56 protein-coding genes are annotated in these 57,671 nt (G+C 37.7%); 15 read left to right on the top strand and 41 right to left on the bottom strand.

The genetic code is table 11. The features are described from left to right. Positions 1–338: 338 nt before the first annotated feature. From MWU78_RS12990 to MWU78_RS12925, 14 genes are all read right to left on the bottom strand, one after another. Positions 339–1,148 (bottom strand): amidohydrolase family protein, encoded by an 810-nt coding sequence (locus MWU78_RS12990; RefSeq protein ID WP_246998391.1) that lies wholly within the window; start codon positions 1,146–1,148, stop codon positions 339–341. A 79-nt stretch (positions 1,149–1,227) separates the two neighbouring features. Then, positions 1,228–1,893, bottom strand: coding sequence for a VOC family protein (locus MWU78_RS12985; RefSeq protein ID WP_246998389.1), 666 nt, complete (start codon positions 1,891–1,893; stop codon positions 1,228–1,230). Positions 1,894–2,022: 129 nt separating this feature from the next. Continuing rightward, on the bottom strand, positions 2,023–2,550 hold the full coding sequence (locus MWU78_RS12980; protein ID WP_348647088.1) for a sigma-70 family RNA polymerase sigma factor: 528 nt from the start codon (positions 2,548–2,550) through the stop codon (positions 2,023–2,025). A 339-nt stretch (positions 2,551–2,889) separates the two neighbouring features. Continuing rightward, a complete protein-coding gene (locus tag MWU78_RS12975) occupies positions 2,890–4,005 on the bottom strand; it encodes a DUF2914 domain-containing protein (RefSeq protein WP_246998387.1) in 1,116 nt (371 codons plus the stop codon). Between the two features lie 280 nt (positions 4,006–4,285). Then, entirely contained in the window at positions 4,286–5,398 is a 1,113-nt protein-coding gene (locus MWU78_RS12970; protein WP_246998385.1) for a glycoside hydrolase family 88 protein, read from the bottom strand. Positions 5,399–5,600: 202 nt separating this feature from the next. Further along, a complete protein-coding gene (locus MWU78_RS12965; protein ID WP_246998383.1) occupies positions 5,601–6,002 on the bottom strand; it encodes an ACT domain-containing protein in 402 nt (133 codons plus the stop codon). Between the two features lie 144 nt (positions 6,003–6,146). Then, a complete protein-coding gene (locus tag MWU78_RS12960) occupies positions 6,147–7,322 on the bottom strand; it encodes a Gfo/Idh/MocA family oxidoreductase (RefSeq protein WP_246998381.1) in 1,176 nt (391 codons plus the stop codon). A gap of 173 nt (positions 7,323–7,495) precedes the next feature. Further along, positions 7,496–8,056, bottom strand: coding sequence for a DUF4256 domain-containing protein (locus MWU78_RS12955; RefSeq protein ID WP_246998378.1), 561 nt, complete (start codon positions 8,054–8,056; stop codon positions 7,496–7,498). Positions 8,057–8,090: 34 nt separating this feature from the next. Further along, entirely contained in the window at positions 8,091–8,483 is a 393-nt protein-coding gene (locus MWU78_RS12950; RefSeq protein ID WP_246998376.1) for a VOC family protein, read from the bottom strand. A gap of 258 nt (positions 8,484–8,741) precedes the next feature. Continuing rightward, on the bottom strand, positions 8,742–9,596 hold the full coding sequence (locus MWU78_RS12945; RefSeq protein ID WP_246998374.1) for an alpha/beta fold hydrolase: 855 nt from the start codon (positions 9,594–9,596) through the stop codon (positions 8,742–8,744). 73 nt (positions 9,597–9,669) lie between these two features. Next, positions 9,670–10,416, bottom strand: a complete 747-nt coding sequence (gene mddA, locus MWU78_RS12940; protein WP_246998371.1) for a methanethiol S-methyltransferase — start codon at positions 10,414–10,416, stop codon at positions 9,670–9,672. 111 nt (positions 10,417–10,527) lie between these two features. Next, positions 10,528–11,394 (bottom strand): AraC family transcriptional regulator, encoded by an 867-nt coding sequence (locus MWU78_RS22575; RefSeq protein WP_246998369.1) that lies wholly within the window; start codon positions 11,392–11,394, stop codon positions 10,528–10,530. Positions 11,395–11,589: 195 nt separating this feature from the next. Beyond that, a complete protein-coding gene (locus MWU78_RS12930; protein ID WP_246998367.1) occupies positions 11,590–12,114 on the bottom strand; it encodes a GNAT family N-acetyltransferase in 525 nt (174 codons plus the stop codon). Positions 12,115–12,682: 568 nt separating this feature from the next. Beyond that, positions 12,683–14,032 carry a vanadium-dependent haloperoxidase gene (locus MWU78_RS12925; RefSeq protein ID WP_246998365.1) on the bottom strand — a complete coding sequence of 450 codons (1,350 nt, stop codon included), beginning with the start codon at positions 14,030–14,032 and terminating at the stop codon, positions 12,683–12,685. Positions 14,033–14,627: 595 nt separating this feature from the next. Here MWU78_RS12925 and MWU78_RS12920 point away from each other — a divergent pair. The 6 genes from MWU78_RS12920 (at position 14,628) to MWU78_RS12895 (ending at position 20,596) form a co-directional block, all read left to right on the top strand. After that, a complete protein-coding gene (locus MWU78_RS12920; protein ID WP_246998363.1) occupies positions 14,628–15,467 on the top strand; it encodes a universal stress protein in 840 nt (279 codons plus the stop codon). A gap of 278 nt (positions 15,468–15,745) precedes the next feature. Then, positions 15,746–16,570 (top strand): universal stress protein, encoded by an 825-nt coding sequence (locus tag MWU78_RS12915; RefSeq protein ID WP_246998361.1) that lies wholly within the window; start codon positions 15,746–15,748, stop codon positions 16,568–16,570. A gap of 273 nt (positions 16,571–16,843) precedes the next feature. After that, positions 16,844–18,127: a cation:proton antiporter gene (locus MWU78_RS12910; protein ID WP_246998359.1), complete on the top strand. Its 1,284-nt coding sequence runs from the start codon at positions 16,844–16,846 to the stop codon at positions 18,125–18,127. Positions 18,128–18,343: 216 nt separating this feature from the next. After that, on the top strand, positions 18,344–19,573 hold the full coding sequence (locus MWU78_RS12905) for an amino acid permease (RefSeq protein ID WP_246998357.1): 1,230 nt from the start codon (positions 18,344–18,346) through the stop codon (positions 19,571–19,573). Positions 19,574–19,701: 128 nt separating this feature from the next. Then, complete coding sequence (locus MWU78_RS12900; protein ID WP_246998619.1) at positions 19,702–19,944, top strand: hypothetical protein; 243 nt, start codon at positions 19,702–19,704, stop codon at positions 19,942–19,944. Next, positions 19,919–20,596, top strand: a complete 678-nt coding sequence (locus MWU78_RS12895; protein WP_246998355.1) for a class I SAM-dependent methyltransferase — start codon at positions 19,919–19,921, stop codon at positions 20,594–20,596. Before MWU78_RS12900 ends, MWU78_RS12895 begins: the two co-directional genes overlap by 26 nt. 294 nt (positions 20,597–20,890) lie before the next feature. Here MWU78_RS12895 and MWU78_RS12890 read toward each other — a convergent pair whose 3' ends face one another. The 3 genes from MWU78_RS12890 to MWU78_RS12880 form a co-directional block, all read right to left on the bottom strand. Further along, the gene (locus tag MWU78_RS12890) at positions 20,891–21,721 is read right to left on the bottom strand and encodes a helix-turn-helix domain-containing protein (protein ID WP_246998354.1); all 831 of its coding nucleotides are present in this window, start codon (positions 21,719–21,721) and stop codon (positions 20,891–20,893) included. 126 nt (positions 21,722–21,847) lie between these two features. Next, positions 21,848–22,585, bottom strand: a complete 738-nt coding sequence (locus MWU78_RS12885) for an MBL fold metallo-hydrolase (RefSeq protein WP_246998352.1) — start codon at positions 22,583–22,585, stop codon at positions 21,848–21,850. Between the two features lie 939 nt (positions 22,586–23,524). Continuing rightward, complete coding sequence (locus tag MWU78_RS12880; protein WP_246998349.1) at positions 23,525–24,037, bottom strand: VOC family protein; 513 nt, start codon at positions 24,035–24,037, stop codon at positions 23,525–23,527. Positions 24,038–24,194: 157 nt separating this feature from the next. On the opposite strand from MWU78_RS12880, the gene MWU78_RS12875 reads away from it, so the two are divergent. Then, on the top strand, positions 24,195–24,470 hold the full coding sequence (locus tag MWU78_RS12875; protein ID WP_246998347.1) for a helix-turn-helix domain-containing protein: 276 nt from the start codon (positions 24,195–24,197) through the stop codon (positions 24,468–24,470). Positions 24,471–24,605: 135 nt separating this feature from the next. On the opposite strand, the gene MWU78_RS12870 is transcribed toward MWU78_RS12875, so the two are convergent. Together MWU78_RS12870 and MWU78_RS12865 are read right to left on the bottom strand one after the other, a co-directional pair. Beyond that, a complete protein-coding gene (locus MWU78_RS12870) occupies positions 24,606–25,076 on the bottom strand; it encodes a hypothetical protein (protein ID WP_246998346.1) in 471 nt (156 codons plus the stop codon). Between the two features lie 274 nt (positions 25,077–25,350). Further along, positions 25,351–26,754, bottom strand: a complete 1,404-nt coding sequence (locus MWU78_RS12865; RefSeq protein WP_246998344.1) for a hypothetical protein — start codon at positions 26,752–26,754, stop codon at positions 25,351–25,353. 111 nt (positions 26,755–26,865) lie between these two features. Here MWU78_RS12865 and MWU78_RS12860 point away from each other — a divergent pair, with 111 nt between their 5' ends. Further along, a complete protein-coding gene (locus MWU78_RS12860) occupies positions 26,866–27,021 on the top strand; it encodes a hypothetical protein (protein WP_246998342.1) in 156 nt (51 codons plus the stop codon). A 591-nt stretch (positions 27,022–27,612) separates the two neighbouring features. Here MWU78_RS12860 and MWU78_RS12855 read toward each other — a convergent pair. From MWU78_RS12855 to MWU78_RS12840, 4 genes are all read right to left on the bottom strand, one after another. Beyond that, complete coding sequence (locus MWU78_RS12855; RefSeq protein WP_246998340.1) at positions 27,613–28,593, bottom strand: MBL fold metallo-hydrolase; 981 nt, start codon at positions 28,591–28,593, stop codon at positions 27,613–27,615. 834 nt (positions 28,594–29,427) lie between these two features. Then, positions 29,428–30,021, bottom strand: coding sequence for a DUF502 domain-containing protein (locus MWU78_RS12850; RefSeq protein ID WP_246998337.1), 594 nt, complete (start codon positions 30,019–30,021; stop codon positions 29,428–29,430). A 324-nt stretch (positions 30,022–30,345) separates the two neighbouring features. Then, positions 30,346–31,296 carry a hypothetical protein gene (locus tag MWU78_RS12845; RefSeq protein WP_246998335.1) on the bottom strand — a complete coding sequence of 317 codons (951 nt, stop codon included), beginning with the start codon at positions 31,294–31,296 and terminating at the stop codon, positions 30,346–30,348. 232 nt (positions 31,297–31,528) lie between these two features. Next, a complete protein-coding gene (locus MWU78_RS12840) occupies positions 31,529–32,104 on the bottom strand; it encodes a VanZ family protein (protein WP_246998333.1) in 576 nt (191 codons plus the stop codon). Positions 32,105–32,596: 492 nt separating this feature from the next. Between MWU78_RS12840 and MWU78_RS12835 the strand changes: the two genes are divergently transcribed. The 3 genes from MWU78_RS12835 to MWU78_RS12825 all read left to right on the top strand — a co-directional run bounded on the left by MWU78_RS12835 (position 32,597) and on the right by MWU78_RS12825 (position 35,503). Continuing rightward, positions 32,597–33,292: a cupin domain-containing protein gene (locus tag MWU78_RS12835; RefSeq protein WP_246998331.1), complete on the top strand. Its 696-nt coding sequence runs from the start codon at positions 32,597–32,599 to the stop codon at positions 33,290–33,292. Positions 33,293–33,470: 178 nt separating this feature from the next. Continuing rightward, entirely contained in the window at positions 33,471–34,337 is an 867-nt protein-coding gene (locus MWU78_RS12830) for an AraC family transcriptional regulator (protein WP_246998329.1), read from the top strand. Between the two features lie 29 nt (positions 34,338–34,366). Then, complete coding sequence (locus tag MWU78_RS12825) at positions 34,367–35,503, top strand: acyl-CoA dehydrogenase family protein (protein ID WP_246998327.1); 1,137 nt, start codon at positions 34,367–34,369, stop codon at positions 35,501–35,503. A gap of 117 nt (positions 35,504–35,620) precedes the next feature. On the opposite strand, the gene MWU78_RS12820 is transcribed toward MWU78_RS12825, so the two are convergent. The 5 genes from MWU78_RS12820 to rlmF form a co-directional block, all read right to left on the bottom strand. Then, positions 35,621–35,920 (bottom strand): type II toxin-antitoxin system RelE/ParE family toxin, encoded by a 300-nt coding sequence (locus MWU78_RS12820; protein ID WP_246998325.1) that lies wholly within the window; start codon positions 35,918–35,920, stop codon positions 35,621–35,623. Beyond that, on the bottom strand, positions 35,913–36,164 hold the full coding sequence (locus MWU78_RS12815) for a type II toxin-antitoxin system ParD family antitoxin (protein WP_246998323.1): 252 nt from the start codon (positions 36,162–36,164) through the stop codon (positions 35,913–35,915). Before MWU78_RS12815 ends, MWU78_RS12820 begins: the two co-directional genes overlap by 8 nt. 79 nt (positions 36,165–36,243) lie before the next feature. Continuing rightward, the gene (locus MWU78_RS12810) at positions 36,244–36,738 is read right to left on the bottom strand and encodes a VOC family protein (protein WP_246998321.1); all 495 of its coding nucleotides are present in this window, start codon (positions 36,736–36,738) and stop codon (positions 36,244–36,246) included. A 75-nt stretch (positions 36,739–36,813) separates the two neighbouring features. Further along, the gene (locus tag MWU78_RS12805; RefSeq protein WP_348647087.1) at positions 36,814–37,629 is read right to left on the bottom strand and encodes a helix-turn-helix domain-containing protein; all 816 of its coding nucleotides are present in this window, start codon (positions 37,627–37,629) and stop codon (positions 36,814–36,816) included. Positions 37,630–37,745: 116 nt separating this feature from the next. Beyond that, positions 37,746–38,594 carry a 23S rRNA (adenine(1618)-N(6))-methyltransferase RlmF gene (rlmF, locus tag MWU78_RS12800; protein ID WP_246998317.1) on the bottom strand — a complete coding sequence of 283 codons (849 nt, stop codon included), beginning with the start codon at positions 38,592–38,594 and terminating at the stop codon, positions 37,746–37,748. Between the two features lie 233 nt (positions 38,595–38,827). Between rlmF and MWU78_RS12795 the strand changes: the two genes are divergently transcribed. Further along, positions 38,828–39,211 (top strand): SRPBCC domain-containing protein, encoded by a 384-nt coding sequence (locus MWU78_RS12795; RefSeq protein WP_246998315.1) that lies wholly within the window; start codon positions 38,828–38,830, stop codon positions 39,209–39,211. 102 nt (positions 39,212–39,313) lie between these two features. Here MWU78_RS12795 and MWU78_RS12790 read toward each other — a convergent pair whose 3' ends face one another. The 10 genes from MWU78_RS12790 to MWU78_RS12745 all read right to left on the bottom strand — a co-directional run bounded on the left by MWU78_RS12790 (position 39,314) and on the right by MWU78_RS12745 (position 50,547). Beyond that, positions 39,314–40,717 (bottom strand): sialate O-acetylesterase, encoded by a 1,404-nt coding sequence (locus MWU78_RS12790; protein WP_246998313.1) that lies wholly within the window; start codon positions 40,715–40,717, stop codon positions 39,314–39,316. A 218-nt stretch (positions 40,718–40,935) separates the two neighbouring features. Next, a complete protein-coding gene (locus tag MWU78_RS12785; protein ID WP_246998311.1) occupies positions 40,936–41,472 on the bottom strand; it encodes a CIA30 family protein in 537 nt (178 codons plus the stop codon). Positions 41,473–41,675: 203 nt separating this feature from the next. Continuing rightward, entirely contained in the window at positions 41,676–42,632 is a 957-nt protein-coding gene (locus MWU78_RS12780; RefSeq protein ID WP_246998308.1) for a c-type cytochrome, read from the bottom strand. A gap of 513 nt (positions 42,633–43,145) precedes the next feature. Continuing rightward, a complete protein-coding gene (locus MWU78_RS12775) occupies positions 43,146–44,795 on the bottom strand; it encodes a SulP family inorganic anion transporter (protein ID WP_246998307.1) in 1,650 nt (549 codons plus the stop codon). Positions 44,796–44,975: 180 nt separating this feature from the next. Next, the gene (locus MWU78_RS12770; RefSeq protein WP_246998305.1) at positions 44,976–46,481 is read right to left on the bottom strand and encodes a hypothetical protein; all 1,506 of its coding nucleotides are present in this window, start codon (positions 46,479–46,481) and stop codon (positions 44,976–44,978) included. A 107-nt stretch (positions 46,482–46,588) separates the two neighbouring features. Beyond that, positions 46,589–47,056, bottom strand: coding sequence for a DUF4174 domain-containing protein (locus MWU78_RS12765; protein WP_246998303.1), 468 nt, complete (start codon positions 47,054–47,056; stop codon positions 46,589–46,591). Next, a complete protein-coding gene (gene corA, locus MWU78_RS12760; RefSeq protein ID WP_246998301.1) occupies positions 47,047–48,111 on the bottom strand; it encodes a magnesium/cobalt transporter CorA in 1,065 nt (354 codons plus the stop codon). Before corA ends, MWU78_RS12765 begins: the two co-directional genes overlap by 10 nt. Before the next feature lie 60 nt (positions 48,112–48,171). Beyond that, positions 48,172–49,029, bottom strand: a complete 858-nt coding sequence (locus tag MWU78_RS12755) for a mechanosensitive ion channel domain-containing protein (protein WP_246998299.1) — start codon at positions 49,027–49,029, stop codon at positions 48,172–48,174. 324 nt (positions 49,030–49,353) lie between these two features. Next, complete coding sequence (locus tag MWU78_RS12750) at positions 49,354–50,142, bottom strand: polysaccharide deacetylase family protein (protein ID WP_246998297.1); 789 nt, start codon at positions 50,140–50,142, stop codon at positions 49,354–49,356. Positions 50,143–50,196: 54 nt separating this feature from the next. Then, positions 50,197–50,547 carry a ribose-5-phosphate isomerase gene (locus MWU78_RS12745; protein WP_246998295.1) on the bottom strand — a complete coding sequence of 117 codons (351 nt, stop codon included), beginning with the start codon at positions 50,545–50,547 and terminating at the stop codon, positions 50,197–50,199. A 157-nt stretch (positions 50,548–50,704) separates the two neighbouring features. Between MWU78_RS12745 and MWU78_RS12740 the strand changes: the two genes are divergently transcribed. From MWU78_RS12740 to MWU78_RS12730, 3 genes are all read left to right on the top strand, one after another. Then, complete coding sequence (locus MWU78_RS12740; RefSeq protein ID WP_246998293.1) at positions 50,705–52,219, top strand: Gfo/Idh/MocA family oxidoreductase; 1,515 nt, start codon at positions 50,705–50,707, stop codon at positions 52,217–52,219. A gap of 415 nt (positions 52,220–52,634) precedes the next feature. Continuing rightward, positions 52,635–53,447: a nickel-binding protein gene (locus tag MWU78_RS12735; RefSeq protein WP_246998291.1), complete on the top strand. Its 813-nt coding sequence runs from the start codon at positions 52,635–52,637 to the stop codon at positions 53,445–53,447. 244 nt (positions 53,448–53,691) lie between these two features. Next, a complete protein-coding gene (locus MWU78_RS12730) occupies positions 53,692–54,678 on the top strand; it encodes a lipid A-modifier LpxR family protein (RefSeq protein WP_246998289.1) in 987 nt (328 codons plus the stop codon). A gap of 205 nt (positions 54,679–54,883) precedes the next feature. Here MWU78_RS12730 and MWU78_RS12725 read toward each other — a convergent pair whose 3' ends face one another. The 3 genes from MWU78_RS12725 to MWU78_RS12715 all read right to left on the bottom strand — a co-directional run bounded on the left by MWU78_RS12725 (position 54,884) and on the right by MWU78_RS12715 (position 57,377). Next, positions 54,884–56,488, bottom strand: a complete 1,605-nt coding sequence (locus tag MWU78_RS12725) for a sulfatase (protein ID WP_246998287.1) — start codon at positions 56,486–56,488, stop codon at positions 54,884–54,886. Further along, complete coding sequence (locus tag MWU78_RS12720) at positions 56,485–56,814, bottom strand: hypothetical protein (protein WP_246998285.1); 330 nt, start codon at positions 56,812–56,814, stop codon at positions 56,485–56,487. Before MWU78_RS12720 ends, MWU78_RS12725 begins: the two co-directional genes overlap by 4 nt. A gap of 98 nt (positions 56,815–56,912) precedes the next feature. Continuing rightward, positions 56,913–57,377 (bottom strand): DUF4019 domain-containing protein, encoded by a 465-nt coding sequence (locus MWU78_RS12715; RefSeq protein ID WP_246998283.1) that lies wholly within the window; start codon positions 57,375–57,377, stop codon positions 56,913–56,915. Positions 57,378–57,671: the final 294 nt, after the last annotated feature.

The raw sequence follows: 57,671 nt of genomic DNA, 5'->3' as shown, positions 1-57,671 counted from the left end.
AATTGCTCACCTTTAAGATATTCAATTATTTTTGATTAAGCACCAAGTGTACCTATTCATTTTAACATTTTTATCGACTACGAATATAGATGGGCCATATGTGCAAATTGTAATTTACCCCAATCTATTGCGTTGATTTCTATATCATTGCCGTTACGTTCCCGCTAGGAAGTAGTTAATGATTGAACTTGTGAAATGAAGGAAATATTTTTAATTTATGTTAAACCCGCCTCAACGAAAGGAGATACAAATAGCAACATAAGCTGATGTAATTAGTATGTTGAACCAGTAAAGAAAAAGGTTCTTGTAGGTAGGCTTCAATAAATTGAAAGTGCATTTTAGAGCTTGGAAACATCTATTTTAAAAAGATCGGCAGCATTCTTCCATAGGATAAGCTCCTTTTTTTCTTCGGGAAGTTCCAATTGCTTCATAAAGTTGAGATAGGAGTGCATATTGGAAATGGGCCAGTCGGTTCCGTAAAGTAGATACTGCGGATTCCCGGCGTAGGTGATCATTTCCTCCAATTCATTTTTCATGAACCTTTCAAATTTATAGGAGAAATTGCCCAATACCAGGCCAGAGACATCGCTGTACACATTTTTGTTCTTGTACACTACTTCCATACAGTCTTTGATCCATGGATTGCCTACATGGCAGATGACTATTTTAAGATCAGGAAAATCTACGGCTACATCATCTATATGGATCGGATGGGAATACTTGATCCTTCCCGTTGGCGAATAGGTGTCCCCGGAATGAAACATCACGGGAATGTCATATTCAACAGCCATCTCATAAACCACCTGTAGCCTTTTGTCATTGGGGTAAAAGGGCTCATAGCCTGGGTAAAGTTTTAGACCTTTGATCAAGCCCTCATCCAGAAATTCACTTATTTCCCTTAAGTCCCTGTGCGTGTAATTTAAATAACTGATGCCAGCAACCACCCCAAGGTTATCTCGCCCACTAATTGCTTCCACAACCTTCTTGGTACTGGGTCGATGTTCATTTACTTTATAGGATGATAACACCAAAGAGTAATCCACCTTATTTTCCTTCATGGTCTCGGTTAGTAGGTTTAAGCATTCTTCCAATGAAACTACCCGGTCTTCATGGTAGTTGTTAATGTGTGTATGTACGTCGATGATCATAGACTAGGAGTTGGTTTACATGTAAAAGTAAGGAAGCTTTTTTACAATTGGTATTTAAATTAAACAGAGGAGGAAAAATTTAAGGGAAATGGATTTTTTCATTTTTAAATTCAAGACTATAGTTTTTTTCATTCTGGGATAATTTCAATTCAAACTCTGAAGGGTAGGCCTTGTCTTGGGTAGGGTACCAATTTTTTCTTTCCCTATTGATGCATATAAACAATCCGTTTTCATCGCCAATGGCACAAAAGTTTCCAAATCCGCCATCATAAATAGCGATATCCATTACATGTTTTAAGGTATTGTATTCCCTTTCAATATCTGTTGTTGGGACCCCGATTTCCGATATTTCCAGAAAATGCTCCGGTCCAAAATTATGTTCAGAGGCATTATTTAGATTTTTACGGGCTATGAGTTCCACAATATTTTTGTCTTCGTCATAGAAGTAGATGGCTTTGGCATTCCAAGCAGTGAAGTTTATGATTTCATCTTCTCCGTCTTTTAATATCGGGCATTTAAATTTTAACCATTTTAAGGCTTCAACCTCTTTATTGGCAGGAATGTTAATAGCAAAATGATAAGGTGTCGCTGTCTGCTTGTACTCAAAATGAAGCATTGAACTCCCAATTTGAAAGGAAATATGTTTGTGGGACCTATCAATAATCATTAATCCCAAAACCTGGGAATAAAAATCTGCCTGGGCCTTAATATTGGAAGTGTATATTTTTAGTTCCTTGATTTTCATGTTGGCATAGGGACATAAGTACAATATGAAAGGGTTATAATCCTATTATGCAATTCCTCCCTAAGATAATAATTCTTGGGCATTTTCCAGGGCAGTTTTAAGTAATCATGGAGTAGGGGAAGGTAAGCCCTAAATACAACGGGAACAGTTGGAATCCCCAATGAGTTTACCTTCTGTGCTTATTTTGAACTTACAGCAGGTGTTAAAATTATTGATAAGGATTAATTTGGCGCGCCTAATTCTAGCTTTTACGTTGGACAGACTGATGCCAATTAATGCAGCCGTTTCAACTTGGGTATTGCCCTTAAGATAAACCAACTCAACAACTTCGTTGTACTGTTTAGGTAAATCGTTTATAAAGCGGTCCAAACAACACAGATCATTATAACTATTGGAAGTTGTGAATAATTTTACATCAGAAGAATGAACGGATTTTGAGCGTTCATTGAAATGATTTGCAATTTCATTTCTTACGATTTGAAATACCCATGCCCTTACTTTCTCAGGATTCTTTAAGGTATTGATACTCTGATGAATTTTTAAGAATGAATTTTGCATCACTTCATTGGTGATATCCGTATCCCTTACTTTTTTTAAAATGAAAAAATAAACTTCACTGTTGAACTTTTCCCATATGGTTTCCGTTTCCATCTTCATAATACACTAATATACAAGGTTGGTCTGGAGGGACCAACCTTTTTTTAGCAACATTCACATTTTGTACAATCACATTTGGTGCAGGAGCAGTTATTCTCCAAACAGTTTACACAATTACATTTGCTGCATTCACACTTAGTGCATTTACAATTATTCATATCTATAAAATTTAAAGTTCACTAAGGAGACTTACTTTAAGCAAAAAGGATACACATAATTCAATTTTTTTTAAATCATTTATGTCGGTAACGCTAATAAATTAGTGTAAACCCTTAATTATCAATATATTTTGAAGTTATTTCATGCCTGATATTGGTTAATTTCCAGATTTGGAAACGCTTAGAAAGCTTTATTTATTACTCTTTTAGGCTGTAATTTTTCACTGGTTATAATTTCAAAATCTATTATACCCAGCACCAACTCTTCTTGAGTAAGTACTTCAACCTTCCATAGACCTTGTCTCAAATTGTTTTTATAGGTATAGCCCCGGTAGCCACCATCCCGGCCACCGGTGATGTCATATCCAATATCTTCTATTAATTCCCATTCTTTGGTATCCTCATTATACCATTTCCAGCGATGAAAAATTGATTTTTGCAAATCGGTCGGAGCAAATATTGATGAAAAGACGTACACATTTTCGTTGGGTCGTTGAATATATTTTAATCGGTGTTTTCTCCAGAATATATACCATTCATCAGTTTCATAAGTTACCACGTAATTATTGTTTTCCACTTTAATATTGTGGGCAACTATGCCATTGCTTAGGGCCAAAGGAACAGGAGGAATAAGCCTAAAAAAGTAGAGGGAATTAATCAAAACGTAGATGAAAAGTATAATACCAATAAGTTTACCTATATGTATTTCGGTCCTAGTACTTGGACTTGCTTTATAGATAATAGTAATAAGTGCCAACGTACAAAATAAACTTATAAGGCCCGATAGAATAAAAATTTGAGTACTCATTTCCTTGATGAATACAGGAATCATAAAGGTGAAGAAGGTGAAGCTTATAAAGAAATATACACTAAACTGTAAGTACTTATTGGATATACGTTTTTTCAGCAGCTCATTGGCAAAAAGTAGGATGAGTAGTATGATCAGAAAGACTACCGTTTTGGACATGGATACGCTTCGCGAGAAATAAATAACATAAGCACTGGACAAGCCACCAAAGAAAAACTGTATTGCCAATGGAAAATACTCTACAAATCGGTCCAAGATAGTATCGTCCCATTTACCGTCATCCGCTAAATTATATAGATACAGCGTAAAAGTTAAGGAAGTCATATGAAGGCTAAGAACAACTAGGTCGTATAGCCGATCCACACGCCCAAGGGTGAGGGTGTCAAATATAAAACCACCAATAAAAAATAGGACGGGGGCATATTTTTCATGTTTTCTAATAAATCTCCTGAAGCGGCTATTTCTAAACTTAACTAATGTTCTTTTCATTCCATTTTTAGCAACGAATAAATTTAAAGCAATAATAAGTAAGAGGCTGCACCAATTGAATAAGATTTTACTTCTACACAATTATATTCAAGCCTACCACAAGACCAATTTGTATAATGTAGACAGTTGTTTATTAAATCCATTAAAATTTGACACCCTTCTTTTTCTTTTGGACTGTTATTAAATCCGAACATGTAATAGCTAATAGCCAATACGCCCTTCCAGTTATTGGAAGGGCGTATTGGTATATAGTAATGTTCTGGGAGCTAAAAAATAGTAATTATTTTCCGCCGTATAGTTTATATACTTCCGAACCAGCACTTAAAAAGGCCCCGGTGCCATAAACTTCGGTTTTGTCGGCCCAGGCCTTTCCTGGTGCCGCACCAATAGGCTGAACATAACCTAACATGCCTTCTGGGGTTACATGGCCAACCAATGCGTTCCAACCCTTTTGAACGGCAGGACCGTAGGTTGCCTTATCCAAAATACCTTGGTTTATTCCCCATGCCAATCCGTAAATATTAAATGAGGTACCACTGGTTTCCGGAGTTGGATAAAATTCCTGTCCCAATAAACTCATGGCCCAATGACCTTGAGGGGTTTGAATTTTAAGCAGTTTACTTGCCATTTTCTTGTAAATATTCAGGAAGTATTTGTACTCCTTACTTTGTGGGTCTAATTCGTTCATTACATTAACAAGCCCGGCAAATACCCAACCGTTACCCCGCGACCAAAATATTTTGGTACCGTTGTCCAATTTGCCCATATAACTTTCGTCCCTGTAATAGAGATTTTCCTTTTTGTCGAACAGGAAATCGGTAGTAGCCTTAAATTCTGTCATCATAAAGTCCAGATACTTTTTCTCACCTGTTAAATTGTATAGTTTTGCCCAAACCGGAGGTGACATAAAAAGGGCATCGCACCAATTCCACCTGCTCTGGTGATAGGGAGTCTTCCAATGTAAGGAAGTTTGCGCCGGATGGTACATAATAAAATTAAATTGCTCCTTGGTTGGTTCTATCATGTCCTTATCCTGATACTTGCGATAAAGCTCAATATATAATTGACCAACGGTGTGGTCATCGGCATGATATTTCCTATGGTGTAATTGCCATTCGTGTTTTTCTCCAATTTCTTTAAGCCATTCGTAATATTCGTCATTTTCTGCCATGGCAGCCCATTTCACCATGCCCACATATAGTGCTCCATTAGTCCAGTCCAAGGGGTGGTGTGGTTTGGAATGTCCACTGTACAGGCCTTCGTAATTTTCTATTTGCCAGTCGGCCACTTTTTCCATAACCTGTTTTACTTCGGTCGGCTTTATTTCCTGTGCTTGAGAGAAGGTAGTAATGGCAAATAATAGTAATGCCTGCAGAATATTTGATTTGTTCATTAGTTAAATAATTTTTTAATGGTTGATTATTTTTTTGTTAAAAAACGAAAGATAATAAAAATAATGGAGTCCTGAACTGTGAAAATCATATCAATACTTCCAGCTAAATGTTTCGCAGGTTTATGGTAATTATATTGTAATGCAGGATGAAATTTGGTTTTGAATGAGTCAATAAATATCACTTAAAAGTGAAGGGTTGGACTTACTTATCATTGTCTGACAGGGCCGTTAAAACCAGCATTGCTTTATCAGCATCTTTTTTATCAACAAAGATGTGGTCGTGGTAATACCCGGCTATAACGTTGCAGCTTATTTTGTTTTTGGCCAATTCTGTGGAGAATAGGGCGGTTAAACCAACTGCCTCAAGCGAGGAATGAATCATTAGGGTAATCCATGATGCTAAAAATTCATAGGGTAGATTTAATTGGTCTGCTTTATTTCTAGAAATAACAATGGTGGTCCCTTCCTTTTCCTTGAACTCACAAATCGTGTCCTTGCGGTCTATGGTCGTTATATCTTTAACGGAACAAAATACGTATTCGCCCTCGTTTAATTTAGGGGACATTCCATGTATTAATTTGGATATATTGGTTTCTCCACTCATAAGATTCAGTTTTTTGCAGGCTTATCAAAAGAGTATATGTGGTAATTTTAATATTACCTAAAAATTATACTAATGATAACAATAATTCAGAGCTCTCCCTAAGAAAATAAATTTGGAATTCCGCAGTGAGCCAGAGGTAAATTTTTAGGTTCCAACATTTATTTTATGAGCCTGTTGCTGCCCAATTAAAGCTAATTCCGTTGCAAGGAAGCAGTGGTCCTGGGACATGGCGGTTTCAGTACGGTGCACTACATCGTTTACCAGTTGTTCGCCATAAGGCATATATACATTGGAACAGTTGTAATATTTCGTTTCTTTTTGATTCACCAAAAACAAATGATTTCCTCCTTCACGACCTGCAATATCAATATACTTTCGCATTTCTATATAGCCTTCGGTCCCTAAAATGAATGTTCTGCCATCTCCCCAGGTCCCAAGGCCATCCGGGGTAAACCAGTCGATTCTTATATAGCCAGTAGCGTGTGGACTTCTAACACTCATATCACCAAAATCTTGATAAGTTGGATTATGCATATTGTTAAAATTCCCAATCTGTGAATAATTGACTTGCGCTTGTTGGGAGTTGGTGTAAAAAAGAAATTGGTCGCATTGGTGGGAACCTATATCACATAAAATTCCTCCCGCTTTGTTAGGGTCAAAAAACCATTCTGCGCGAGATTCAGGTCGCATGCGGTGTGGTCCAAGTCCAATAGTCTGTACTACCTTTCCTATGGCTCCAGCGCTGACCAGTTCTGCAGCCTTTACGGAGGCTGGGTTGCCTAAACGTTCACTATAAACTATTGAATAAATTCGCTTTGTTTCCTGCTGTACTTTTTTTACTTCTTTAAATTGATCCAAGGTCAAGATACCGGGCTTATCCGTCATAAAATCCTTACCAGCCTGCATAACAAGAATGCCAAGGGGAGCCCTTTCGATAGGAATGGAAGCACTAGCCACCACCTGAATTGAACTGTCCTCGATAATTTCCTTTTCGCTTTTCGCTATTTTAACCTTGGGGTAGCGTTTGGTAAAATCCTTTAACAATTCTTGCTCTTTGGCATATACGGCCACCATAGTGCCGCCACCGTTGATGAGCGAGTCTACCATACCGTAGATGTGCCCGTGATTTAAGCCTATTACGGAAAACTTAATGCTTTCTTTGTTCCCGGCAGGATTATTGGGTTTTAGTATAATTTCTTCTGGTCTTGCTGTGTTGTGTAAATTATTGCCAAACATTTGTGTTGGTATCATGGCAGCAGTCGCCATTCCAGCAGCTGAGGCAAAAGATTGACTAATAAATTTACGTCTATTGAATGACATGTGGTTGGATTTTAGAATTAAAGAAAAGAAATATAGCAATAAACTTTAGTTAATTGGAGGAATAGGGAATTCTATTTCTCTTTAAAACACCCGGTTTTTATTTTGTAAGACTCTAAATAAAATTGTAGAATCCAACGCTTTATTGCCTAATTGCCAATAAGTTTTATGCTCGTTCAAACCCTCAAAGAGGCTCGAAAACCTCTAGCGGCATAATAGGAATCGGCTCCATTATGATAAATAAAAACATGGTTGTATCTAAAATCCGCAAACAAAGCACCTCCCAGTTTTCTAATAGCATATGGAGTCTGTATCCAACTGGAGGTCTTTGCGTCAAATTTTCCCAATTTTTGCAGATATCTGTATTGCTCCTCATTTAGTATGTTGACTCCCATAGCAGCTGCCAAGTCACAGGCGTTGTTGTCGGGTTTGAATTTTTTCCGGGATTCTTGGGCCTCATGGTCATAGCAGGCGCTTCTTCTACCAGTTGGACTTTCAGCTGAACAATCGAAAAAGAGATATTCCCCCTTTTCCAAATCAAAATCGACCACATCCGGTTCACCCCCTGATTTCTCCATTGCGTTAAGGGACCAAAGTTTGCTGGGATCGTCCTTTAGTCTATTTTCTATAGCGTTCCATTCAAAGCCTTTATGACGGTCTATATTTTGGTTAAATCTGACTTTTAAGATCTCTAGAATAGTAGCATTCCCATTTTCGGTTAACTTCATTGTGCTCATTATTCGGTGGACATTGTTTAGTTGGGCTTTCCATTTATTTCATAGAGTGTACTCCGATCATATTGCCTTCAGTATCCGCTGCGAGAACCATAAAACCATAATCGCCCAATGATGTTTTGGATTTGGAAATACTTCCACCTGCTGCTGCTATTCTGGATTCCTCCTTACTGCAATCTTCACTCATAAAATAGACAATAGTACTATTGTTACCGGCTTTAAATCCTTCCATTTTCACCAATGCCCCGGAAGCACTGTTTTTGGCTTCCATATTGCTCGGAAAAAACAACATTTTCATGCTGGCATCTGCGGTATCTGGCATTGGCATTTCGTTCAATTCAAGTTGAAATACTGTTTCGTAGAATTTTTTAGCTCTTTTTAGGTCGTCAACATAAATTTCGAACCAAACTACTGGATTTCCATTTTTCATGATATGATATTTAATAATTAAAATTTAAAAATATAGCATCGAAAATCCAGAATGAAGGTTACGGGATAGTGTTACATTCATGTGCTTAAGAATGTTGATGGGGGCAACATTTTAAAAAGCCTATCCTATAAGACAATCGGGAGTACATTTGGACTTTTTATAAAAATAGTAATAAAAAATTACGAATAATTATCCGAATATACCAATGTTTTTTAGTGGAGGTTTTGTAAAATTATTATGATTGGGAGTTGCTGTTCTTTATTCATGTTTATTTAACCAATCCAAAGTATAGGTCCACAATTCCTTGTTTTTGGAACTGAAAAAACCCATATGGCCCAATTGCTTTGAGCTTAATTCCTTGGGATCGATCAAAATAATCTCTGCCCTCGATTTGGTATAGACTAAGGTCATATCCCTTACATTTACATAATTCGCTATTTGGTCATCTTTTGCGTACAGCCACAGAGAAGGGAATTCTAATTCGTCATAAATATGTTCTTTAATTTCCTTTCCAAAATCGGTGGCAGAATATCCTTTTCCGTTGCACCATCTGGACCATTGTTGTGCCACTATTTTCGGTAATGGTTCCCCCATGCCCACCCATTGGGAGTTTGTTACTCCGAAAAAAAAATTACTAAAAGGGATAAATGCATTGAGGTAAAAGGAGGCAAATAATTTATAGGGATAGTTCATGTTTTTTAGACTTCCCGATGATGCTGCAAAATTGAACATAGATTTTATTTCCGCAGCATTTTCCATTAAGCCAACTAACTGTCCTCCGGCACTATGACCAATTAGATAGTAGGATTGATTGGGGAAAGATATTTTTAATTTTTCCAGTACCGCAGACATATCCAGCCTGCCCCAATTGACAAGAGAGGCATTTATTTGGTTGATATCGCCTTTTTTTGAGTCGCCAACCCCTCTATTGTCAAAACATATTACTCCGTAGCCATTATCTGCCAAATAGGAGGCCAGCGAGTTATAAAATCTCCTTTTTATACCAGTGGCCGGAGCAATCATAATGGCCCCTTTAATTGTTATTGGCCTATACAATGTCCCGGCCAATTCAAAACCGTCCTTGCATTGAATTTTTATATCCTCTCTGTCCACTATTAGATTATTTTTTTAATACCCACCTAGTCTTATTTTTTAATTGTGAATAATTGGTTATCAGATATACAAGCTACCCAATTCTTTTCTTTATTTTAGTAAAAGGTACTATCATAGGTACTTCTTTTTGATAGGTTAGGTACTTTTCTCCAATACTCTTTTGAAGATCTTTTTCTTCCAAGTACTTCACTGCAATTAAAATGTACAGGGTTGTTACTAAGGTAAACATAAGATGACCAACTGTCATTGTTGGTGTTGCCCAAAATGCAATGATAAAGCCCAACATAATAGGGTGTCTAACCAGCTTATAAAAATAGTTGGTCTGAAACTTGGGATTCGGAGTTTTTTTGTTTTTTAAATTATTATAAATCTGTGCCAACCCAAAGAGTTCAAAATGATTTATCATAAAGGTAGAAAGTAAAACAATAACCCAACCTAAGAAAAACAGTGCGGTTAAAATCAAAGCTATAATTTCATTTTCAACGTTCCAAACTACAGAAGTCATAGGTTGCCATTGCCAATAGATCAGAATAAGCGCCAAACTGGATAAAAGTATATAGGTACTCCTTTCTATTGCAGGGTTAACAAAGGAAGTAAACCATTTTTTAAATGATGGTCTTGCCATTAGACTATGTTGAATTGCGAATACGGATAACAGAATAACATTAATAAAAAATGCTTTTGGCAGGGGTAAATCCCCAACAGAATCTATTGTCTTAGGAACAAACATATTACCAACAAAACCAATAGCATAAATAAATGCAACCAGAAATACTAAATATGCCAATGCTCCATATATTAAAACTAGAATTTTCTTCATCTTACTTAATTGATTTGATTAGTTGTATAAATTTCAATTAAATAAACCTGTAAAGCCTTGTTGAAAAGTTCAAATGATATGCTCTAAAGTCCAGGTAAGAAAATCATGGAGTTAATGGGAAGAATTATTTGTTTTATACTGACTTGGAGTTAATTTGGTTTTCTTTTTAAATGCTTGGATAAAATGGGAGTTATTTTTGAAACCACTATCATATCCCACTTCACTTACGGTTAAATTGGTTCCGATTAATAACACCTTAGAATAATCCAGTCTTTTGTTTATTAGCCATTTTCCAGGTGTGGTGTTGAAATATTCTTTGAATTCCCGTTTGAATGTGGATAGACTTTTTCCACATAATTTGGCAAAATCTTCTATTTTTAGATTGTACTGAAAGTTTTCCAACATTATATTCTCAATTGCGCTCTTATTGCTCTCGGGAATTGAATTGAAAAAATTTAATAGTTCTTTATTCTTTGGATTTAGAACCAAATTATACAAGAGTTCTTTAAACTTAATTTCAACAAGGCTAGGGGGTATTAAGTCACCTTTCTTCAAATAAAGAAAGATGCTTTCTATTAAAATGTGAAAGGAATCATTTGTATTAATATTGAAAATAAGGTTATGTAGTTTCTCATGCTTCTGATCCTTTTGAAAGGATTCATTCTCATTAATAAACCTTTTAATGAATTTATCGTTGATAAAAAATAGTATTACACAATAATCGTTTTCCAGGTATTGCTTTGTGGTATAAACACCTTTTCTAATAAAAAGTGCCTCTCCTGCAGTTAATTTATACGTTCTGTTAGGGGCAATCCAATCCTTTTTACCACTAATTACATAAGTGATTAAATGATTCTCCACCCACAATTGATATTCTTCAATATTGATAGGGCATTTATATTCTACAAATAGGAAATCATTACCAACAAGTTTGTTGAATTTGGGATGGTTTTTAAAGTATTCATATGCATTGATCACTTCTTTGCGGTTCGGTTTTAAATTATATCCAATTGTTAATTATCCTTAATCATCGTACTAATATGTCTAAGGTAGTGAATCCAATTTATAAAAGTACTGTCCTATTTTAGGTTTAAGGACGGGTTATTTTTGAATAACCAATGATTATCTAAATGTGAAGTACTTTTCATACCACACTGTGTTGTACACTAGTATTTATTGATTCCAATTCTCTTTATCTATCCGAAAAATATTGAAGGATTTTATCCTTTTTTCAAATATCATTCCATTTCTCAAAGCCACTTTTTCCGAGCTTAGATTATCTATATGAATCATAGAGATCAATGAATCTGCAAAATTATTCTCAAAAGCATAATTTTTGCATTTTGTAGCCGCTTCAATGGCGAAACCCTTTTTCCAAAACTCAGGAAGGATAGAGTACCCTATTTCCAATCGATCCGTAGCTTCAATGTTTTGCACTAAGAGCCCACATTGACCAACAAGTCGGTTTGTTTTTTTATCGATCAGAACATTCATTCCGCCCAGATTATTTTCGTATCTATGAAAAGCTTTATCAAACCAAATCTGGCATAATTCCCGTTCCGTTAGTTTAGGATCAAGGTCTAAATATTCCGCAACTTTATCTGCTTTAAATAAATTCACCCAAGAATCGAAATCCTCAGCTTTAAGTAGTCTAAATTTTAACCTTTCGGTTTCCTGTCCTGTAAGTAGGTATTTCATTTATTGGCGTTACATACTACAAAAGAATAAAGTTATTCCTCAATTTACCTTTTATCTCTCTAAGATAGTAAACACAAAACAAATTGTATCCCAATACCTTGCTAGGGTAAAGTTTTTCGTGAGTACCCTTTTATTTTTCAATTTTATAAAGGAGCAGGTCCTGATTATCATTGGGAAGTTTTGTTGTTCCAATTAATTCCAGACCTAGTTTTTCCAGAAGCTTTTGGGAGGAAACATTGTTTTTGGATGTGATGGCACTAATGGCTTCAATACCAATTCATTGAACGCTACATCGCTCCTTTATTGTGTCTACCAATAAAGTGACTACCTACGCTAAGAATGATGTAGAAATACGAAAAATTGAATTGCCCTTTGGGAGAAACTATAGAGAAGTCTCCAACAGCTTATCCAGCGATGCATTTAATCTTGATCATGTCACAACTCAGTAGGTCGGTATTTGTTTGGAGGAGATTGACAGGATATCTTAACTAAGTCTTCAATTTTTTATTAACAAGATCCAGCCTGGATATTGGACTGGATCTTGAAAATAAATTTTACTGATTATTCTTTATAATTCCCTGAGGTTATTATTATAGACATATTTACCCAATTTCCTACCCTCCAGAAGACCTTGCTCAACGGCATTTCTGAAGTGATATCCAATATAAATTCTAGATAAGGCCGCTTCATTTGCCACTTGGCTGAAGCTGGAAATGTCTTTTTCAACACCCGGTAAATAGTAGGGACTAGTCATAGAAAATGAAATATTATCCGTGCCAAAAAATAACTTGAACACCTCTGCTGCCGCCCCACCAGTTTCAGCATGTGTGGAAGGATATTCCGGCGTTGGAGGTGTCACAAAATCAGTTGTCCATGCTAAATCACTCGAGGTATTGTCATTACCATCTGAATCCCCAGCCCTGATGGCAGTAATGGGTCTCCAATATTTATAATGATATTTTCCTTCGAATGAACTGATAATGGCATCTATTTGTGCCATCTGTGTAATAGCAAGTAATCGGGCAGTTTCCCAACCATTTAAATTTTTATTCACGGCCAACAACCTTCCTATCCTGTTCATGGAACTCGATAAATTTTCGATCCAAAAAGTCCCTAATTGTGTCTGTTCTGCAGTTCTTTCTGTACAGCCTGTACATCCCAAACGATTCGTTTCTTCATAATCGGCTGTATATTCAGGGGAATCAATTGCATAGGGTGGCCTTGCCCTAAATTGATTGCTGGTCTTAATCCCAAATGGCGTTAATTGTGCCAGGTTGGAGGCATATACTGCATTTGCAGGCCAAATAGGCGCATTTTCCATTAACCAAGGCATGTAATTGGATTGGTGGGTCCCTGGTACGCTTCCTTCATTATAAGTACTAAAACCAAGTGGAATATCGTTTTGTCTTTTTGTTAGAATTGCGGAGGCCGCATTTTGCCCAATCTCAATTCCCTTTTGTTTGTACTCGTCATTGGTAATTGCCGCAAGACTACTTGATAATAAATCGTTCGCACTTTCCGTAGATGACGGATATAAGGCGATCAAAACATCATGGGCAGCTTGTGCTACGGCAGCATCAGCTACATGTGAGATGTTCTTCTTCGATAAATCCTTGGCATTGACTGAAGAATTGTTCAAAGCATATGTTTCATACTTCGGCACTATATTATTAAGTGCATCATGCATGGCCAAAGTTACCATAGTATAGATCTTGGCTTCAGCTGGAGGTGGGAATAAATCGTCAATCACCAAAATGGCATTATTCCATTTAAGAACAGCTTCACTACTATAGGATTTGATCATCCCATTGTTAAATGACTCTGAGAAATCTTGTGTTTCCAGCTCATCTTTCTCGCAGGAACCGAATATCAGAATGAGAATCCAGACGCCTGTAACGGAAATTAATTTTGCTTTCATAATTAATTGATTTAGGATTTCGCCTTAAAATTAATCACCATTTAAATTCAAAAATTATGCAGGAGACAAAAGTGTATTTTCGGATGATAGAAAACATTATTATATCGACCAAAGCGATGTTTGGAATCCATTTGGGCGTATAAAAAACTCAAAAATAAATTCGGCATCTGCTTCTGAAGTGGGTTTTAATATTAGTCTTTCAGTTTCAAATGTTTTATATAGGTTCATATAGGTCTGTTTTATTCTTGGCTAAACAGTTGAAAATTATTATTCCTCATTCATTCTTCAACGGCCTAAGTCAGCAATTCCCAATTATTTTGTGGTTTTATTATTATCGGGACGAAAAGTTATGGAAAGTCACCAATTGAAAAGGAACAGGAGAAGCGCAAAATTGAACAACAAGATGTACGGGAACGCCCAGGAAGCCTTTCTTCCTATAGGCAGGCTAGCGTTAATAGGTAATTATAAAGATCGAAAGCAATTCCATACGAGCGTATGCAAAATATTAGTCAGTAATATTTTACGCCCGCCATACTGACAAATATCATTGTTGTCTGTTTATTTAAGAGATATATTGAATCCATAAATTTTAATTATGAAACGAAGAATACTTTGTCCCACAGATTTTTCAAAAAATGCCCAAAACGCAATTAACTATGCTATAGAACTATTTAAGAACGAAAACTGTGTATTCTATATTCTTAATACTTATAAGGTTGAAGCTTATACTATGGAGTTTGCGATTACTAAAGATTTAGAGGATTCTGAGAAAAAATCAATTGGTGGCTTGAATATTATTCTCGAGTGGCTATCAGTTACTAACGATTCTAAAAATCATAAATTCCACATCGTATCTGAATGCGGTAATCTAACTGATATAATGAAAACCATAGTGGAGAAACAGGATATTGATTTGGTTGTTATGGGTACTAAGGGCGCTACCGATTCAAGAATGGAAATCTATGGGAGCCAAACCGTTCTTGCAATGGAAGAAATTAGAAACTGCCCGGTACTGGCCATCCCAGCAAATTCTACCTATAAAAAAATAAAGGAAATTGTTTTTCCGACAAATTTTAAATCAACTTATAAAAGATGGGAATTTCAAAATTTGGTAGACATAGCGAAAATCTCTAATTCCTCAATTATAGTTTTAAGTGTCCAAAGCAAAAATGAAAGTCTTGATGCGGAACAAATTAGAAATAAAAATCTATTGAAAGATTATTTTGAAGAATTGGACCACTCATTTCACACCCTGAATAATAAGGATGTGCAAACAGCGATCAATTCATTCATAGAAATTCGTGGGAGCGATATGGTTGCCTTCATCAATAGAAAACACAGCTTTTTTGGAATGATTTTGTCGCGGCCAATGGTAAAGAACCTTAATTATCATACTAGCGTCCCAGTACTAGCTTTACATGACTTTAGAAGATGACCATGAAAGTTTGATCACGGTTTTTAGGGTGTTGAGTAATAAATATGTCCAATGCTGTAGCGGAAGACAACTCTGTGATACCGGAAGGGTATGCCATACTAACTGGGAGAAATTATAGGAAAAGGGCTTTACATTACACCTATTCGGTAAAAGCAGCTTTAAAACGACGATTAATCGTAAAAATATTCCTGTGTTTGTTTTTTCTAGGACTGACCAATATCATAGGATAAAAATCAATAGAGGGATAACTTTAGTGCTCAATCCTAAAATATAACTAAATGAGAATTTTAATACCAACAGATTTTTCCGAATTATCAAATGTGGCAATCAAGTATTCTGTAGACTTAAGTAAGGATATTGATATACAGCTTATTTTACTTCATGTAATAGATACCAATGCACCTTCAAGGGCTAGAATCGGTTCCCAAAAACTTCAAGAGGCCATAAAAACCAGTTCCGAAAATTCAATGAAAGAACTTATAGCTTCTATCAAAAATGATAATAGCCATAATATTGATATTAGCTATGAAATTACCTCTGGTTCCTCCATTGAAAAATATGTCGAAATATTTGCCTTAAAAAATAATATCGATATGATTTGTATTGGAACTAAAGGGGCCAGTGGCTTAAAAAAGATTCTCTTCGGAAGCAATGCTGCTGGTATTATTCAAAACAGTAGCATCCCTGTTCTGACCATTCCTGAATTTGCACGCTATAAAGGTATCAACAATATTGTATATTCAAGTGACTTATACAATCTGGAAAAAGAGATTGATCTAATTATCCCATTTGCAAAATTAATGGATTCATGGATTCAAATTCTTCATATAGATAAGGACAATGAACGTTTTGAAGGGGATTTGCAACAAAAGGAAGAGAGCTTAAGAAAGGATTTTTCTTATCAAAAAATAAATTTTATTGAGCTAAAAAGCAGCTCAGTTATACATGGGGTCAACACATTTGTTGCAGACGTTGACGCAGATATGGTGATTATGTTTACCCACCACACAAACTTTTTGGAAAAGGTATTTCAAAAGAGCGTTACCCAAAATACGGCTTTTCAAACAAGAATACCGCTATTTACATTTCAAAAGGAGTCATAAATCTAGAAGATTTTAAAGTGTTCCAGTACTAAATAATATTACTTTTTTTTTGGTGAGTTTTTGGTATAAGAAGGTAGTCGGCAGTAAAAACGGAAACCACCCAATAATTGGTTATACATAGACTGAAGAGGCCTCAATATTATTAAAAGATGTAAAAAGCGCTTTTTATTCTAGAATATAACTACAGAAAACATGGAGTAGAGGACCCTCTAATTTTAAAGGTCGATGACCCCTACTTTATCGTAATTAAAGTCCAATAGGATAATATATAACATGCATTACCTTAACGAAAGCCACATCCTACTTTTTATTGTGCAGATCCTTGTTCTCCTAGGAGTTGCAAGGACCCTTGGTGTTATCTGTGAATCGTTCAAAATTCCGGCTCTCACAGGTGAAATTCTAGCAGGTGTTATTTTAGGGCCAACTTTACTTGGTCGGGTATCCCCAGACTTGCAAAACATGCTGTTCCCGGATAGTGAACCCCAATATATAATGCTTGAAACAGTTTCTTGGCTCGGGGTCTTTTTTCTATTACTCTCTTCGGGCTTTCATGTTAATGTGGGGCATGCGCTCCGAAGTGGCCGTGCGTCCATTTTAATCGGTATTGTTGGAGTGCTTTTTCCCATTGCCATTGGCTATCCAATTTTTAGTACATATGATCCTACCTATTGGGGGGAAGCGGCCACCGGAATCACATTCCCGCTATTTTTGTCCGTTGCATGTTCTATCACTGCCATATCTGTTGTAGCACGAGCCTTGGGTGATCTAGGTATCAATAAAACTCCACAAGCGTCACTTGCCCTTTCGTCCTGTGCTATCAATGATATTTTTGGATGGTTATTATTTTCTATTGTAATGTCATTGGTAACGGCCCATTCAATGAATGTCATTGACATAGGCGGGAGGGCAGTGCTTGTCATAGTCTTTATCATTATAAGTATTGCCGTTGGGGCCAAGGTGCTGAATTTTGCGCTAAAACATGTTGAAGCCACCTCATTACCGCAGCCCACAGCGGCACAGACCCTAATTGTAAGCGTTGGTTTGCTTTGTGGAGCCCTAACGCAATGGATGGGAATTCATGCTATTCTAGGATTCTTTCTTGCCGGTACCATGGCAGGAAGTGCCAAAAGAGTAACGGAGGATCTTCGCAATAGTGTCTCGGATACCTTGCACGCTATCTTTGTACCCCTCTTTTTTGCCACGCTTGGAATTAAAATCGACTTTCTGGTAGGACTAGAACTATGGCCAACCCTTATCTTTTGCATAGTTGCCATTTTGGGGAAATTTGTGGGTGCATGGTTAGGGGCAAAATTGGGAAAACAGTCTCAGCAAACGTCAATTTTGATGGGCTTGATCTTCATTCCGGGCGGGGCCATGGAAATTGTGGTTGCTACCCTCGCCATTGAACTTGAACTCATTGGGCAGGCAATATTTGTGGCTATAGTATTTTCAGCACTTCTGTCCTCAATACTCGTTGGCCCTCTAATTGGAATGCAAACAAGGCGTATGGGGATTGGGAGAAGCGAAAGCGATCTAAGTACGAAGGAAATATCTTAAATCTTATGGCTACCTCCTAAGCTGTTCAACGCTCCATGTGGATTGGGAAGTTTTTGGTTTGGACAGGCCAAGCTTTCAACTATATATGTTTTGCTAATGGTTAAGGACAAGTGGATTTGGAAATTGTACATAGCATGAACAAGGGATGCCCGCAAATAAACAGCTCCTTTATATCTCAAATCAACTTTCCCCCAACTTTAAAGAAATCTTAAACGTATGAACAATGATAAGGAAATTGTAGGTCTAAAGAAACAACTCGGTACGGTTCAAATATTATTGTATGGAGTTGGAACCATGCTCGGAGCCGGTATTTATGTACTGGTGGGTAAAGTAGCAATATATTCTGGAACACTGGCTCCTCTATCCTTCCTTCTTGCTGGAGTTTTGGCAGGAATGACCGCTTATTCCTATTCCCTTCTTGCACCGCGGTTTCCGAAAAGTGGAGGGGAAATAGTTTATGTAACTGAGGCTTTTAACTCAAAACGTTTGGCTTCTTTGGTTGGTTGGGGAGTAATTTTTACGGGGTTCATCTCCGCGGCCGCAATTCTAAAAGGATTTGTAGGGTACCTGGATGTGTTCATAGAAATCCCAGATGCATTTGTCATTATTTTTAGTATGATAGTACTGACTATTCTCGCTATATGGGGTATTGGTGAATCCTTGAACGTAATCGGGTTAATAACCCTGATTGAAGTTGGGGGGCTGCTATTTGTTATTTTTGTGGCAGGTCTTGATCTGGAGAAATTAACTTCACAGTTTTCCGAAATGTTCATTGAGGCACCAGGCTATGATGTGTTTGCTGTGTTTCAGGGCGCATTTTTGGCTTTTTATGCCTTTGTTGGGTTTGAAGATTTGGCAAATGTTGCTGAGGAAGCCAAAAACCCGAAGAAGAGTATGCCTGTGGCCATTATGGGCAGTTTAATTATTGCCTTGTTCCTCTATATTGCAGTGGCCGTGGTTGCAGTGATTTCCTTGCCTCTAGATATACTTTCTGCTACCAATGCCCCTATGGCTGAAATAGTTGCGATCAAGGGGCAGCATTATGCTTATGCTATTAGTGTCATAAGTTTGGTTGCTGTTTTAAATGGGGTACTGGCACAGGTCATAATGGGCTCTAGGGTCCTTTATGGAATGGCTGGTCAGAACAGTGCGCCTAAATTGTTTTATCAGGTACATAAAAAGTATCGTACTCCTGTGCTGGCCACCATAACCATAGCCATTGGGATCGTTGTTTTGGCTATTTTCGTGCCCATTGTTCAACTTGCCAATACTACCAGCTACGTAATTATTAGTGTTTTTGCACTTGTTAATTTCTCCCAGACCAAGCTGGCATTTGACGAATTCGGCAAGTGGAAATGTTGGTGGAACCCAAAGTTTCTAATCCCATTGGTTGGTGCTCTTCTATGTCTAATTTTTCTTGGGTATAAGATTCTTGCTGTTGTGTAAGGGCCATGAATAGGGCCATTTTTTCTGTGCCTGACCATAATTCAAATCCTCAATTGATTTAATAAGTTTGATGGTCCCTTCATATATTAATTGTTGCATAAATAATAACGGATAAAATTGCCTTCATTTTGCTTAATACATTTGGCGGCACTTTAGAAAATATTCCAGCCACTGTAATTCTTAACTTTGTTGGCTTATGGGTTAGTGTTGATTTGGGTGCCGAAGTTGGCATTGCTGTCGGATATTTAACATTGGGTTTTACCTTAAATTTGTACGTTTACTTTAATAATGCATTGGAAACATATTATTATGCATTTTTAGTTTGTACAGACCACTTGAGTGTTTATGGGGAAGAAAGAAAATGGAATTAAAAAAATAAAGAAGCCCTGGCCCACCAAAGAAGCTATGGCACAGGTTTATGAAATGAAACTTTGGGGTGGCGGAAAATCTGATTTTTATTCGGGTGATGGATCGCATCATCCTGAGATAGTAAATCCATATATAGAAGTTATAATTTCATTTTTAACCTCTTTTAAAAGTCCCATTGTGGTTTGTGATTTAGGATGTGGGGATTTTAATGTGGGAAAAGAATTAGTAAAGCATACTAAGAAGTATGTTGCGGTTGATATAGTACCCGACCTTATAGCTCATAATAAAGAAAAATTTAAAGAGGAAAATTTAGAATTCCATTGTTTGGATATCGCAGTAGATGATTTACCGTCTGGGGATTGTGCTTTATTACGGCAAGTACTGCAACATCTATCGAATGCTGAAGTACAAAGTATATTGAGGAAGTTAACCACTTTTAAATATGTTATTATAACAGAACATTTGCCGGCAGAAGATTTTATTCCCAATAAGGAGATTATTTCAGGGCAAGGCATTAGACTTAAAAAACAAAGTGGTTTAAACGTATTGGCGCCACCATTTAATTTTAAGGTAAAGGAAGAAAAGCAATTATCATCTATTGCCTTAAATGATGGAAAAGGGGTTATAGTAACTAACCTCTATTCCATTTTTTAAACAGTATTCACGTTGGTGCCCTTAGCTATATTCATTTGCTTTATTATGCCCAAATAACAGTAAATTTATGGAAGGAAGGGCTGGTAAAGGCCCAGAGTGAAAGAATGTATAAGCCGTTGCATTTAAGCAATAAGCTGTGCTGGCACTGGCAAAATGCCTGTTTGTCTATTTGCAAGCTCGCGCTAGCGGGTGTTTTTATATACAATATATCAAATAATTAATTATAGAAGTTTAATATGAAATAGTAGGTTGGTGCAAATTAACCCCATTGTCGGGTTGCAGTTTAATTTTGGACTAATCAATGTAATGGGCAAGGCCAGGATTGGAAATAAACTGCTCTTTGTCCATCATAAAAATGGTTGGTTTTTGACCGGTTATTTTTTTAAAATCTTTTATAAAATGTGCCTGATCGTAATAACCACATTGATAGGCAACACCTGTAAGATCGATTACATGATCCTCATTTAATAATCGCAGTACTTCATTAATACGTATAATGCGGAGATAGTGTTTTGGACTAATACCAACCTTATCTTTAAATTCCCTTTCCAATTGTCGCTGGCTTATAAATAGTCTACTACATAGGTCCTTTATCCGGACGCCTTTCGTATTGCGAATGAGTTCGGCAGCCAAGTTTACGTAGTTCAGGCCGATCTTTTTGTCCTGGAGGTTCTTCAATAGATAATTTTCTGTGTGCCGAATCATAGAAACAATGTCTATTTTTTCCTTTAACCTATGGCAGAAGTCTTGAAACCCACGGCCCAATACAGTAGACATATCTTCGTAGCTTTCCATTAGCAATGAAGAAGGTACCCCAAAGATATTATAGATACCTTCCGGCTTAAAACGAATGGCAAAGACACTTACACAATTTTTAAACCTTACTTCGCAAGGTTGGGTTATTAATCCCAGAATCATATAGTCCGGAGTTTGTGACCAGATATTGTTATTTTCAAGGTCGCAGTGCAGATCGTTTAAATGGATGATTAATTCCAGGCAGCCATTTGGAATCATTTGCATGGACATGGATCCAGTAGCATGCATATTAAAACTACCTTCCCAAAATAGCTCCACGAATGGTCTTAAGCTTTCGCATGGTATATATTCTTTTATCTGGGTTCCCATTTGTCCAATTCATTAAACTTAAAGATAGTTTATTTTGGGTTATGACCGAAATTTGAATAAGCTCTTAGGTAGCTCTAACCGTTTGTTAATCTGGTGTTTATGATTTACTATTCAATATATGATGGTTTAAACCACTTTAAGCTCGTTGCCCCATAATTCCCTCATGACAGTATCAAGATCCCGCAACGCCTGGCTACAATCCCCTACAAATGAAGAACCATGCATTGTTGCTAGGGTCTTAGGCTTTAAATCCGCCAAGGAATAAAGTAGCTTTGCGGTATTATGGGTATAAGGAGTATATTCCATCAATGGTCCTTGATCATATTCGAGCATGGAACTTTTATGTGAAGCCAGGATGTCCTTATCCGTTATATCTGTTACATTACCATTTTGGTGAAAAAGGTCCGAACATAAAAGTGTTCCGTTTGTTTCCTCGAACAATACACCAGCATCCCAACCATGTGGTAAATGTGGGGTTCTAATAAAACGATATTTATGGTTACCCGTATTTAATATTTCATTACTCGCCATTGCATGGGCCGGTCTTATCGCAAAGTCGCCCATATTTACTATGGCACCAACTTCACTGCATACGGCTTTAGCATTTGGGGCTACCTGCAGCCACTCATTAAGTGCTCCGCACTCGTCCACTTCAAAATGACTAAAACCGATCCACATGATCTTCGATGGATCAATTAATTTGCGTACCTCTTCCAGCACCATGGGAAACATTTGTTTCATTCCTGCATGATATAGCATGGGTTCATCATCTTTGATCAAAAAATGATTGAATTGTAAATTGAATTCTTTAACAAATACTGATATTCTGTAAACATCCGGTGCTATTTCTGAAACTTTGATCATGACTTCATTTTTTAATGAATGGGAATTATTTATTAATCCATTCAAATTGATATGTATTAAAGATATTACAGAAAAATTAGGCATGATTGTAAAAAAACGACATTGTAGCAAAGGATTTCTTGCAGTGCCAGTTTTTGTCCCAGATCGGAAACACGATAACACACAGACTTCTATACTACCTAGGTCCCAATAATAGTGGTAAGCTATTTTCAGAATTGTATTTTGGTCTCGCTTTATGGGGGATCGAGGGCAATAAGATGCCGTTTTGCCAAAAATCTTATTTTTTTAAATTTAATCAAAGCCTATATTAATCCAAGGGTATATCATAATGCTCGCACAGAGCTGGGTGGCCCTAGCAAACTCAGTCACTAGAGACCAATTAATACTGTCAAAGTTTACCCATTCAGAGTAGATAAAATTGGCAGTGCCAAGTGCCCCCGCTCCCTGGGTCACCCATGGAACTTGCTGACCTTGAATTTCCTAGCTTCCTGAAGGTCCAGCTGGGCCTACACAAGCGAACACTAAGATGGCCAGTACTCCAAACCTTAGAAATAATTGAGGCACTAAATGGAAAGAAGTTTTCATAAAATTAGATTTAGATTAATTGAACCGGGAACTTGGCCATTTACACCCTAGCAATGGTAAACATTACCTGTGCAGAGGGTAAAGTAAAAAGAAATTTATATCTAAAACTTCTCGTTGTGCTATAATCCTAAAGGGAATAAGGGTAAGAGTAGGGGGGTAGTAAAATATAGAAATAAAGCAAATGAATTAACCTATTGCTAAACGTATATTTTATTCCTAAAAATTTTGATAAATAAGAATTAGTTGGGTTGCCTAAAGGGGAACAATAGGCCCTGCTGGAGCATGCCTGCCTATCTGACGATAAGCAGGCATGCTCCAGCAGGAGAGCCTATTACAATTTATGAAAATCTCAGGTTATTTTGAATAGGCACCTGAAGAGTATGTTAATTCATAACTATGGGTGTAGATTTCAAAAACAATACCAAATGGGTCTTCCACATAGCACATTTTGAAAGGTTTATCGTTAGGGTAATATTCCCTAATCGGCATACGTTGTTTACCACCATAAGAAACAATCTTGTCTATCAACTCTTCAATATTTGGGTCTTGTACACAAAAATGAAAAAGGCCGGTATTAAATGGGTTAAATTCAGGAGCTTCTTTTATTCCGTTTGGAAAGGAAAATAATTCAATTCCAATACCGTCCGAAGTTGCTAAATGGGCAATTTCAAATTCATTCCAGTCTTCTCCAAAGACATCAATGCACATTTGACCAATAGCGGTTTCCCTTTCCTTCTTGACTTTGGATGGTTCCATAATTATGTACCAACCCATTACTTCTGAATAGAATTTTACGGCTTCATTTATATTCGGAACTGTAATTCCAATATGTGAAAACGATTTTGGATAATTTTTAATATCTGTCATAGGTTCTAATTTTAATTGCAAAATTAATTTATATTTGCCTTATAGGCAATAACTTACTAAAAAGTAGTATAGTTACCAAAAGGAGTAAAATAATGATAATCAGTAATATAAGTTAATGATTCTGAAAAAAGATAATAGTTGTCCTTTAAATTATACAATGAATTTAATAGGCACAAAATGGAAACCTTTAATTTTATTTCATTTATTGGAAGGGGCTTTGCGTTCTGGAATATTGCAAAAAAAAATTCCTGGTATTTCAAATAAAATGTTTACCCAAACAGTGCGGGAATTGGAAAAAGATGGGCTTATTTCCAGAAAGGTATTTCCTGTAGTTCCCCCTAGAGTGGAATATAGATTGAGCAATAGAGGAAAATCCCTGGAAAATATATTAAGAAGTTTGGATACTTGGGGTTCAAATGATTGTCAAAACTGATTGCAATGCCCATAGTAGGGAAAAACGACAATTGGTACACTCAACACGGTCTTCATGTTTGCCGGTTACTGTTGAACTCACTATTAGATATTTGCAATAGTTTTTCCAAAAGGCACTTGTCATTAGTTATCTGCTTTAATCTGCATAGTTGTACGATTTGTTTAATCTGAAAATTTCAAGACTATTGTCTGAAAAGACTTCAGAAATTTCATCTATCACTTTTCCATTTCTAAAAATAGTAATTGTTACTTCCAAGGTATCACCATTATCGTAATTAAGAAGGTTGGTATACTCCAAATATATACTTTCCAATCTGGGAGAAAAGAATCTTATCGTGCCTTCAAATTGTAAGTCTTCGTTTGTAAGGTCAGCCGGAAATCCTTTTGAGTTTGGGTGCGCATCACTTTCATCATATTCAATTTGATAGTCATTGATATCAAAACTGCCATTGTCCACTCCTGAAATGTATAAAGTCTGTATGGCATTATCAACAGCTCCCTTAAGATTGAATTCTACTGCAAAAGGTCCAGAATTTTTCAACAGGTTATCAGAATCACAGGAAAATAGTAATAGTAAACAAAAGTTTAACCAAATGAATTTTTTCATAATATCTTAAATTTAGAAGCGTTAAAAATAAATTATATCAATTTTTATATACCCTTAACTAAGTGTAAACTATTGTCAACGGTCTAGGATAATGCATATTGGCGGATATATTAATTTGCACCTTTGTTGTTGAGTATTTATCATAAAATTGAATCTGTCATTTATGTTGGCCGTTGTTAGCAGCTGGCCTAGCCCGTTTTTATTCAATAGCAATTTTTTTCATTTTTACAATTTGGTCTTGATCAATTCAAGAACATCATTTTCCTTTAATCGTCTAAAGAAGAAGTTTTCCGAGATTCACCATGGCTGGTCTGATGCTGTTGCGTAAACGTCTTAGAATAGTCTGCAATTCTTCATCATCATCGGAAATATCTGCCACCAAATGGCTGAATCCATCCAATCTATTGTTGTAAAGCCACTTTGTTAATTCGGGATCTTTTTTCCAGCTATGTTGATTTTTCATAGATCCCGCAAACATTTTTATCCAATCCGTATCGTGGTTTGGCAATGGTACTACCTCACAAAGCTTATTTTTTTGCATTTCATCTTTATAGGCAGTTTCAACATGTGCAATAAAGGCTGCACTAAATACGATTTGTCCTCCTCTTACTGGCTGTAGTGTAATCGTGTTGCCTGAAAAAATTGGTTTATTCCCTGAATGGTGCAGCGCATTTGCTGAACAATCAACAAAAATTTGGTTTTGTTCATTGCCAATCTTTCCTTCCTCAAGAATAATCTCGTCTTTTTCGATACGCTTGATACGGCCCTTACGAACAATATTTTTAATCCGCCGGAGCTGTTCTAATTCCAGTTCGCTTATGGTGGCCCCACGATGCATTTTTGGTATCACCTTTTTGTCTATACGCAACAGTACACCTGCTTTTTCAAGCTTGATAAACAGATCGGTAATCGACTTAGCCTGTTCCAGAGCTTCCAACTGAGCAATCTGATCATTGAGGAAATATTTAAGAAACTCTTCAGAAGGCTGAATGTTCTTTCGATCTGTGAACCAGGAATCTCTTGGAACGATCCAGGTAATTTTTGCAGCATCAACCTTGTGTTCGAGTAGCCAAATTATGGCATCAACTCCAGTTTTACCACCACCTATTACCACCCATCCTCCAGGTGGCTTCGTTACTTTTGGCAAATCATTGATCGGAATAAACATAACCTCTGGTGCAATATGGAAGTTGGGAGTATGTGTGGAAGGAACCTTGGTTTGCATATGGGCCGCATTCACATTTTTTTTATTAACCCTTACCTTATAGGACTTTCCGGTTAGAATTGATGCAAAATTATTGTCACCGCTATATTCACATAATGGGAAATACTTTACCCGGCCACTAGGCAGGAATATACGCTGCATAATATCATCATAATAGGCACTGATCTCAGCACCTGAAGAAAGATATCCCAAACCTTTATTTACTCCAACCTTATCTGTATCATCTCTTCCCAGGTTTACTGAACTTACACCATAATATGCAGAGGGCTGGTGCAGTTTTACAAATGAATATGCATGGTTCCAGTGTCCACCAGGCTTATGGAGTTTATCGACCAAGATCAAGTTAGCATCCGTTTCCGATAAAATAACATCAGCGAAAGCCATGCCCACAGCACCACATCCTACAATGAGATAGTCAGTTTCAAGTATTGTTTCAATTTGAGTTGCCTTCATATCTTCACAACCATTAAATTACTGCCAACAATTTTATTAAAAAATAACTGTGGCGCTTGGTGCAGTTTGAGGCTGAAGTTTTGCACGCAAAATTCCAAATGCTAATTTACAATGAAAGAACAAAGCTTATTAATCAGAAATGCAAGCTTGTTAATGTTATTCGGAAGTACAAATTACAATTATTTTTTTAAACCTGATGCTAATGGAGAAAAAGCTCCATTTGGCTTTCAGGAAGTAGTCTCGGTTATGCGAAGTGCGGGAAGTTAGCCACCTCTTCTGTTCTATATGCACCTAACAAAAGCTTTTTACCCTTCTGAATTAATGTCGGGCAGGTGGCTCCCGCAAGAATTATGTGTCGGGCTGGTTTCCATATGCCCGCCGGCGCCTATTCGCAAGGGTTTTGTTTTTGTCCAATTAAAAAGCCTTGGCATGGTTATCCTTTTGATTAATAATCATCATGGGTCCGACTGTAATTGTTTCCCTCCCAAGGTCCCATTCATCTTGTAGAAAAGTAATTATGTTTTCCCATTCATTCTTCAAGTCATTTAATTCTGAAGAACGGATTATACTTATTCCATATGGAGGTGAATAAAATAAAATAAATTCATTATTGCCATTCAATACACTTACATTCTAGCTGATTTCGTGTGGCATTCAAATGTTAGGTTAAATATATTAAGCCCAGAAAGGTTATATTAATTTCTTGTATTAAAACATAACTTAGGTTTCATTTTAGAATTGCCTATTAGTAGACCAGAACGCTGGGTAGTGTGAAAGGAGCACCATGGACTTTTTCGTTCTTAGCCGATTAGTGGAATTGTGAATCATGCCTTTCTCGCAATAAATTTATTTTTCATACTAATACGAAACTGTTTCACCAAGTCCTGCAAATAAATAATCTCCACCGAAAGAGTCATTAAGAATTTTAAATGCAAGATGTCCTGTACAATGCGCAGGTGCCACTCGGTGAACTCCCAAATCTGTTTTGAGAACGAAAGCTAAGCGTGCTATCTGTGTTCTGTTAAACGGGAGCATGTGAAAACCACCATAAACCAATTCAATTTTATCGGTCGTAACGGTTTGTGTTTGTTTAACAATATTCTCAACGCCTGTGTGTGAGCAGCCCACAATTAGAATTTGCCCCTTATCTGTTTTTAATGAAAGCGAAAGTTCGGGGAGATCAGTGTTTTTACACGCATCTGATTCATGCTCAAACTGCCCTTCGACAAAACTCTTTCCCGGATAACACGAAAAATATCCCATGTAGGGAGAATTCGTCGCTATTAAATTAAGTCCTGGTAGAATTTCCTTGGAATCCTTGACAAACTCAATGTTAGAGTTCCAGAACCGTCCTGATTGATTAATGATGAATTTTGTTTCTCCACCATCAAAGTATTGCATATATGTTGGTAATGAATCTTTTACCTCTTGCTCTTGTCCTGTTGCGTCAAAGGGTACGGGGGCTCCCCAAAAAATATCATAGGGGAAATATATTTTCACTTTTGGATTTATTTGCAATAAATAGTCAATTCCATTAAGATGGTCGAGGTGTCCATGAGAAACAACCACAATATCAATCTTTGAAAGGTCAATTCCCAGTTTGTTGGTATTCTTTTTAAAGATGTCGGCGTTACTACCAGCATCAAATAAAATTGTCTTGTCCTTGTATTTTGTAATACAGGAAAACCCAAAGTCTTTAGTCAGGGAAGTGTCTTTACCAAAGGCATCATAAAGATTTGTAATGGTACCTTTTCGGATCTCACTAAATGTATTTTCTGGTTGAATTGTGAATGAAAATAAAAGAACCAATAAATAAAAAGGTAACCAATGGATTTTCATAATGTGAATTTTAGCATGTTAACTAAAGGATCATGAATGATTAATTGTAGACATTTCAAGCGGAAATTGTTTACAAGTTCCAAAGACTATTAATTGCAAGGATTTCCATTTGGGAAATTGGCCAGCAATTAATTATACAAGTTGTTGAACCAGACTTAAAGGCAGCTTCAAGCAAGGACTACCTTACGGTTCACTACCCTTAGTGATAGGTTTTATCATAAGTTTAAAGTTATGAAAAAAAGTAATATCCTCATTAACAGGGCCTGTATTTCTGTGCTGATATTTAATGAATTGTACTCCAAATTAAATCGTTCGGTATAGCCTTCCGGGAAAAGCCATATGATTTTAAAACCTTTCTGAACTTGACCTTGCAGATCTTAGGTTTTAGTGGTAATTTCCTTTTGTCGTAAACAAGAATCGGCACATGGAGATTGTGATGGTGAGCGAATGGCGGTAGATTTTATTGCCCATCAAAAACCTTTACTTTAGGTCACCCCGCCAGACCTCATTACATGATTTGGGATTAAAATTGGGGTATACCGGTTCTACTCTCCCCATCGTTTTATCCTTAGGTTCTTATGGACGGTGATCACAGAAGAAACTTCTTGTTCTCTTAAATTTTTAAACAACAGTTACCTGGTCTTTTTGGCTCCCCAATGCTTGAGTTTCGTCTTTAAATTTAGAACCTCTAATTTATCAATGGAAAACAGAATCTTTTACATTACTAAAGTTAAATAATTTTTATTGGTCTGATTCTTTCAAAAAACCACAAAAAGGAAAACACTGGTAGTCAAAACGACAAGGAATAACATTGCTCTTGAAAAATTTCCTAATTTATTCATTTACGGTTCCTTGTTCTTCATAGATGCTTGAAACACCTCCTGATATAATAAATTTCATAACCACAGATGGATTTACATCAATCAACCTTACTTGCTCTTTAGGTACTAGGAACAATTCACCTGAAAAATTATAGGAATGAGGGAAATAAACGGCTACCTTTTCCTTTTCATCAAGTATGCTTAAATCTTCTTCGGTCAAGAAACCTAACTTTTCTAAGTTCGATATAGGGTTCACTAAAACAATAACAGGTTTATTAAACTTCTTTTCCTTGCCAACAAAAGCTGAAAAAAGGTCATTTAAAGCTGAAAATATTAGCTTAAGCAAAGGAGCTTTTTCTATTATTCGTTTAAATAGTACTTTAAATGGTCGAGCAAGTATACTTTGTCCAGTTATCCCAACCAATACGAGAAATAAAAAGATTATAACAAATCCTAATCCCGGAATATCAATATCAAAAATTTTCTCAAGTTTATCATCCAAGATATTATCTATGAAATTGAATATTAAATATATAATGTAAACCGTGATTCCCAAAGGTGCGATATATAGCAAACCTTGTAGAAAATAATTGACTATTTTTTTCATAAGGCAAAAATAACTGAAAATACGTGTATCCTATAATTTAAAAAAATGAAAAATCTACTTTAAACTCTGTTGATCGTTGGTGGTTATATTTGGCTTTAAGCATAATACACAAGGTTCAGACTTTAATTTCAGTCAGGGAAATCTGTCCTGCCAAGGTTTTTGGGGTTGGAGGATTTTCGTTAGTTAGCTTTCACAGGCAACCCGCCAGTCCGCCCGTGCCGATACGCCCGCCCGCCTGTATAACAAAGTAGGTCAGGTACTGATTGGGGAGGGGACCATGCCAAAAAGCTCAGCAAGCTGGAAAGACTCTGTAGGTCTGGTTAATTACACAGGTTGTTGACAGTAGTTTTCTATTTCGAAATGTTTCAATACACGTAAAACCCTTAACGTATTCCATCTGCTTGGTTTTCCCGCTTTTTCCATTTCAAAGTGTTCCTTTCCTGGGTGTTTAGCTTGTAAATTCCATGTATAATCTGTATTTCGCTTTTTTAGTAAAACCTTGATAGCAGGATTCATTCTTTCATCCCACTTACGTCCGGAATATTGAAAATAATCCAAAGCTCGAAGAATATTGTACTTCCATCTACATGGATACGGAAGATTTAAAAAGTCTTTCCGAATGATTTCTCCTGTTCGGTCAGAAAGGAATAATTGGTGGATAAGAACGAACTCTTCAGCACTCCTTTGGGCACTTTTAATTTCATATTTCCGGTAAGTGTTTCCTGCCTTTTGGAACTCAAGTAATCCTTCAAGTACAGATAAGGTAGTATGTAACGAACTATGAACCGCTCCACTTCTTGTTGTTCTACAATTGAAACCACCATCTGGCATTATTTCATTCAGAACACTATCTACAACTGGGTGTAATTCTTGTTCTTCAGTTTGAAAGTAAGTGGCATAATTTAAGAACATTCCATTTACACAAACATCACTATGGATAGTTGTTGAAGGACCCAATTTAATACCTCCATCTTTGGCCTTACAAGTAGCCAATATTATCTTAATGGTTTCTTGCACTTTCTTATTTGCAGGGCTTAGGTTCAAGTTGCGGAGGTCTAGCAGGGTGTAATGGGAGGAAATCCATTTGGGCTGATAAAAACTCTGCCCCCAATGTCCATTCGACTTTCGCTTGGATAAAAATTGTTTTCCCCAACCTTCATAGGCTATTCTACCTTGTAGTTCTTTGAGGTTATTACCCAACAGATCTCGGTGAACCTGATATTGTATTGATACATCACCTTGTAACAACCATTCTATGATTTGTTGTTCTTCCATTCCAATTACTGCCAGCGTATGATTAAGTAACTAAATTAGCGAATACAAAGCGAACCTACCAGCCGGCAGGCTCGGAGAAAATTGTACCGTAAATTTTTTGGGGGTGGGAGAATTTTTACAAAAAACCTTGTGCCAGGCCATCCGCCAGTATACCAGTGCCGTTAAGGACTGGAAATATGCTGTCGGGCCAATTAATTATATGGATTGTTGTGTGTAGTTTTTAAATCCTTACCTACTTTCTATTCCAATTTGTGAAAATTTGTTGCAACTTACTTACTCCATAATTTATAAGTACTCCAAGTGCCGACGCCAAATAATTGAAACCAATGTCCACAATATCAAAAACGCGATATGATAGAAAATATTGAATACATTCGTCCAATAATCCAATAGTTCCAGCTGCTACAATTGACGTTATTATAGGTAATTTGATATTCGCTCCATTAAGTCCCCTTTCAACAAGCGCTTCATAAATTAATATTGAAAGTAATCCATACTCAATCATATGTGAACACTCAGTAATAGTGAGATCCATTCTCAACAAAGCCGTACCATATACAGCTATAACTCCGGCATATATCCAATACTCCAATCTCTTTCTGGAACTTTTCAATCCGCTGAATATGAAAGCTAAAATCAAAACAAGAAAGAAGTAAAAAGTGCTTTGTTCTATAATTCGACGTTCAACCATATAATCTATGAATTGACCTCCTAAAAACAGTGTAGCGTAGATAGCAATACAAACCACCAATGCCCAAGTCCATAATTTCCGTTCCCTTTTGGATGTGAAAATTTTCCTTTTTTTCATTTATTAAGCGAGAAATAATTATTAAGATAATTTTTTCCTATTTAAGTTACCGCTAACAGTTTGTTTTTGAAACGCAGCGTGTATAATGACACTACGTCTTTGGATAAACGCAGAACCGAATTATTATGTTTTGCGCGCCCGTAACTAATAGGTCTGTTCGGACGGGTTTTTACTTTTTCAATCTTGAAATCCAAATTTAAAAATTTAGCGGTATTCGCAAATTAGCACGAACAATTTGGTTTAGCACTTACTAAAGACGTATTACAAACAGGTTGATAGCAATAGTTTTTGTCTTAAAACCTGAAAAGGGCATAGTTTTCTTTAGTAGTAATTGCTATTTAGCAAGGCTTTAATAAGTGTTATCCTTTCAAAATTATTGTTTTGACATACTCAGTCAATTTATTGAAAGCCCTAGTCATTTAAAGTACATATATTCTCTTTAGTTTTGATTCCTACAATTGGAAGTCATTAATAAACATAAATAATATAACCATGCTTAAAAACAAAAAGAACTTTAAAATAAGGAAGTTAGTTGCCATAATACTTTTACTTACCATCGTTCAAGGTTGTGGTGAAAATGTAGATAAATCTGAGAAAAAGGACGATTCGGTAGTAGCCCTTTCACTTGACGAAAAAGAAGAAACCCATATTCACGATAATTCCACGCATACACACACTGGTAAAAGAATTGTAATGCCTAAGGACGCCAAACAACTGTGGATATTTCCAGAGAGCAAAGACAAACTTGGGTCTGGAGGGTTGCTTCAAATTTATTTGGATTCCGAAAGTCACCCTAATGCTTCTGCAGGTTTTTCAAAATACGAGTTGGGTGTAGGGGGGGCTTTGCCAGAGCACAAGCATAATAAAACGGAAGAGATTGCTTATTTTCTTTCAGGAACGGGTGTCGTTATAAGTTATGAGAACGATGAGCGGAAAGAAACAATTGTTAGGGAAGGCTATGTATGGTATACGGCGCCGGGAGAATGGCATTCCTTTCAAAATACGGGCAATGAACCGTTAAAATTGGTATTTGCAACTGTTCCAAATGCTAAACATGGTTTGTTAAATTTTTTCAAACAAGTAGGGGTAGAACCGGGGAAGGAACTATCTAATTCACTAAGTGCAGAGGAATTCGCCAAATTGGCATCTGACAACGACCTGATTTTAAAACCTGCAGAAATCGATTAGAAATTCGTTATTGGATTTGCAGTTAGCAAACATAACCACTTAAATTATTACCTATTAAGAAAATAGATTGTTGAGATATTTACTGGGTAAAACAATGGTTTGTTATGACTTAAGATGTTTATAAGGAGGCCATTCACTTAAAAAGCTGTACTTTTCAAAATGTAAAATATTCAAAATAATGGGTAACGGTTACGACATAGCAAAAAACACACCTACATTCAAGAAAATTGAAGTGTCGTCACTTATGTTTTCGGAGTATCGATGTAAGGAGGAAAAAGCGATATTCACTACTTGGAACCATCTAAATTATTTTATTTATGTACTAGAGGGCAAAAAGAAATGGCGAACGCTGGAGCATAGCTATACGGTTCATGCCAATGAGGTGCTTTTTGTGAAAAAAGGAGCAAATATTATTGAGAAGTATTTTGACTCAGATTTTTGCGCCATAGTAATTTTTATTCCTGATTCTTATGTCAAGGATTTTATATCACAAAAACCTGAAATCGGGGCCAATCAAAAAAGTAGTCTTCAAAGTGATAGTGCAATTCCTTTGATAATGGACAGAACGTTAAGTACATATTTTACGTCAATGTTGGATTATTTTTTTAATCAAGAAAAGCCTTCAAAATATTTGATGGAAATTAAATTTCAAGAGTTATTGGTCAATATTTTATCACTGCCTTATAACCCTGAAATCGGGAGCTATTTTAAACAGATTGCCCAAGAAGTTAAACCATCGGTTAAAAACATAATGGAGTCCAATTTTGTTTATAATTTATCACTCGAAGAATTTGCAAGACTATCACAGAGGAGTTTAAGTACATTTAATCGCGATTTTCAAAGTACTTATAGAACATCACCAGGAAAATGGCTTACTAAAAAAAGGCTTCTTCATGCAAAAAGATTATTGGAGAATACCAATCAAAAAGTATATGAGGTGGCTTTTGATAGTGGTTTTGAAAGTCCTGCCCATTTTGCTAGAGTATTCAAGAACGAGAATGGTATTACTCCTTTAAAATTTCAAAAAGCACAACTGTTTGTTTGAGAAGTATTATCGAAAAAATCTGTTGTATTATGAATATTCATCAAAACAAGGTTGCTGAAACCCCTTCAAAGCACTGGTTAAATCTAATAGACCAGCTTGGGGACCAATTGGCTGCAAATGGAAGTGCGCACGATAAGGCCGATACCTTTGTAGCCGATAACTATCAATTATTGAAAAAGCATGGATATCTAACGGCCATGATACCTAAAGAATTGGGAGGTGCTGGAGTTTCTTTTACTGATATGTGCGCTATATTGGTTAAAATAGCGCAGTATTGCTCTTCTACAGCATTGGCATTGTCTATGCACCAACACCTTCTTGCAGTAAATATCTGGAAATATAAACAGGAAGGTACAAGCGAAGAATTCCTAAAAGAGGTAGTTGATAAAAACATGGTGTTGGTCAGTACAGGAGCACGGGATTGGCTAGATTCCAATGGAACCATGAGAAGAACCGATAATGGTTATTTGGTCTCAGCAAAAAAACAATTCGCAAGTCAATCAGCAATAGGTGATCTCTTGGTGACCAGCATACCCTATAATGATCCAGAAGAGGGATGGCAAGTACTCCATTTTACAGTATCTATGAAAACTGATGGGATACAATTATTGGATGATTGGCACACCTTGGGAATGCGGGGAACAGGCTCACAAACCGTGATCTTTAGTAATGTGTTTATTCCAGAAAATTCCATTGTGATGAAAAGAGCAAAAGGCGAATTTCCTATGTTTTGGAATGTGGTACTAACCGTAGCATTGCCTTTAATCATGGCTCCCTATATTGGAATAGCAGAGAAAGCGATGAAGATTACTTTGGAAAAGTCTAGAGCAAAACAAAGTAGATCACTGCCTACTACCTTCTTGATTGGAGAACTTTACAATAGCCTTACTTTGGCACAAGTGGTTCATAAAGATATGATTGAAATAGCCAATAATTTAGATTTTCAGCCTGAGGAAAGAATAGGGGTTGAAATATTGGCTAGAAAGACATTGGTTGCAAATGCATGTAAAGAAACGGTCAATAAAGCCATGGAAACAGTAGGTGGACAAAGTTTTTATCGAATACTTGAACTAGAACGACTCTTTCGTGATGTACAAGCAGTGGGCTTTCATACACTGTCCGAAAAGCAACAGCAGAATTTCACAGGAGAATTTTTATTGAAATAGCAAATTATAGCCATCGGTTAAGCTAACCGTAGCTGCGTTGTTTAGCACTTAACCGAGCCCGTACCTATCCATGCTGTCGGGCTGGTTAGTCATCGCCTTTGTTGTGTTTTAGTTATTTTATTCGGTTATTCCCGTTTTTAAGTCCGTTCTTTCGTGTAAAATCCTAGTAATTTCAACATAGCTTTCAGATAAAGTCCGATAGAAAATGATATGTAGGTTAATTTTTATACCGAGTAGACTTGGAGTAATACCATCATAGTTTTTTCCCATAATCGGATTGTCCGCAATTTCTTGACAGCATGAAATTAGCATTTCGTAATATTTGTCGGCTTGATTCTCAGACCAAACCTCAAAAGTATAACCCCAAATTTTCGATAAATCTTCAACAGCTTTATTTGTCAATTTAAATTCAGCCATTCGAGTGCTTTTTTGCTTTTAGAGATTCAAGATGTTTTTTGGGGTCAAAATCGTGAGCAATTCCGCTATCAATTCCATCCTGAACTGCGTTTTTTAATGCAATTACTTTACTTTCTTCCTCTTCTAAAAGTCTTAATCCTGCGCGTATAACTTCGCTAACATTTTTAAATCGACCTTCTTTTATTCGGCTTTGAACAAATTGATCGAAATAATTTCCAAGTGAAATAGATGTGTTTTTATTCATTTTGATACTTTTAGACTCAAATATACCAAAAATTGGTATTCTTGCCAAATTGCACACAATGTTGTGCCTTCGCTCTTTTTTAATTTGGAGAATGAAGTCCGATTTTATTTCCCTCCGAGTCGTGGAAAATGGCAAAAAATCCGCTCTCGTCAGCGTGAGGTGTTTTAGGAACAATGATTTTCCCACCGTTCTTTTCTACTTTGTCAAGAATAGTTTGCAGATTATCTCCACCATTCAGGTATATAGTAACTCCGCTGGCAGAAGGTTCTGAACCTTCTCCTTTCACAATAACTCCTGTAACCATTTGGTCTTGGTAGGGAAATAAGCCCATTTCCATTCCAGGTAAATCTAATTTTTCAATTTCTACACCTAAAATTTCTTTGTAAAAGTTGATTGCTCTTGAAATGTCCGTTGCTGGAATTTCAAATAGTGATATAAAACTGTTCATATTTTTATCGTTTTTGATTGTTGTTTCTTTATTTGGATTTGCTTCGGAAGCAGAAGTGTTTTCGTTTTTACAGGATACAATGCCAAAAATCAAGGCAATAACTGTGATGAATAAAGCGTATTTCATTTTCCGATTTTTATTTACTGAACAAAATTAGCAGTAGAAAGTCGCTTGAAATTGTAAAAATGCGACACCGTTAAACTATTTGTAAAAAAGAGCGGAAAGAGCTAAATTTTCGTGATTGATAAACTCTTTGGGGTTTATTCCTGCAAATTCCCTAAAGTCCTTTATGAAGTGTGCTTGGTCGAAATATTCGCTTTCATAAGCAATGTCGGTCAGGTTTTTCGGCTTTTGGTCAAGTAACATTTTTAAAGCGGTTTGTAATCGAATTACCTTTCCCAATTGTTTAGGACTAACTCCAATTTGCTTTTTGAAGTTTCTTTCGAGCTGTCTTCGCTTTGACAGGTCGTCTTTGAGGATTGAGTTTATTGAAGTGCTTCCGTTTGCGGATATAAGGGAATGAATCGTGTTTTTTACAATTCTATCAATTGTTTTTTCGTTATTAAGCCTGTCCAAAAGGAAATTTTCGATAATGCTTATTCTTTGTTCTGTATTTTCTGATTTAATTATCTTTTGCTCCAAATCATCTGCGTTTTCTGCTTCAAATAGTAGGTTTATGGGTGTTTCCTTATTTGCCAAATTGCTGATTGGTTCAGAAACAAAGTTTGCAAACCCATAAGGATAAAATCGGACAGCAAATGTTTTAACAAATCCTGTTGGCTCAATGTAAAATGGTTCAATTGTTTGTCCGAGCACCATTGCCCGAGGTTGAAGTATAAATTCATTTTCAGAAGTGTACCGTTTTATGTCATCTCCGAGAATAAACGCCAATTCAATACAGCCATCAGGCACTATTCGTTGTTTTTGCGGTTCAGACTGTTTAGGAAGTTCCAATGTCCAATAACAACTAACAAATGGTTTTAGGTCAGAATGTGGTTCGAATGTTTGGTAGTTCATTTATTGGTTGGAAGTTTTTTCAGAGTGACACACAACAATTGTATATAGCAATTTATTACTATATCCCTTATATGTATCTAATATAATAAATCCAGATTCTATTAAACGTAATAATTTTATGGACGAAATGTCCAGGCCACAAACCTGCTTTTTTTGTTGCCTTGTTCCATGTCTATTACCTTGACTACCGTTGGCAGGGTCTTGTTAATGGCCCTTTTAATATTTTTTAGATTTTCTTTTTGTGAGACCAAGGAGGTAAACCATTGTACCTGGTTCTTAAATTGTACACTTTCCGCAGCCATCTTTTTAACAAAAGCCTCTTCACCGCCCTTGTACCACAATTCGTTGGCCTGTCCGCCAAAATTTAAGGTCTCCTCTGCCTGAAGTTGAAGGTTACGGACCTTGCGCTGATTCTTTTGTTGGGCGTCACTACGGTCTTTAAAAAAAGGAGGATTGCATACTACAACGTCAAACTTATCTTCAGGTGTTATAATATGTTCCAAAATGCTGTTTTTGAATCGTTGCTGCCTTAGGTCTATGTTTGTCAATACACTATTTCTGTCGATAATCTTTTGAGCATTTTTTAAAGCATCCAAATCTACCTCAGAAGCGGAAATTTGCCACCCAAAATGACAGTTGGCCAAAATAGGGTAGATTAAATTGGCACCCGTGCCAATGTCCAACAACCTAAGTTGAGGCTTTGGAATCAGCTCCGCTATATGCAACAGATAGTCCAAGCGGCCTGGAATGGGTGGACATAGGTTGTGCTCCGGAATATCCCAATAGTCAAGGCCGTAATGTGCCTTTAATAGCGCAGCGTTCAAAGCCTTAACGGCCTGTTTGTCAGCAAACTTTATAGTCTTGTTTCCATAGTCATTTATAAAAACAAAATCCTTAAGGCCTGGGTAATGTTTAATAAGGAAATCAAAATCGTAATCTTTGACAAAAGGATTTTTTGAGTGCACAGTTTTAGCTCTTAAAGGGCAAAGTTAGCAAAAGCTAATCTAAATCGACATTTCTTTCTCAGTGGTCCCTTTTATTCAAAAAGTTCAATTGTACAAGAGTCAAAATCTATCCTATCTAAATTGGTATAGTTGATGTTGTTTATTATAGGCCTTTTGAATTATTCTTGAGAAAAAATATTTTAGTAAATTTAAGAATTGAGCTATCAATATAATCACTCCAAAAAACCACACCTATGGAATTTACCTTAAAAACGACATTTAATACCACCGCAAAACAAGTTTACAAGGCATGGCTTAGTACCCAGGGACATACCAAAATGACCGGAGGTGAAGCCTTTGTTTCAGATAAGGTTGGTGATCCATTTACCGCCTGGGATGGGTATATTAAGGGAGAAAATCTAATTTTGGAACCTTACCATAAAATTGTGCAATCCTGGAGAAGTGATAATTTTAAAGAAAACGAGGAAGATTCGCAAATTGAGGTTATACTTTCAGAAATAGACGGTATAACCGAATTGACATTGACACATAGCAATGTTCCGGAAGATGGCGAACACTATATTCAGGGTTGGCAGGAACATTATTTTGAACCTATGAAAGCGTATTTTGAATTTTAAAGTGGATTGAAAAGCACCTGTTATATTTCATAGTATTCCTAAAGGATATCGGGCGCAGGAAAACATATTATTTTTCTCCGCCCGATAATTTTCTTCAGAATTCTATTCCTCCCAAGTATCTGTCCTAAACGAGGAGGCCGGTAAGCCATCTGTATTGAACAAGCTGCCTTCCTCGCAATTGTTAAAGGCATACCTAACGGCAACGGGATTTGTTACCCCTTCGGCCCAAACGGTAAGGGTCTTGTCTCGGTTAATTTGGGCTTCGGCAGGATGAAAGACCTTGTCCGCACCGGCCACTTCAAAGCCCGATAATGGCTGGCCATAACTGGAGAGTCCGTTCTCAATATAATCAAAGGACAATTTTACCTTGGCCTCTTTAATTTCTTCTATTCCTTTGTACACAGGACCACTATAGGCAAATCCCTCCATGCCGTAATCCTTGGCAAGCGCCCACAAGGCCAATCTATCGCCTACCAATTTTTTCTCCCTAGGGTGAATGTAATCACAATCCCCGATGTCCATGGTAACCGCCATACCTGAATTCTCAACCGTTTTCATAGTATGCAATTGTGACTCCCTAACATAGCCGGAATTACCGCCATCATAACCATAAGGGGCAATTTGTACGAAGTAAAATGGAAACTCGCCCTGCTGCCATTTCTTTCTCCACGTTTTGATCATAGTGGGGAACAGTCGACTGTATTCCTCGGCCCTGCCTCTGTTGGATTCTCCTTGGTACCATATGGCTCCCTTTATATTGTAACCCACCAATGGGTTGATCATGGCATTAAACAATAGGGTAGGGGTGCGTTGTGGTGCTCCCTCCGGAAGTTTACTTGGAAGCTCAATGGTACTAAATTCGGAAAGAGTTTCTTTGTCCATCCAGGTTTCCACACTGGACCCGCCCCAGGAGGTATGGATTAAACCTATGGGAACGTTTAATAGGGTATTCAATTTTTTTCCGAAAAAGTAAGCAGTGGCACTAAAGTCTCTCACTGTTGCCGGACTGGCCTCTGCCCATAAGCCTTCTACTTTATCCAAAGGTTCTAGGCTTGATGCTTTTTTTACTGTAAATAAACGTATCTGATTGTTTTTGGAGTTTAAAATAGCCTCGCCACTACCATCGATCGGTTGGTTGTTAAATCCTTTTACGGGCATTTCCATGTTGGACTGACCGGAACAAAGCCAAACTTCCCCGATCATAACATTATTGAGGGTAACTTCATTGCTGCCCTTTATGGCAAGATTGTAGGGGCCACCATAGGATGGTGTATTTATCTTCAGCTTCCACTGTCCCTCACCACTGGCTGTAGCCGTAGATTCCTGTCCCCAACTTCCTTTTATTATAATTTTGCTTCCAGGTTTATCGGTTCCCCAAATGGAAACATTGTCTTTTTGCTGTAATACCATATGATCGCTAAAAAAAGCTGGTAATCCAATTTGAGCGTAGGAGACTGCGGCAGTATTTAAGAGCAATGCCAATAATAAGGTTTTCAATACTTTCATAATTGTTAAAAAAAAGTTTATTAGGTTATTATTAAAATGTTCCTCAAAAAAATACGCAGGGAATTTGATTAAGGAGATAGTACACCGATAAATGTAACAAATAAATATGGTTTCGAGTAAGGTCGAAACTTTATAAACCCTTCGCAGTGTTATGAGTGAAGTCTAATTATAATTGAATTAAAAAGTCTTTTGATATTTTTTCATTTCCTAGAATAGGGCTATGGTTGATCCAATACTATTTTATCGATCAACAATTTAAAGTTTTCAGGTCTTTTGTTTCCGATCAGGAAAACAATTTCCTCAATGTGATCTGTTGAAAAATTGGGTTGGTTCAATTTTCTACCGCGAAAAGAAGGGTACATATCCCTGAGGGAAATTTTGATTTCTTCCCATTCACCTGAAGTTGGGAAGGTAGTGATATAGGAATAATAATTGCCGGAATCGTCCTTTACCCTAAATTGATATTTCTTACCGTCGCCTTTGAGCTGAATGCTAATATAACTATCAGTAGTTACTTGGAGCCTATCAAATCGGTACCGGACGGAAGAGAATCCACCATTGTTTTCCAAAGAGATTTTGCCAGCAAATAATCCATGTCCGTCAGGGCTCAAAGTAAAGCTTCCTACGGACAAGCCGCCCATGACCCCATCATTCACAATTCTCCATTCCTTGATGTTGGAATCTTTGTTGAAATCGAAAATTATTTTAGAGGTCATAAGTGTCATAAAAACTAAAGTGGCCAAAAGATACTTCATAATTCACCTTTAGGTTAATTTACGACAACTTATGCTAAAGGACATGTTTAATTAGGGGATTTAGGAATAATATTAATACGGGTTGGATGGCATCATTTCCCAAGCCGGTACCAATTCCTTTAAATTGCAACATAACGCCCAAGTTTAGTTTACAGGTTACCTAATGGACAGATATGCGCATGTTTAGGATAAGGTTTTACATTTTAGTAAATGGACCGCTCCACTTTTTTCTTTATAGGAGGTATGGTCTGTAGGTATTCAAAAATGGCCCCGGCTTCGGCATCGGTAAGTTGAGGGTAGGGTAGCATGGGGTAGGTTAGGGCCTTTTCACCCTTTTTCTGTCCATACTTAAGTGCATTGATAAATTCTTCCTTGGTCCAGTTGCCAATTCCAGTTTCCTTGTCCGGCGTTAGGTTGGATGTAAGCATTACCCTTCCCTGCAGATCCAAGGGTTTATTACCACCTCCAAAGTACCCTTCACTCAAATCCGGATTTAATAGATCGTTGGTTTTAAAGTCGGCCGAGTGGCAGGCAAAACAATCCAAATTATGTGCCAGATACTTGCCCAATTCCACAGTGTCGTCCCCATTAGGTACCGGAATTGCCTCTGTGGGCATTGGTAAGGGCTTAAATGCAACCCTACATAAGAGTTTGGTCAATAAAGAAGGTTTGGGCGGGATATCCGGTGTGGGATCAGCATTGACCAAAGGGTGGTCCGATTTTAAAAACGAGATAATGGCATTAATATCTTCATCTGCCATATGCGGCAATTTAGCCATATAGGGAGGACTGTATTGGCCGTCCCTTTTAATTCCCGTTCTTAGGAGATATACCAATTCCCCATCAGTCCAATCCCCAATACCATAGGTTTTGTCCTGGGTTATGTTCTGTGAATAAATTTCTCCAAATTCCGGCGGGGCATCCATCATCTTTTGTCCGGTAAGTTTATTGGTTTGATGGTTTAAATGGCAACTGGCACATAACATAACGGTAAATTTTTCGCCCCTGGCTATTGCTTCAGGACTACTAGTTACCTTGAAATCAACTTTTTCAACTTCATAGGAAGGAATATCGCTGGCACTAATAAAGATCAAGGCAATGGCAATTAATAGAACAATAACTCCTAATCCGACACCAACAATTTTAAATACTTTTTTCATTTTAATTATTTTTAATCAAACAAATTGTACTCAATATGTGGGAACGTTTTATTTTTTTAATCTCTAATTATAATCGGATGCCATTATTATTTACGGCGGTATAATGTTGAATACTGCATAGTGCCTGTTCAGTATTTAATTCTAAAATGTTGGGGATTAATTTTACGAAGGAATTTTTTCATTGGTTGGTCTATGGTTATTTGGTAGGCTTAGTTGTTGGTTGTAATAATCATAATATTCTGTGGTCTGTACTAAAATTAGTAAATTTTTCGATTAAACGATATTGAATTTTTTAACAATCTACTTTTAATCAGATAGTTGTAGATATATTTTTATATCTGAATTCCTGTTTCTTGCGAATGGGCCTAGTGAAGCTGTCCCCTAGGAAACAAAAAAGGGTTTTATTGTATTGGGCTCTACGTGGAGCCACTAAAGCGCTGCTCAATCTTATACGGAATTTTGAATAATTAATAGCAATTACACTATCCTTGATCCTAAGATGTTTGAGGTAGATTAATTAAAGGATTTGGCCTTATCCAACGCCTCATTAATATGCTTTACAATATATTCTTCATTCAGTACCGAGAACATTTCATTCTTCTCAAAATCCTTTTTGGTTTCTTCGTTAATTCCAGAGAGGATCACTTTTATTCCTTTTGACTTATAGGATTTTATGATCTCTTTTAAACTTTGGTATCCGGTAGCATCGATCAAGGGAACATAACGCATTCTAATAATAATCACCTTTGGTTGTAAGTGAGTATTGGATATGGTTTCCTGAAATTGCCGGGCCGCACCAAAAAATAAAGGTCCGTTAATTTCATATAACAGTACGTTTTTGGGTAGCTCCAACAATTCATCGTCGAACAAATGTTCGCCGTTAATATGATCGGCAGTGATTTTTTCGACTAAGACGGCTTCGCTCATCCTTTTCATAAACATAAAACTGGAGAGCACTATCCCAATTTCAATAGCTATCACTAGATCAAAAATGACCGTTAGGAAGAAGGTGCTCAAAAGAATAATGATATCCATTCTATTTCCCTTTAAAATGGATCTGAATTGTCGCCATTCGCTCATATGATAGGCTACCACCATTAATATTCCAGCCAAACAGGAAAGGGGAATCAGCTTGGCATAAGGAGCAAATAAAAGCATTATGGATAGTAGGACCAAGGCGTGTACTATACCCGCAATTGGAGTTCTCCCACCATTTTTTACATTGGTAGCCGTTCTTGCAATAGCTCCAGTGGCCGGGATTCCCCCAAATAGGGCCGAAAATATATTGGCCGTTCCCTGTGCTATTAATTCCATATTGGAACGATGTTTTCCTCCGATCATGGAATCGGAAACCACCGCAGAAAGCAAGGATTCTATACCGCCCAATAAGGCAATGGCAAAAGCGGGTTGTATCAAAGATTTCACGGTTGCATAATCTACTTCTGGGATGGAAGGCATGCTTAGTTGATTTGGGATTTCCCCAAAGTTGCTTTCAATGGTATCCACAGGAATCCCGAAAATTTGGACCACAACAGTGGACAATAGGATGGCCACTATGGATCCTGGAATCTTTTTTATTAACTTTTGAAAATATAAAGTAACAATTACCGTCGCAAAGGCAATAACAATGGCATACCCGTTGATCTTGTCGATATTTTCAAAATAAACCACCCATTTATCCATGAAGTCGGCCGGTACTTTGGCTATTTGAAGTCCTAAGAAATCATTAATCTGGGAGGAAAAAATAATCAGGGCTATGCCGCTGGTAAACCCTACGATCAGGGAATAGGGAATAAATTTCAATAAGTTTCCCAAGCGGGCCAGTCCTAGGCCAATGATGATAAATCCGGCCATAAAAGTGGCTATTGTAAGCCCATTAACCCCAAAATCCTGAACAATTCCGTAGACGATCACGATAAAAGCTCCCGTGGGGCCTCCAATTTGGACCCTACTGCCCCCAAATGCAGAAATGATAATCCCGGCAATAATAGCCGTAACGATTCCTTTTTCCGGCGATACTCCGGAGGCTATGGCAAAGGCAATGGCCAACGGCAGTGCAACTATGCCCACAATAAGTCCAGAAAGTACATCTTTTGTAATGATTTCCTTGGAAATTCCCTCTTTTAAAAGAGAGAACAACTTAGGAATAAATTCTTTGTTCATAGTAGAATCAAATGGTAGTCAAGGGTATTCAGTGAGGTTCTCAAGGTATATTACATTTTATGATAGTAATAAGCGGGAATAAACGTAAGGTGATTTTTTCTTTTGAAATATGACAATGGTCATTTTATATTATGCTAACATCTAATTACCCATATTAAGCAGTTCTTTTTTCTAATAGGATTATGGCGTTGCGGATACCGTGGCCGTTTCGTTTTTTTTGAGTTCTATGGTAAGATAAGAATATGGCTGTGGTATATTTTTCTCTATGGTACAGTTTGTTTTTTCCCCGTTTACAAATAAAAATTCATGGACACCCGGTATTTTGGCAATCCATTTTATGGTACCGCCATTAACATTATGGGCCGTTGTTTTGGTTTTTCCATAATGTTTTACACTAATTTTATTGGAGAGTAGGGGAACGTTCATAATTTCTGCCCAATCATTTTTCTTATCGAGTCGGGAGAGGCTCATAAATCCATTGGTGGCAGCATTGGTGTCAATGCCCATTAAACCTCTGGTTATATGCTCAATTACGGTAAAGGAATTCTCTGGATAGGCCCTTCTAGGATTTAGGGGACTACACAAATTAATGATCATCTTGTTGGCCAGCGCAGATTTGTTGTTTTCATAGAATATGATGGGCAGATAAGACTTTAGTTCAACAATTAATTTACCGAAATTGGTCTCGTATTTCTCTACCAAATTCAATATTTTGGAATCGTCATGGACGGCATCAAAATAAAATAGATAATGAAGAAAAGCCTGATCTTCCCCGACCATAAAATAATCGAAGTTACCGTCCTCATAAAGAATGGAACGGTATTCTTGCCTTTCGGTATCCCACCAAAACTGCTCAAGAAATTCCTGCTCTTGATGGGCCTTTTCGACGTATTTTTCGGACTGGGGTAAATCATTCCTAAGCTTTAACATCTCCGAGTAGGACTTATATGCGGCAACTATTGAGGCGGACATATCTATACCAAGCAAAGTTTCTCCCCGGCCACCTTCGTTGTATGTAGGAATGCCCCGTTTGTTTCCAAACCTGCTTTTTTCAGGATTCTCCGGTACATGTAGGGAGCGACTTCGGTCTAGGATTTTGTCCGAACCCAATTCCCAATGGTCTACGTATTCGTTAAGACTCAGTTCATAAAAATTAATGAGATCAGGATTATTAAGGTACTCCTTGTTTCCTGTCCATTTATAAAGTCGGTAGGCGTTATAGGTTAGATCAAAATTGGCAGGCAGGTTATACCAGAAATCCTTGTCATTTTCGTAGTCTACCGGAGCAGGTTCATTATATCTATTAATTTCCCAATAGCTACAAAAATCCTTTTCCTCACTAATGTTTTGGGCGAATTTCAGGAACATATTAAAATTGTGTTTACCCAATCCCAATATTTCTGCACCTATCGCTTGATGGGAAACATCCCTCATGCAAAATGCTTCGCGATCGGGTAGTGCAGCCTCATACCAGTACCCAACCGGGTCATCGTTGTCATGGGCGTAGGACAGGGCTTTGTTCTTGGCCCAGCTGAATGCCTTGTCCAATTCCTTATTGGATGAATTAAATATTAACTCTCCATTATTTGTAAGGGTTGGTTTTTTTTTTGATTCTTCTTTACAACTACCGAGCATTATTACAAAAAGAAGCAGAAGGTAGTATTTGGAAGTTTTATTTATTCCCATGGTGTGGATTTATTTATATCATCCGTTGAATTTCTATGGTTTATATCCCTTTTTTTAATAAAATATAAGGTTTTACCATCCCAATAATAGTCCGATTAATATTTTATTTACCTGTTTTTATTTTTCATTTCCGCTCTTCTCATCGGCATGGCGTCGATGGTTCCAAAAAGTTCCGATGCTGTAAGGACCTCGGTCTTTTCTAGTTTTATGCCCCCGTCCAAGCCGATCAAAATCACCTTAAAGTCTTCCTTATTGTTTACAAATTTATCAAAAAGAGTAGGAGAAGTAATCCACTCAATATCTTTTTCTTTAAGCTGATAATTCATTAATTTATACCGATCTGGCAAAATCTGGTAGACTATAATTCTTCTTTCCACGAGTTCCTGGGGAAGTCTATTAAATTCGGTAATTTGCTCTTGATATGTCTTGGAATCCTCCTTTTGTGAAACGATTAGAACAACTCGATTTTCCCATTGGTGTTTTTTTAAATCTTGTCCATAGGTATAATTCATCATCAAAACTCCTATTAGAAGGAGGCCTGTAAGTTTTACGTTATTTAAGGTTGTTACAACCATTTTTTCTTTCTAAAATAGATCAACATGCCAATGGCAATAACAATGATAACGCCCCACATAATAAAATAGCTATACTTATAATGAAGTTCCGGGACTACATCAAAGTTGGTCCCATAAATTCCGGCAATAAAGGTCAACGGTATAAAAATCACCGAAAACACGGTCAGAAATTTCATGATGTCGTTCAGCTTGCTGCTTATAGTGGTGTGATAAATGTTCAATTGATCGGACAGTATTTCCCTATAGCTATCCGAAGAGTCGCTAGCGTGATTTATGTTGTCCTGTAGTTCCTTAAAATGCATTTCGGTACTTTCCGTAATATAATCCGATTCCATTTTGGCAAGGCTCAATATCACTTCCTTGGCGGGTTTAATATTCTTTCTCAAGAAATTCAACTCCCGTTTGTAGGAATTAATTTCCCCTATAATCTCTTGCCTAGGTTCCAGGAGTAGGCTTTCCTCAAGAGTTTCGATTTTTTCACCCAATACCCCAATAATGTAGATGTAGTTATCAATAACAATATCCAGCAAAGCAAATAACAGGTAATCCGTACCGCCGTTTCTAATTCTTCTTTTCTGTTTTCGGATTCGTTCTCTAACAGGTTCAAAGACATCGCCTTTGGTTTCCTGAAAGGATATTAGGATAGATTCGGTCAAGATCAAACTTAGGTTTTCTACCTGTATGATATCCGAATTGGGTTGTTGCTGCAACATTTTAATGGATATATAAATGCAATTGTCGTATTCCTTGATCGTTGGCCTCGCCTGGGTATTCATTACATCGGCCAAAACAAGTTTATCAAAGTTGAATTCATTGGCAATTCCTTCAATTACCCCCGTATTGTGCAGGCCATCGATATTGAACCAGGTTACCGTGTCTTTTTCCTGATATTTTATGACCTCCTTTACCGTCTTAATGGTTTCTTCGGCCAGGCTATTGGCATCAAAATCGATTATGCGAAGCTGTACTTCGTTTATTTTCTTTTCTCCACGGAATATAAGTTCATCCGGTGAAACTCCAATCTCATCTTTAGATTTCTTTAAGAATCGGCCCATGTTTATTGTTTTTTTGCGCACAACATTTATTGTTAGTTTGGCGGTTGCCAATTGCCCCAATTATTTATTTTTCGGTACTATTTCTGTGTGGCCCGACTTAAAGTGAAGGTCCATTTGTGGAAATGGTATAACAATCTTGTTTTCATTGAATTTCCGATTAATAATTTTTCTGATATCACTCTTTACTCTTTCAATTCTGAACACGTTTTCACTAAAAAACAATACTTCAAAATCCAAAGATGAGTTTCCAAAATTCATGAAACGTCCCTCAATCGTTTTGCTATCCTCAAAATCTGGATGCTCCAAAACGCTTTCCTCCAATATTCTTATGACCAGGTCAACATCACTTCCATAGGCAACCCCAACGTTGACCCTGAATCGGGTCTTTTTTTTCTGGTGGCTCCAATTTATAACCTTGTTGGTGGTGATCAACGAATTTGGGATAATTATAGAAATATCGTTCCTGTTGAGTCCCCTAGAGGTTCGTAGCCCAATTTCCTGAATTTCAACAATATCCCCGTCTATCTCAAGGATGTCGTTTATTTTGATCGACTTCTCGGAAAGCAATATTATGCCAGAAATAATATCATTGAATGTTTGCTGTAATCCCAATCCGACCCCAACCAAAAGTGCCGCCGAACCAGCTAAAAATAATGTCAATTTAATGCCAACGGATTCCAAAATAAAACCAATGGCAATGACCCATATCACATATTTAATAATTTGATAGAGCGCATAGGTATTTCCTGTATCAAAATGTACCCCTTTGTAACGGCGAAACAGGGCTTTTTTTATTAACTGCACTATCACCTTGGTGATAAGTAATATTAATAGTATAATGACGAGGCTGTACACTTTAATTTTATAATCGCCAATACTGATAAGATTAAAATCCAATATTTTACTTAGTGTTTCCATTTCTATTTTTTGGACCACCGGATGCCTTTCCATAATGGATTCCACTTGTACAGGCGAGGTTAGGTGCGTTGGTGTTTTCCTTTGAAATATAGTGAAATCCCCTGAACTTTTCTTCTAAAACTTGGTGGATTGGGACCTCCTATTTTAATTTCAGACCTATTTATTGGCCCTTTGAAGACTTATAAACTAGCTCTTCTGTACCAGGTGGGTATAAGGTCCCGTATCTTATTGGTTTGTTTTCCTTGTGGACCAACATTGAATTTTTGGCCACACGCATGAATTGGATTCGGATACAAACAAGAATTGAAACTGCTAATGACCAAATTAGTTCTTAAGTTTTTTGCTGAAATCGGGAACAATTTTTCTCTTGGCCTGATCCACGTCAATATAGGCTTCCAAATCCCTGAATGAAATCACCTTGTAATTGTGGAGGGACAGGTAGTGCAAATATTCCCTAAACAGTTCTGGTGGCGTATTTACCCAGGGGTGTTCAATATCGGGCACACCGTGTAATGTGAGAACCACAATTTTTCCATTTCTGGCTTGGTCCAGGGAAGACATAATTTCATTTTTGTTTTCGGCATCAGTTGCCCAACTGGGTATTAGATAGGGGTGGTCAACCAAAGGGTCATAAGCCCTGCTACCTCCCGCGCGGGCGAAGGTGTATTCTTTTTTTTGCAGAAATTCCAAGGCAAGGGCATTTAATCCATAGCCGGGATAGGCAAAGTTTTGCGGTTTGGCAATTCCCAAGGAATCGCATTTATTTTCAATGTATTCCAACTCGGCATTAAATTCCATTTGGGCGAGTTTGCCAACATTGGCATGGGTGCGGGTATGATTGGCAACTTCAAATCCCATTTTGTCCAGAGCCTTGATCTGTCGCCAATTCATGTACAGGGTACTGTCTTTATAATTCGGAGGAAACTCGCACACAAAAAAAGTAGCTCCAAAACCGAACTCTTTTAGCATTTGAGCTACAACGGAATATTGACTTGCCGGAGCATCATCAAAAGTGAGGACCACCAATTTATCGGGTATTTCCTTTTTCAGTATTTGGGAATGGCCATATAAAAAGAGATTAAGGGTAATTAAGACTAGGATGTTTTTTATCATGAAAAATTATGGCTTGATTAAATTTAGGAAATTTTGTTCAGTATCCATACCTACTCAATTATACCAGACAGCATACCGCTCCCGTCTTAATTCCAAGGCCAATCCTTCCTCTATTTCCAATGCCTCTGCCCGGGTCAACACGGGGTCTATATGATTGTATAGACTGGGCCTTAAATACAGACCGTATTTTTCAACTATGTTGGAGGATAACTTGTGGCCCTTCTTATTTCTGTAGCCGGTCTTATGTTGTTCAAAACGTTCCTTTGGAAGCTTAGAGGTCATGCCAACATATAGGCATTCCAAAACACCATTAAATTGGGGATTGGCAGCCCTAAACTTGGCATTTTCGGTAAAAACGCGCTTGGATAATTCCACAACATAAACTCGGTATAGTGCTTTGGACATTGTTGATTTAAAATATATGAGCTTAAACTAAGCTAAATTGATATAATTTTAATGACAAATTTTCGGTATTCCTCCAATAAGACCATTTTTTTTCCGAATTTAGAGAGCATTTAATAGAAATCATAAAAATAGTAAACAATCAAAAGCAATCTTTAACATGAAAAAAGAATCAAACAAACCCTTACCAATTACACGTAGATCTTTTATTAGTAAAACGGGAGTGGCAGCTGCCGGAATTACTATTCTCCCGAGTAACGTAATTTCGGGGCTGGGACATAAGGCTCCCAGTGATAAGTTGAATATTGTAGGAGTAGGAGTGGGAAGTATGGGGTTTGCCAACCTGAAAAATTTACAGAGCGAAAATATAGTCGGACTCTGTGATGTGGATTGGAAATATGCCAAAGATTGTTTCGATCACTTTCCCAAGGCCAAGAAATACAAGGATTTTAGGGTGATGTTCGATGAGATGGGCAATGAATTTGATGCTGTTTTGGTGGCCACTGCCGATCATACCCATGCCATTGTAGCGGCGGAGGCCATGGTGCGGGGAAAACATGTATATGTACAAAAGCCCCTTACCCATTCGGTTTACGAATCAAGACTATTGACCAAACTGGCCAAGAAGCATAATGTGGCCACACAAATGGGGAATCAAGGAGCATCCGGAGAAGGAGTGGCCAAAACCTGCGAATTAATTTGGAGTGGTGCCATTGGTGATATAACAAAAGTAGAGTCCTTTACCAATAGACCTATATGGCCACAAGGCCTGAACCCACCTACACAGGGTCAATGGGTGCCGGATACCTTGGACTGGGATTTGTTTACCGGTCCTGCAGAACTAATACCATACAATCAGGTGTACCATCCTTGGAACTGGCGCGGCTGGTGGAATTATGGTACCGGGGCTCTTGGGGATATGGCATGCCATATTCTACACCCTGTTTTTGAAGCACTTAAATTGGGCTATCCAACGAGAGTACAAGGGAGTTCCTCACTGCTATTGAGGGACAGTGCACCTACCGCACAATCCGTGCAAATGGCTTTCCCGGAACGTGGTAGGAAAGGCAAAATCAAATTGCCAGAGGTAGAAGTCAATTGGTATGATGGCGGTATTAAACCAAATTTACCGGCCAATTGGCCAAGTGGCAAGAACCCCAACAAATCTGGTGGGGGTACCTTCTTTTACGGTACCAAAGGTATTATGCATACCGGTTGTTATGGAGTGGAACCTGAAATTTTGGGAAGAGACCTTCCTAAAGTGGCAGAAACAGAGCGAAGGGTGGAAAAAGAAATCGGAAAAGCATGGAATAGGGGAGGACATGAGATGGACTGGGTACGGGCCTGTAAGGAAAGTGCGGAGAATCGCAAGCCTTGTACTTCGGATTTTGCCGAAGCCGGACCTTTTAACGAAATGGTGGTTATGGGTGTTTTGGCAGTGCGCTTACAATCCTTGGATAAAATACTTAATTGGGATGGGGAGAATATGCGCTTCACCAATATTGGCAACAAGGAGACCATTAAAACTGTCATCAGGGATAATTTTGTGATGAAGGACGGACGCCCACAATTCGAAAAGGAATGGACGGACCCCGTTGACGCCAATGCCTTCGCCCAGGAACTTATAAAACATACTTATAGGGAAGGTTGGAAATTACCGGATATGCCGGCATAGAAAATAAATTTTATAACATATTAAAAAGGGAATGGGCGAATGCTGGTTCCCTTTTTTAGTAGGCAAGAGTCATTAGCCAAGAGCCAAAAATTAGTAATCAGTAATCAGTGAACAGTAGTCAATTGATGGAGCCAAGAGCAAAGAACAAAGAACAAAGACAAATAGTAGTCCGTCTTCTAAGTTCTAGTAGCGAAGCGGTCTAGTTTATGATTCCGCTATATCTCAACAAGGATGCCCTTGCCCACCATTTTTGAAGCCCAATTCGAATGATTTGCCCTTTTCCAATTTTTATAACCAATTATTTGGTATCTTTAAGAGGCTGGTGGTCATGGTAATATGACCTTAGATTAGTTGCTATACCGGTACTTTTATCCAGCTTTACCAATTTTCACCCCCATTTTAAAACAGAGAAATTATGCCACTATTTATGGACAGACATTATATTGAAGGGGCCACTCCTGAAGAGGTTGCAAAGGCGCATCATGAGGACATGAAAATTCAATCTAGGCATCATTGCAAGGCATTGACCTATTGGCATGATGAAGAAAAGGGTATGGCTTTTTGTCTTATAGAAGCTCCATCTGCCGCTGCCGTACGAGGGATGCATAAAGAAGCGCACGGCCTTATACCCAACCAGATCATTGAAGTGGACGGATCGGCCGTAGCCCAATTTCTGGGCCGGGTAATTGACCCCGAAAAGGAGGACGGTAGCCCCATGACCGAGAGTCCGTTTAGGGCAATTATGTTTATAGATATGGTGAGTTCCACAGATATTACCCAAGCCTTGGGAGATACTAAGGCTCTTGCTCTAGTGCATACCTATAGGAATATAGTAAGAAAGGCCCTAGTGGATCACGGTGGGCGTGAAGTGGATAGGGCGGGAGATGGATTCCTGACTAGTTTCAGGTCGGCTTATACGGCTTCGGTCTGTGCCGTGGAAATACAGCGCCAATTATCCAAATACAACGAATCCCGAGAGGATGGGATTCTGCTGCAGGCAAGAATAGGTATCGGTGCAGGAGAACCGGTACAGGATGGTGATGCCCTATTTGGATCCACAGTTAATCTCGTTGCACGTATCTGTAGTTATGGGGGGTCGGGGCAGATTATTTGCGCCAAGGTGGTAAAAGATCTTTGCAGAGGTAAGGATGTTTCATTTACCTCCCTAGGCCCTCAAATGTTAAAGGGCTTTGATGAGCAGATCGATCTGGAACTTATTGAATGGTGATAGGCTGTTCAGCAGTAAACAGTTGTAAATAAGTAGTAAACAGTATTCAGGAAGCAAGAGCCAAGAGTGAAGAGATTAGTACAAAGAAAAAATGGTCCAATACCTAGGTTCTTGTAGCTCGGTGGTCCAGTTTCTATAAAATTCGGGCTTGCAGTTCAAAGAAGTTCTCTCCTCAAAATGGAAATGTACTTACTATTCTGATTATTAATTTGTACTTTTTCATTGCCAAAACAAAACCATTAAGTTGCACCTAGTTAATCAACCACTTCCAATGTGGCCTAATTTTTCCAAAGGTCTAATTAACTTCCTCGCAGTGTTGATATGTTTTGTTGGTGGGACCTTATTTTCCAAGGCACAGCAGGGTGAGATTAGCGGGGCAAAGGAAACCATTCGGAACCAAATTGGGCTACGGCATGACAATGACTTTATATTGCTAACAGATCGGTACTATACCGCCGGACTATTTTTAACGTATAGGCACCGACTGGAAAAGGGATTATTTAATTCGGAAAATGAACAGCTCACTTTTTCCCTTGGTCAGGAGATTATTACTCCATCATATCTTATTACAGAAGATGTTCAAAAATTGGACCGTGCATATGTAGGGTTCTCGGCACTGAGGTCCGGTTGGTCCCGTGTGGGTCGCAACAGTTTAATAGAGGCAAATTTTCTCCTAGGGTTGGCAGGTAAGGCTTCGGGAGCAGGTAGTTTGCAAAGATGGTACCATCATTCCGTTATGAAGACCGAAACCCCTACCTGGGTGGGGGAAATGGAGAATAGTGTTCATTATAACCTGTACACTAGATACCTCTATGAATGGCAATTGGTCCCCAATCCCTTTAGTATTCACATTGCAACACAGTCCCAATTTGCCTTTGGTACTAGGGATATCTATGTACACCCGGAGTTGGTGGCCTATTTTGGAAGGAGAAATCCGTTATCTTCCAGCATAGCGCACAACCAAATAGGATCTACGGAAAGTGCGATCTTCTTTGCCCTTCGTGGCGGATATCGTTTGGTAGGTCACAATGGTTTGTTGGAAGGCAATGCCTTGGGGGATGATTCCGTGTTATTGATTGCTTCCAATACTACCGTAGTATATGCCGGTTTCGATTTTCAATGGCGCTACGGACGAAACGATTTTTGGGTAGGGGTACGTTATAATTCACCTGAGTTTGAGCGTGCCAGATTCCATCAGTACGTAATTCTTTCATATACGAGGGGATTCTAAAGCCTGTCGGTAGTATGGAGAAGTTAGTATTGAGTGGTCAGTAGGCATAAGGTAGTATTCAGTTTTCAGTAGTCAGAGCCATTATGCAATAGCCATTAGTATGGAACCAAGAGTCTAGAGACTAGAGCCAAGACAAGAAATAGTCCAGATGCTAGGCTCTTGTAACTCAGCTTTCCAGTTTCTGATATGTATATCTCATTTAAAATCAATATTCCGCAGCAGGATTAGGAAATTCTCGCATTGGGGAATATCGCTTATAGCTATCAAATATTTCGCGATCGGGGCCTACAATACGAGGATCATTGGATCTTTTCAATTCGCTCAATAGTTCGGTCTTTAAAGCCTCTTCAATTTTATGGAATGAGGGTGTTCCCGATAAGTTATTTAAACAGGAAGGATCTTTCTCCGCATTGTACAGTTCAAATTCAGGACGTTTATCAACCGCTAAATCGAAATAAGGCAAAATGGTGTCGTCCTCATGATTTTCAATAAGATAGGTTTTTGTTGGGCAATCATCAATATCGGTAAAGGCACTGCCATTAATGTAGCTCTTGTTTTTGTCCAGTCCGTACATAGGAAGCAATTGTGAGCTGTCATTTTCCGCAAACTTCTGTGGAGCACCTGCTGGCCACCGTTCGGGTTTCATGTTCCATATAAAAAGATAATCTCCCTTTCGTACGGACCTTTGAGGATATCCCCAATTTAAAAATCTGGACGAGGAGTGGCGTTCCCTACCGGAATATGCAGCTCTTTCCGTTTTTGACAGGACACCACTTTCTTTAGATTGCAAAAGATTCAATATACTTTTCCCGGTAATGGGGAGCATTCCTTTGGAGGAAGTGTTTGTTATTTCAAGAATGGTTGGTGCCAAATCAATAAATCCAATGGGATCTTCTACAACCCTATTTCCCGGAAATTTCTTTGGGTATCTAACGGCAAAAGGCACATGAACTCCGTATTCATAGCTATTGGCCTTGGCCCGTGGAAAAGGCATGCCATTGTCGGCAGTTACGATTACAATGGTGTTTTCCAATTCGCCAATTTCCTCCAAATATTCCAGCATTCTTTGAAAATGAAGGTCAAACCATTCAATTTCAACCGCATAATCCAAAAGATCTCCCCGTATTTCATCATTATCAGGAAGGAATTCGGGCACCTCTACATCCTCCAATTTCTTGGACATATTTTTCCACGACCCCTTTTCGTAGGTTCTATGTGGTTCGTACCCTCCGTACCAGAAAAAAAATGGTTTATCCTTTTTAATATTCTCTACAAAATATCTAAAATTGCCAAAGTAATTGGTCTTGCTTACGCCCTGGGCAAATCGTTCATCGTTTTGCTCCTCATATTTAATATTACTATGCGAAACCCCGGCAGCATCATTTTTCCGCCAAAGCGAATCCTCTTCTGTACGGGCGTATTGGAAAGGGCCAACTCCCTTTCCCGTTCTTCCGGTGGCATATCCATTTTTTTCAAGCAGATCCACAAAGGGTACATACTTCTTTAGCCATGCTGAGGCATGTTGTCCGGCCTGTTCATTTTGCCAATGATGTCTACCCGTAATAATGGCACTTCTGGAAGGTGCACAACCAGGAGAACCGGCATAAACGTTGGAGAAATAAACGCCTTCACGGGCAACCCTATCGAAGGCTGGTGTTTTAACAAAGTTGGAACCTTCATAGCCAGTGTGGAAAAAGGATTGGTCATCACTAATGGCAAAAAGAATATTGGGGCGATTTTGCGCATAAGCCTTAAACCCCAAGCCTGTATTTAATAATACAATAAAACAAAATGCTATTCTAAATATCATACTTTTTTATTGTTCAATTCCCTCTTTACACTGGCCGCTTTGTCCATGTCCGAACCCACCAACCATATTCTAAGCGTCTTTTCGGCCAATTTAATATTAAGATGCGTCCTGTTTCTAAACCCTGGTTCAAAGGGGACTGTCCAAAAAAATGGAATATAACTAAGCAAGGTAAGCAACCAGCCCTTGTTTAATTGGACCGACTTTAAACTGCCATAAGCATAGCTGCCATTATTCTTTGGAGTTATTTGGTCCACTATTTCAAACATGTCTTTTTGAAGCCTAATATCCAATTTTGGGCTATTCCTTATAGTAATTGTTTCGTTCATGTTTTGGTTAGGGTTTATGTTTCAAGATAGTCATTAATGAACAACTTATACCTCTTGAAGGCCAGAATTTACGATCAACAAAAGTTGCTGCATGTGACTTATTTAATAAAGTACCCGGATACCTTCCATTGGTCACCATCCTTCATTTGGGTAACGGTCTCTATACTTTCATTTTTATTTTCAAAGGAGGTTTTAAATTGAATAACTATATATTCCCCATCCGGTGCTCCTGGTAGTGTGGTATGGTATTCCGATGAAATTACGTCCCTGCTGATTACCTTTCCCAAGGGGGGCACAATACCACTTAACTGTTGCGTCCATTGTTCCTTTGTAACCGCTTTTTGAAAAAGGGAAGCTGCATTATCCCAACTCTGGGAATAATTATTGTCATAAATCAATCCCAGCCATGCTGAGGCATCCTGGATTACTTCCTGTTTCAGGTTATTGGAAACGGTGGCCTCGGTATGGACACTTTCCACTTTCTCATTTTTCGGATCGGATTTACAGGACAATAGTCCGGTAAAAACTAAAAGGACAAGGTATTTGTACATTGATTTTTTCATAATTGTATAATAGTTCGTTAAGTCACATACTATATATTTTATTTTAACCTAAACTAATTGTTACTTGATTGTCTCTTTTTATGAGTTTATTAAAGTATATAAAAAATACATATCTATAACATGGGCTGTAAATCTCATCAGTGGTGCGAGTCTACCTATCGGCCTTTAGATTTGTATTATAAATATAATCTATTGTAATGATGTTGAAAAGAGGGGGTCCGGGGGAGACTTATAACTTGCGAAAATGTTCATAAATTTAATGTGAGACAAAAAAGAACGGGGTGAACTTTCCTG

Source organism: Arenibacter sp. F26102 (assembly GCF_023015865.1).
In the GTDB taxonomy this organism is placed as follows: Bacteria; Bacteroidota; Bacteroidia; order Flavobacteriales; family Flavobacteriaceae; genus Arenibacter.
Note: the sequence above shows the minus strand (reverse complement) of the source record. Positions and strands in the feature narration are given on the sequence as shown.

Excerpts from the sequence above, each read along its gene's own strand:
- MWU78_RS12785 (WP_246998311.1), bottom strand. The coding sequence starts at position 41,472 with ATGAAGTATCTTTTGGCCACTTTAGTTTTTATGACACTTATGACCTCT.
- MWU78_RS12765 (WP_246998303.1), bottom strand. The coding sequence starts at position 47,056 with ATGGTTGTAACAACCTTAAATAACGTAAAACTTACAGGCCTCCTTCTA.
- MWU78_RS12895 (WP_246998355.1), top strand. The coding sequence starts at position 19,919 with ATGGGGAAGAAAGAAAATGGAATTAAAAAAATAAAGAAGCCCTGGCCC.
- MWU78_RS12750 (WP_246998297.1), bottom strand. The coding sequence starts at position 50,142 with ATGATAAAAAACATCCTAGTCTTAATTACCCTTAATCTCTTTTTATAT.
- MWU78_RS12915 (WP_246998361.1), top strand. The coding sequence starts at position 15,746 with ATGAGAATTTTAATACCAACAGATTTTTCCGAATTATCAAATGTGGCA.
- MWU78_RS12795 (WP_246998315.1), top strand. The coding sequence starts at position 38,828 with ATGGAATTTACCTTAAAAACGACATTTAATACCACCGCAAAACAAGTT.
- MWU78_RS12805 (WP_348647087.1), bottom strand. The coding sequence starts at position 37,629 with ATGAACTACCAAACATTCGAACCACATTCTGACCTAAAACCATTTGTT.
- MWU78_RS12790 (WP_246998313.1), bottom strand. The coding sequence starts at position 40,717 with ATGAAAGTATTGAAAACCTTATTATTGGCATTGCTCTTAAATACTGCC.
- MWU78_RS12975 (WP_246998387.1), bottom strand. The coding sequence starts at position 4,005 with ATGAAAAGAACATTAGTTAAGTTTAGAAATAGCCGCTTCAGGAGATTT.
- MWU78_RS12860 (WP_246998342.1), top strand. The coding sequence starts at position 26,866 with ATGAAAGAACAAAGCTTATTAATCAGAAATGCAAGCTTGTTAATGTTA.
- MWU78_RS12780 (WP_246998308.1), bottom strand. The coding sequence starts at position 42,632 with ATGAAAAAAGTATTTAAAATTGTTGGTGTCGGATTAGGAGTTATTGTT.
- MWU78_RS12855 (WP_246998340.1), bottom strand. The coding sequence starts at position 28,593 with ATGAAAATCCATTGGTTACCTTTTTATTTATTGGTTCTTTTATTTTCA.
- MWU78_RS12715 (WP_246998283.1), bottom strand. The coding sequence starts at position 57,377 with ATGAAAAAATCAATGTACAAATACCTTGTCCTTTTAGTTTTTACCGGA.
- MWU78_RS12875 (WP_246998347.1), top strand. The coding sequence starts at position 24,195 with ATGAATTTAATAGGCACAAAATGGAAACCTTTAATTTTATTTCATTTA.
- MWU78_RS12930 (WP_246998367.1), bottom strand. The coding sequence starts at position 12,114 with ATGAAATACCTACTTACAGGACAGGAAACCGAAAGGTTAAAATTTAGA.
- MWU78_RS12980 (WP_348647088.1), bottom strand. The coding sequence starts at position 2,550 with ATGAAGATGGAAACGGAAACCATATGGGAAAAGTTCAACAGTGAAGTT.
- MWU78_RS12885 (WP_246998352.1), bottom strand. The coding sequence starts at position 22,585 with ATGATCAAAGTTTCAGAAATAGCACCGGATGTTTACAGAATATCAGTA.
- MWU78_RS12985 (WP_246998389.1), bottom strand. The coding sequence starts at position 1,893 with ATGAAAATCAAGGAACTAAAAATATACACTTCCAATATTAAGGCCCAG.
- MWU78_RS12920 (WP_246998363.1), top strand. The coding sequence starts at position 14,628 with ATGAAACGAAGAATACTTTGTCCCACAGATTTTTCAAAAAATGCCCAA.
- MWU78_RS12925 (WP_246998365.1), bottom strand. The coding sequence starts at position 14,032 with ATGAAAGCAAAATTAATTTCCGTTACAGGCGTCTGGATTCTCATTCTG.
- MWU78_RS12850 (WP_246998337.1), bottom strand. The coding sequence starts at position 30,021 with ATGAAAAAAATAGTCAATTATTTTCTACAAGGTTTGCTATATATCGCA.
- MWU78_RS12845 (WP_246998335.1), bottom strand. The coding sequence starts at position 31,296 with ATGGAAGAACAACAAATCATAGAATGGTTGTTACAAGGTGATGTATCA.
- MWU78_RS12770 (WP_246998305.1), bottom strand. The coding sequence starts at position 46,481 with ATGGGAATAAATAAAACTTCCAAATACTACCTTCTGCTTCTTTTTGTA.
- MWU78_RS12950 (WP_246998376.1), bottom strand. The coding sequence starts at position 8,483 with ATGAAAAATGGAAATCCAGTAGTTTGGTTCGAAATTTATGTTGACGAC.
- corA (WP_246998301.1), bottom strand. The coding sequence starts at position 48,111 with ATGGGCCGATTCTTAAAGAAATCTAAAGATGAGATTGGAGTTTCACCG.
- MWU78_RS12735 (WP_246998291.1), top strand. The coding sequence starts at position 52,635 with ATGCCACTATTTATGGACAGACATTATATTGAAGGGGCCACTCCTGAA.
- MWU78_RS12965 (WP_246998383.1), bottom strand. The coding sequence starts at position 6,002 with ATGAGTGGAGAAACCAATATATCCAAATTAATACATGGAATGTCCCCT.
- MWU78_RS12830 (WP_246998329.1), top strand. The coding sequence starts at position 33,471 with ATGGGTAACGGTTACGACATAGCAAAAAACACACCTACATTCAAGAAA.
- MWU78_RS12720 (WP_246998285.1), bottom strand. The coding sequence starts at position 56,814 with ATGAACGAAACAATTACTATAAGGAATAGCCCAAAATTGGATATTAGG.
- MWU78_RS12970 (WP_246998385.1), bottom strand. The coding sequence starts at position 5,398 with ATGAACAAATCAAATATTCTGCAGGCATTACTATTATTTGCCATTACT.
- MWU78_RS12835 (WP_246998331.1), top strand. The coding sequence starts at position 32,597 with ATGCTTAAAAACAAAAAGAACTTTAAAATAAGGAAGTTAGTTGCCATA.
- MWU78_RS12815 (WP_246998323.1), bottom strand. The coding sequence starts at position 36,164 with ATGAATAAAAACACATCTATTTCACTTGGAAATTATTTCGATCAATTT.
- MWU78_RS12740 (WP_246998293.1), top strand. The coding sequence starts at position 50,705 with ATGAAAAAAGAATCAAACAAACCCTTACCAATTACACGTAGATCTTTT.
- MWU78_RS12775 (WP_246998307.1), bottom strand. The coding sequence starts at position 44,795 with ATGAACAAAGAATTTATTCCTAAGTTGTTCTCTCTTTTAAAAGAGGGA.
- MWU78_RS12890 (WP_246998354.1), bottom strand. The coding sequence starts at position 21,721 with ATGGGAACCCAGATAAAAGAATATATACCATGCGAAAGCTTAAGACCA.
- MWU78_RS12910 (WP_246998359.1), top strand. The coding sequence starts at position 16,844 with ATGCATTACCTTAACGAAAGCCACATCCTACTTTTTATTGTGCAGATC.
- MWU78_RS12870 (WP_246998346.1), bottom strand. The coding sequence starts at position 25,076 with ATGAAAAAATTCATTTGGTTAAACTTTTGTTTACTATTACTATTTTCC.
- MWU78_RS12745 (WP_246998295.1), bottom strand. The coding sequence starts at position 50,547 with ATGTCCAAAGCACTATACCGAGTTTATGTTGTGGAATTATCCAAGCGC.
- MWU78_RS12825 (WP_246998327.1), top strand. The coding sequence starts at position 34,367 with ATGAATATTCATCAAAACAAGGTTGCTGAAACCCCTTCAAAGCACTGG.
- MWU78_RS12905 (WP_246998357.1), top strand. The coding sequence starts at position 18,344 with ATGAACAATGATAAGGAAATTGTAGGTCTAAAGAAACAACTCGGTACG.
- MWU78_RS12990 (WP_246998391.1), bottom strand. The coding sequence starts at position 1,148 with ATGATCATCGACGTACATACACACATTAACAACTACCATGAAGACCGG.
- MWU78_RS12810 (WP_246998321.1), bottom strand. The coding sequence starts at position 36,738 with ATGAAATACGCTTTATTCATCACAGTTATTGCCTTGATTTTTGGCATT.
- MWU78_RS12880 (WP_246998349.1), bottom strand. The coding sequence starts at position 24,037 with ATGACAGATATTAAAAATTATCCAAAATCGTTTTCACATATTGGAATT.
- MWU78_RS12865 (WP_246998344.1), bottom strand. The coding sequence starts at position 26,754 with ATGAAGGCAACTCAAATTGAAACAATACTTGAAACTGACTATCTCATT.
- MWU78_RS12955 (WP_246998378.1), bottom strand. The coding sequence starts at position 8,056 with ATGAGCACAATGAAGTTAACCGAAAATGGGAATGCTACTATTCTAGAG.
- MWU78_RS12755 (WP_246998299.1), bottom strand. The coding sequence starts at position 49,029 with ATGGAAACACTAAGTAAAATATTGGATTTTAATCTTATCAGTATTGGC.
- MWU78_RS12960 (WP_246998381.1), bottom strand. The coding sequence starts at position 7,322 with ATGTCATTCAATAGACGTAAATTTATTAGTCAATCTTTTGCCTCAGCT.
- MWU78_RS12725 (WP_246998287.1), bottom strand. The coding sequence starts at position 56,488 with ATGATATTTAGAATAGCATTTTGTTTTATTGTATTATTAAATACAGGC.
- mddA (WP_246998371.1), bottom strand. The coding sequence starts at position 10,416 with ATGAAGAAAATTCTAGTTTTAATATATGGAGCATTGGCATATTTAGTA.
- MWU78_RS12820 (WP_246998325.1), bottom strand. The coding sequence starts at position 35,920 with ATGGCTGAATTTAAATTGACAAATAAAGCTGTTGAAGATTTATCGAAA.
- MWU78_RS12840 (WP_246998333.1), bottom strand. The coding sequence starts at position 32,104 with ATGAAAAAAAGGAAAATTTTCACATCCAAAAGGGAACGGAAATTATGG.